Consider the following 56,126-nt stretch of genomic DNA (forward strand, 5'->3'; position numbering starts at 1 on the left):
AAACGACTACTACTGAAAGAATACTATTCTATACAGGTAGAACTCATAAAATAGGCGAAACTCATGAAGGTTCCGCTACAATGGATTGGATGGAGCAAGAACAGGAAAGAGGAATCACAATAACTTCTGCAGCAACCACAGCTCAATGGAATGGTCATAGGATAAATATCATAGACACACCAGGACACGTGGATTTTACCGTTGAGGTAGAAAGATCTCTTCGTGTTCTCGATGGCGCAGTAGCAGTTTTTTGTGCAAAAGGCGGTGTGGAACCACAATCAGAAACAGTATGGCGCCAAGCAGACAAATACAATGTTCCACGTATGGCTTTTGTAAATAAAATGGATACTACAGGTGCCGATTTCTTTAGAGCAGTAGATATGATGAAGGAAAGATTAAAGGCTAATGCCGTACCTGTACAGCTACCAATAGGTTCAGAAAGTGATTTTGTAGGTATGATTGACCTAGTTAATATGAAAGCTAGAATATACAAAGACGAACTAGGAAAAGAATATGAAATAGTAGATGTTCCAGCAGAGATGGTGGATTTAGCAAAGGAATATAGAGAAGCGCTAATAGAAGCTGTAGCTGACGAGAATGAAGAGCTAATGATGAAATACCTTGAAGGTGAAGAAATTAGCATTGATGAAATAAAGAGTGCGATAAGAAGTGCTACAATTGCATGTAAAGTAACTCCAGTTTTATGCGGTTCAGCATATAGAAATAGAGGTGTTCAACCACTTCTTGATGCAGTAGTTGAATATATGCCTGCACCTACAGACGTACCAAACATAACAGGAGTTAAACCAGGTTCAGAAGAAGTTGAAGAAAGAGTATCTTCAGACGAGGAACCTTTTGCAGCATTAGCATTTAAAATTATGGCAGATCCATATGTGGGTAAACTTGCTTTTTTTAGAGTTTACTCAGGAGTATTGGAATCAGGCTCATATGTATTGAACTCAACAAAGGGCAAAAAAGAAAGAATAGGCCGTATATTACAGATGCATGCGAATAAAAGGGAAGAATTAGATAGAGTTTATGCTGGAGATATTGCAGCTGCAGTAGGACTAAAGGATACAGGAACAGGAGATACTCTTTGTGCTGAGGATAGTCCTATAATATTAGAATCTATGGAATTCCCAGAGCCAGTTATTAGAGTAGCTATAGAGCCTAAATCTAAAGCAAGCCAAGATAAAATGGGAATAGCTTTAGCTAAATTGTCAGAAGAGGACCCAACATTTAAAGCTTATACAGATCAAGAAACAGGTCAAACAATAATAGCAGGAATGGGTGAATTGCACCTAGAAATTATTGTTGACAGACTTCTTAGAGAATTTAAAGTAGAAGCTAATGTAGGTAATCCACAGGTTGCATATAAAGAAACTATAACTAAACAAGTTGAAGTTGAATCAAAATATGCTAGACAATCTGGTGGACGTGGACAGTACGGACACGTTAAGATTAGAATGGAACCAAGACAACCAGGCGAAGGCTATGAATTTGTGAATAAAATCACTGGTGGAGTTATACCGAAAGAGTATATTCCAGCTGTTGACAATGGTATACAGGAAGCTATGCAAAATGGTGTTCTTGCAGGATATGAAGTTCTTGACTTTAGAGTAACTCTATATGATGGATCATACCATGAGGTTGACTCATCAGAAATGGCATTTAAAATAGCAGGTTCAATGGCATTTAAAGATGGTATGAAAAAAGCAAATCCTGTAATTCTTGAGCCATATATGAAGGTCGAAGTTGTTATGCCAGAAGAGTATATGGGAGACGTAATAGGTGATCTTAACTCAAGAAGAGGTAGAATAGAAGGTATGGAATCAAGAAATGGATTACAAGTTGTAAGAGGATTTGTGCCTCTAGCAGAAATGTTTGGATATGCGACTGATCTTCGTTCTAAAACTCAAGGTCGTGGAACATATACAATGCAATTTGACCATTATGAGGCAGTACCAAACAGCTTAGCTGAAAAAATTATTAATAAATAATGTTTAGTATTTTATTATTTTAATATATAAATTTGTTTTAGTAGGGAGGAATAAAAAAATGGCAAAAGCAAAATATGAAAGAAATAAGCCACACGTTAATATTGGAACAATAGGACACGTTGACCATGGTAAAACAACATTAACAGCAGCAATCACAGCAGTATTAAACAAAAGATATGGCACAGGCGAATTCATTGACTATGCAAACATAGACAAAGCACCAGAAGAAAGAGAAAGAGGAATTACAATATCAACATCACACGTAGAGTATGAAACACCAAATAGACACTACGCACACGTTGACTGTCCAGGCCATGCTGACTACGTTAAGAACATGATAACAGGAGCAGCACAAATGGACGGAGCAATACTAGTATGTTCAGCAGCAGATGGCCCAATGCCACAAACAAGAGAGCATATACTACTATCAAGACAAGTTGGAGTACCAACAATAGTAGTATTCCTAAACAAAGCTGACATGGTAGATGACGAAGAACTAATCGAACTAGTAGAAATGGAAGTAAGAGAATTACTTTCAGAATATGAATTTGATGGAGACAATGCACCAATAATAGTAGGATCAGCATTAAAAGCATTAGAAGACCCAGACGGAAAATGGGGAGACAAAATATTGGAATTAATGGAAGCGGTAGACGCAACAATCCCAACTCCAGTAAGAGCAACAGATAAGCCATTCCTAATGCCAGTAGAAGACGTATTTACAATCACAGGAAGAGGAACAGTAGCAACAGGAAGAGTAGAAAGAGGAATATTAAAAGTACAAGACCAAGTACAAATAGTAGGCTTAACAGACGAACCAAGAACAGTAGTATGTACAGGAGTAGAAATGTTCAGAAAGATGTTAGACGAAGCACAAGCAGGAGATAACATAGGAGCATTACTAAGAGGAGTACAAAGAAGTGAAATAGAAAGAGGTCAAGTACTAGCAAAGCCAGGAAGTATAATACCACATACAAAATTCAAAGCAGAGGTATACGTACTAACAAAAGAAGAGGGTGGAAGACATACACCATTCTTTGATGGCTATAGACCACAATTCTACTTCAGAACAACAGACGTAACAGGATCAATCAAGCTACCAGAAGGCGTAGAGATGGTAATGCCAGGAGATAACGCAACATTTACAATAGAACTAATAACACCAATCGCAATGGAAGAAGGATTAAAATTCTCAATTCGTGAAGGTGGAAGAACAGTAGGAGCTGGAGTCGTAGCTGAGATAGCAAAATAGTTAAAACGACATAAAGATATATATTACATTAAAAGAGGGGGCATCCCCTTCTTTTAATGTCTAATATGTTAATAAATTGGAAAGAATAAAAATCATAAAAATATTTTTAAAAAATATCAAAAAAATTAAAATTAATACTTGAGTTTTGGCCCAATATGATATAAAATATTGTGGTATGTAGTTGACATGCGATGAAGCAAGAGGTTGCTTATTTACAATAAAATAAGGTAATTTTTGCGGAGAATGTCCGGCTTAGACTCGGGCGACAAGGGATAGCTGTGCACAAAAAACCACAAAACACCCGGTTGAGTGTATCGGCACTCATTGTTGCATGTAAATTAAAACATGCGATAGTAAGGAGGGAATTTTAATGTCAAACAAACAAAAAATAAGAATCAGATTAAAGGCTTATGATCATGAGATCCTTGATTCATCAGCACAAAAGATTGTAGAAACTGCTAAAAGAACTGGAGCAAATGTTTCAGGTCCTATACCACTACCAACAGAGAAGCAGATAATTACAATATTAAGAGCTGTTCATAAATATAAGGATTCTAGAGAGCAGTTTGAACAAAGAACTCATAAGAGACTAATCGATATCTTAAACCCTACACCAAAAACAGTAGATTCATTAATGAAACTTAATCTACCAGCAGGTGTAGATATTGAAATTAAATTATAAGAATACAAGTAGAGAATTAAAATAAAATACACTCTGCTTAGTATGATTACACATGAGTGTAATCCGCTGTAAGACTTCAGGAGGTGTAAAAATGAAAAGTATATTAGGTAAAAAAGTAGGCATGACACAAGTGTTTACTGAAGAAGGAATAGTAATTCCTGTTACAGTAATCGAAGTTGGCCCAATGAAAGTTGTTCAAAAGAAGAATGTAGAAAAAGATGGATACAATGCTATTCAAGTAGGATATGGCGATATTAAAGAGAAAAAAGTTAACAAGCCATTAAAGGGTCACTTTGGAAAAGCAAATGTAGAAGTTAAAAGATTTTTAAGAGAAATCAGAGTTGATAATATAGATGGATATGAAATAGGTCAGGAAATCAAAGCTGACATATTTGCAGTGGGCGAGAGAGTAGATGCTATTGGAACATCCAAGGGTAAGGGATATCAAGGAGCTATTAAGAGACACAACCAATCTAGAGGACCTATGACTCATGGTTCTAAATACCACAGAGGAATAGGATCAATGGGTGGTTCAGCTACTCCAGCAAGAATATTAAAGGGCAAGAAAATGCCAGGACACATGGGAAATGAAAGAGTAACAGTACAAAACTTAGAAGTTGTAAGAGTAGATGCAGAAAAGAACTTCATATTAGTTAAAGGTGCAGTTCCAGGACCAAAAGGCGGACTAATTACAATAAAAGAAACTGTAAAGGCTTCAAAGTAAGTTCTTTAGGAAAGGAGGAAGTTAGATGCCAAAGGTAGCTTTATATAACGTATCAGGCCAACAAATTGGTGATATAGAGTTAAGTGATGCAGTGTTTGGAGTTGAAGTAAACCAACATGTTTTATACGAAGCTGTAAAGAATCAGCTTGCAAATAAAAGACAAGGGACACAATCAGCTAAAACAAGAGCAGAAGTAAGAGGTGGAGGAAAGAAACCTTGGAGACAAAAAGGAACTGGTAGAGCTCGTCAAGGAAGTATAAGATCACCTCAATGGATAGGTGGTGGAGTAGTATTTGCTCCAAAGCCAAGAGACTATAGCTATAGTATTCCTAAAAAGGTTAAGAGATTAGCTATGAAGAGCGCATTAAGCTCAAAAGTTGAAAGTAAAGAAATAATAGTATTAGATGAATTAAATCTAACTCAACCTAAGACAAAAGATATGGTAAATATCTTAAAGAATATTAATTCTAATAAAAAGGCACTAATAGTTATGGCTGAAAAGAATGAAAATGTAGTGAAATCTGCAAGCAATATACAAGGTGTTCAAACTACTTTGACAAACACTCTTAATGTATATGACATACTAAAATATGATTCATTTATTATAACTAAGGATGCCGTTAAAAAAGTGGAGGAGGTGTATGCATAATGCGTAATCCACACGACATTATAAGAAAGCCTATAGTAACAGAGAGAAGTATGGATGATATGGCAGAAGGTAAATATACTTTTGTTGTAGATAAAAGAGCAAATAAAACAGAAGTTAAAAATGCTGTTGAGAAGGTATTCGGAGTAAAGGTTGAAAAAGTAAACACTATGTTTATGGAAGGTAAAGTAAAAAGACAAGGAATCCATGAGGGTAGAAGACCGAGCTGGAAAAAAGCCATAGTTACCCTTACTAAAGATAGTAAAGGTATAGAGTTCTTTGAAGGCATGTAATTCTTAATTGCAAGTAAGAGGAGGGAACAAAATGAGTATCAAGAAATTCAAAGCGACTTCGCCTGCAATTAGACAAATGACTGTTTCGACATTTGAAGACATCACTAAAAAAGATCCTGAGAAGTCATTAATTGTAAGCTTGAATAGACAAGCAGGAAGAAACGTCCATGGTAAGATTACAGTTAGACATAGAGGCGGCGGAGCTAAAAGAAAATATAGAATAATTGATTTCAAGAGAAATAAAGATGGAGTACCAGGAAAAGTTGCTGCAATCGAGTATGATCCAAATAGAACAGCTAACATAGCATTAATAAACTATGTTGACGGTGAAAAAAGATATATACTTGCTCCACTTGGTTTAAAAGTTGGAGATGTTATAGAATCAGGTGTAGAAGCAGACATAAAAGTAGGTAATGCATTGCCATTAAAAAACATACCAGTTGGTACAGTAATCCATAATGTTGAGCTAAAGGCTGGAAAAGGCGGTCAATTAGTAAGATCTGCTGGTAATTCAGCACAGCTTATGGGTAAAGAAGGCAACTATGCTACAGTTAGACTTCCATCCGGAGAGTTTAGACTTATTAGAATAGAATGCAGAGCTACTATAGGCCAAGTAGGCAATGTAGAGCATGAAAATATAACAGTAGGTAAAGCTGGTAGAAAGAGACACATGGGCTTTAGACCAACAGTTAGAGGTAGTGTTATGAACCCTAATGATCACCCACATGGCGGTGGAGAAGGAAGAACTGGAATAGGTAGACCATCACCAGTAACACCATGGGGTAAACCAGCATTAGGATATAAGACTCGTCAGAAGAATAAAAAGTCAAATCAATACATCGTTAGAGCGAGAAAGAAATAATCTTATAAAAGTAATTAGTCGGCTTAGGCTTATGCTTATAAAAGAACAAACAATATCGCATTGGGAGGAGGAACTTAAATGGGTAGATCCCTTAAAAAAGGACCATTTTGCGACGATCATTTACTAAAAAAGGTCGAAGAATTAAATGATAAGAATGATAAGAAAGTTATTAAGACATGGTCACGTCGTTCAACTATATTTCCACAAATGGTAGGACACACTATAGCTGTACATGATGGAAGAAAACACATTCCAGTATACGTAACAGAAGATATGGTAGGTCATAAGCTAGGTGAATTTGCTCCTACTAGAACATTTAAAGGGCATGCAGGTTCAGAAAAAACAACATCAGTTAGAAAGTAAGTAAGAAGGAGGGAACTTCGAGTGGAAGCTAGAGCTATCGCCAAACATATTCGTATTGCACCAAGAAAGGTGAATTTAGTAGCTGCTGAAATAAGAGGCAGAAACGTTGATGAAGCACTTGCCATCTTAAAATTCACACCTAAAAGAGGCGCTAAAGAATTAGAGAAAGTTCTTAGTTCAGCTATTGCAAATGCTGAAAACAATTTTGATATGGATAGAGAAAAGTTATATGTATATGAGGCTTATGGAAATCAAGGTCCTACATTAAAAAGATGGAGACCTAGGTCACAAGGTAGAGCATATCCAATTCTAAAGAGAACAAGCCACATCGGAATCGTGCTAAGAGAGAGAGAATAGAAAAGGAGGGATAAACAGATGGGCCAAAAAGTTAATCCACATGGATTGAGAGTAGGTATAATTAAAGATTGGGATTCGAAATGGTATGCTGACAGTAAACAATTTTCTGAGTATTTAGTAGAAGATAATAAAATACGTGAATTCGTGAAGAAAGAGTTGTTTACTTCTGGAATATCAAGAATTGAAATAGAGAGAGCAGCTAATAGAGTTAAAGTTACTGTGAACACTGCTAAACCAGGTATGGTTATAGGTAAAGGCGGTCAAGGCGTTGAAGAGCTAAGAAAGAATTTAGAAAAGCTTACAAAGAAAAACGTAACAGTAAATGTTGAAGAAATAAAGATTCCTGAACTAGATGCTCAATTAGTAGCTGAAAATATTGCAAGCCAACTTGAACGAAGAGTATCATTTAGAAGAGCAATGAAGCAAGCTATTCAAAGAACTATGAGATCAGGAGCAAAAGGAATTAAAACATCTGTATCAGGAAGAGTTGGTGGTGCAGATATGGCAAGAACTGAAGGTTACAGCGAAGGAACAATACCTCTTCAAACTTTAAGAGCCGATATAAGCTATGGTTTTACTGAAGCAAATACAACATACGGTAAAATAGGCGTTAAAGTTTGGATATACAAGGGTGAAGTTCTTCCTACTGCAAAGGTAGAACAAAAAAAAGAGGTTACTGAGAAATAAAGTAGTGTAGGAAGGAGGAAGTTAATATGTTAATGCCTAAAAGAGTAAAACGCCGTAGAGTGCAAAGAGGAAGAATGACAGGTAAAGCTACTCGAGGCAACAAGATTTCTTACGGTGAATTTGGATTACAAGCATTAGAACCAGCTTGGATTACATCCAATCAGATAGAAGCAGCAAGAAGAGCTATGACAAGATATGTTAAGAGGGGCGGAAAGGTCTGGATAAAAGTATTCCCAGATAAGCCAATAACACAAAAACCTGCTGAAACTCGTATGGGTTCTGGTAAAGGTTCACCAGAATATTGGGTAGCAGTAGTAAAACCAGGAAGAGTATTATTCGAAATGGCTGGAATTCCTGAAGAAACTGCAAGAGAGGCCATGAGACTAGCAGCACATAAATTACCTATTAAAACTAAATTTGTCACTCGACAAGATGTAATTGAAGAGGGTGGTGAAGCTAATGAAAGCTAATGAAATTCGTCAAATGACTGCTCAAGAACTTGATAACAAACTTAACGATTTAAAGGCTGAACTGTTTAACCTAAGATTTCAATTAGCTACAGGACAGCTTGATAACCCAATGAGAATCAAATCTGTTAGAAAAGATATTGCGCGTGTAAAGACAATAATAAGGGAAAGAGAAATAAAACAGATTAACGCATAGTTGCAAGGGAAAGGAGGGCCAACCTAATGCAAAGAGGTAACAGGAAGGTTAGAACAGGTCGAGTTGTAAGCGACAAGATGGACAAAACAATTGTAGTTGCTATAGAAACATTTGTTGCACATCCTTTATACGGGAAAATGGTTAAAAAAACTACAAAATTTAAAGCTCATGATGAAAACAATGAATGCCGTATTGGCGATAAAGTTAAGATAATGGAAACTAGACCATTAAGCAGAGAAAAAAGATGGAGACTAGTTGAGATAATAGAAAAAGCAAAATAATCCTTGGTATTGACGAAAGGAGGGTAATAAATGTTACAACAAGAATCACGTATGAAAGTTGGAGATAATTCTGGAGCTAAGGAATTATTAGTTATTAAAGTTTTAGGCGGAACACGTAGAAAATACGCTAATATAGGAGATATAGTAGTCGCTACTGTCAAAAGTGCAACACCAGGCGGTGTTGTTAAAAAAGGTGAAGTAGTTAAAGCTGTTATAGTAAGATCTAAAAAAGGTGTTAGAAGAAAAGACGGAAGCTACATCAAATTCGATGAAAATGCAGCTGTTATAATAAAAGAAGATAAATCACCAATCGGTACTCGTATTTTCGGACCAGTTACAAGAGAGCTAAGAGACGGTAACTTTATGAAGATAATATCATTAGCACCTGAAGTGTTATAAGAGGAGGTGTAGACAATGCATGTTAAAAAAGGTGACACAGTAGTAATAATATCAGGTAAAGATAAAGGCAAAAAAGGAAAAATTCTTGCTGCTATGCCAAAGGAAGACAGAGTAATTGTAGAAGGCATAAACATGCTTACAAAGCATAAAAAACCAAGCGGACAAATGCAGCAAGGTGGAATAATACATCAAGAAGGACCAATTCACGTGTCAAACGTAATGTTATACTGCAATAAAGATAAGACAGGCGTTAGAGTCGGACAAAAAGTTTTAGATAACGGCGATAAAGTAAGAGTCTGCAAAAAATGTGGTGAAGTTTTATAGTTAAGCTACAGTTGAAAGGAGGTTTACAAAATGGCAACACGCCTTAGAGATAAATATACAAACGAAGTTATTCCAGCATTAATGGAAAAATTTAAATATAATAACATAATGGAAGTACCTAAGCTTGAAAAAATAGTTTTAAACATGGGCTTAGGAGAAGCTAGAGATAACCCAAAATTGTTAGAATCAGCTGTAGAAGAGCTAGGTATTATATCAGGACAAAAACCAATAATAACTAGAGCAAAAAAATCTGTAGCAAACTTTAAAGTTCGTGAAGGTATGCCAGTTGGTTCAAAAGTTACATTAAGAGGAGAAAAAATGTATGAATTCCTCGATAAGCTAATGAACATTGCACTACCAAGAGTTAGAGACTTTAGAGGGGTATCAGCTACATCATTTGACGGCAGAGGAAATTATGCTCTAGGAATCAAGGAACAGCTAATATTTCCTGAAATAGAATATGATAAAGTTGATTCTATTAAGGGATTAGATATAATCGTGGTTACAACAGCAAAAACAGATGAGGAAGCGAAAGAATTCTTAGCACTTATGGGAATGCCCTTTAGAAAGTAATGGAGGAGGCGAAAAAGAGTGGCTAAAAAGTCAATGATAATTAAACAAAGCAGAAAGCAGAAATTCAGCTCTAGGGAATATAATAGATGCAAGATTTGCGGAAGACCACATGCTTATTTAAGAAAATTCGGAGTTTGCCGTATTTGCTTCAGAGAACTAGCTTACAAGGGACAGATTCCTGGAGTAAAAAAAGCGAGCTGGTAATAGATTGTTAAAATGGAAGGAGGTAGACTCGAATGGTGATGACTGATCCAATTGCAGATATGCTTACAAGAATAAGAAACGGAAACAATGCAAAACATGAGACTGTGGATATCCCAGCTTCAAATATGAAAAAATCATTAGCTAACATCCTTTTAGAGGAAGGGTTTATAAAAGGATTTGATGTAATAGAAGATGCAAAACAAGGTATTCTAAGAGTACAACTTAAGTATGGAAAAGATAATGAAAAAATAATTTCTGGATTAAAAAGAATATCTAAGCCTGGCTTAAGAGTTTATGTAAAAAGTGATGAGATACCAAGAGTTTTAGGAGGACTAGGAATAGCAGTTCTTTCAACATCTAAAGGTATCGTAACAGATAAGGTAGCAAGAAAAGAAGGCGTTGGCGGAGAGGTAATCTGCTACATTTGGTAATAGATAAAAGACTGATTTAAAGGAACAGGAGGTTAGAGTCATGTCAAGAATAGGTTTGAAGCCGATAACTATACCAAGTGGCGTGGAAGTAAGCATTAATAAAAATAACTATGTAGTAGTTAAAGGCGCAAAAGGAAAATTAGAACAACAACTTGATAAAGAAATACAAATTAACATAGAAGATAATGTAATCCATTTGTCTCGTCCAACTGAGCAAAAGAGACATAAAGCTTTACATGGGTTAACGAGAACATTACTAGCTAACATGATTGAAGGGGTTACCAATGGTTATAGTAAGAGCCTTGAAATCATAGGAACAGGTTATCGTGCTCAAAAACAAGGTAAGAAGCTAGTGCTTTCCTTAGGTTTTTCTCATCCAGTTGAGATGGAAGACCCAGAAGGAATAGAAGTTGAAGTACCAGCTCCTACAAAGATAATTGTTAAGGGCATAGATAAACAACAAGTTGGAAACTATGCTGCAGTGATTAGAGACTTTAGAAGACCAGAACCTTATAAAGGTAAAGGTGTAAGATATGAAGGCGAAATTGTAAGACGTAAGGAAGGCAAGACAGGTAAGTAGGAAAGGAGTGAAAACAGGTGCTTAAAAAAGAAAATAGCAATGTAAAAAGACAAAAAAGGCATTTAAGAATAAGAAAGACTGTAAATGGAACTCCTGAGAGACCAAGATTAAATGTGTATAGAAGTTTGAATCATATATATGCGCAAATAATCGATGACAAAGCAGGAAGAACTTTAGTGTCTGCTTCTACACTCGATAAAGACTTAAAAGAAAAACTAGAGGCAACTAGCAATAAAGAAGCAGCTAAGGCTGTTGGTAAACTAGTAGCTGAAAAAGCCCTAGCAAAAGGCATCGAAGAAGTTATATTCGATAGAGGCGGATGTATTTATCACGGGAGAGTTAAAGAACTTGCAGAAGGTGCAAGAGAAGTCGGATTAAAGTTCTAGAGAAGGAGGGAAAATAATGCAACATGGTCGTATAGATGCTGGTGAATTAGATCTAAAAGAAAGAGTAGTTAGTATAAATCGTGTCACTAAGGTTGTTAAAGGTGGTAGAAACTTTAGATTTAGCGCTCTAGTAGTAGTAGGAGACGAAAATGGACACGTAGGCGTAGGTATGGCTAAGGCCCTTGAGGTTCCAGAGGCTATAAGAAAAGCAATACAGGACGCTAAAAAGAATTTAATTATGGTACCAACTGTAGGTACAACAATTCCTCATGAAACAGTAGGAGAATTTGGAGCAGGAAGAGTATTACTAAAACCAGCTTCAGAAGGTACAGGAGTTATCGCTGGAGGTCCTGTGCGTGCAGTTATTGAACTTGCAGGCATTAGAGACCTAAGAGGTAAGTCCCTAGGCTCAAATAATCCTAGAAACATGGTAAATGCAACTATGGAAGCTCTAAAACAACTTAAGAGAGCAGAAGAAGTTGCAAGACTAAGAGGAAAAACTGTAGAAGAGTTATTAGGTTAGGGGGGAAATACCTTGGCTAAAATTCAAATAAAACTAGTAAAGAGCACTATAGGAAGACTAGAAGCTCACAAAAGAACTATTGAAGCCTTAGGACTTAGAAAAATAGGTCAAATAGTTGAGAAAGAAGATACTCCTCAAATTAGAGGTATGATAGAAAAAGTTAATTATATGGTTGAAGTTATTGAGTAGAACTTTTTGATAAGAGGAGGTGCAACCATGAAACTACATGAATTAAGACCAAATCAAGGTGGCGGAAGTAAAAAGACTAAAAGATTAGGTAGAGGTACTGGATCAGGACAAGGTAAAACTTCTGGTAAAGGACAAAAAGGTCAAAAATCCCGTTCAGGCGGTGGAGTAAGACCTGGTTTTGAAGGTGGACAGATGCCACTTTATAGAAGACTACCTAAAAGAGGATTTACAAATATATTTGCTAAGAGCTATGCAATAGTTAACCTTGATGATTTAAATATATTTGAAGATAATGTAGAAGTAACACCCGAACTTCTAATTCAAGCTGGTATAATAAAGAAAATTGAAGACGGAGTTAAGATACTTGGAGACGGGGAATTAAATAAAAAATTAACTGTTAAAGCCCAAAAATTCAGCAAATCAGCAGCTGAAAAAATAGAGGCTAATGGGGGAAAGGTAGAGGTGATCTAAAATGCTATCCACTCTTAGGAACGCATGGAAAATTCCAGATTTAAGAAAAAAAATCTTATTCACATTTGCCATGCTTATAGTGTTTAGATTAGGCTCTAGTATTCCAGTTCCTGGAATAGACAGAAAAGTAATTGATTCTATGTTTGCTGCTAGCTCTGGGGGAATGCTAGATTTTCTAAACTTAATGGCAGGGGGAGCTTTCAAAGATTTTACAATTTTTGCGCTTAACATTTACCCTTATGTAACTGCTTCAATTATAATACAGTTATTAACAATTGCTATTCCAAGCTTAGAAGCTCTAGCAAAAGAAGGCGAAGAAGGAAGAAAGAAAATAGCTGAATATACTCGATATGGTACAGTAATACTTGCTTTAGTTCAAGCAATAGGTATCAGCGTAGGGTTTTTCAACAGAGCACTTATCAGTAGAGAATTCCTGCCAGTAGCAGTAATTGTCTTAGTATTAACTGCTGGAACAGCATTTTTAATGTGGCTAGGAGAACTTATTACAGAAAAAGGTATCGGAAATGGTATTTCACTTATAATATTTGTAGGTATCGTTTCAAGAGCACCTAGTGCTCTGATAAATATGTTTAAACTAGTTATGGCAGGGCAAATAAGTATAATAAAAGTAATTGGCTTTTTAATAGTAGCATTGATTATCATAGTTGGAGTTATAGCTATACAAGATGGTACAAGAAAGATACCTGTACAGTATGCTAAAAGAGTTGTAGGAAGAAAGATGTATGGAGGACAAAGTACACATATACCTATAAAAGTGTTGATGGCAGGAGTTGTACCTGTAATTTTCTCTACATCATTACTACAATTTCCTCAAATACTAACTATGTTTTTAAATCCTAATGGTAAGGCTGCTGCCTTTGTTTCTAAATACTTTACAGTGAGCGGCGATGTAGGAGTTTGGGTATATTCAATACTAAATGTTTTATTGATAATATTCTTCACATACTTCTACACAGCAGTACAATTTAACCCTGTTGAGTATGCAAACAATCTGAAGCAATATGGTGGTTTCGTACCAGGAATAAGACCTGGAAAGCCTACTTCAGATTATTTAAGCAGAGTTATATCAAGAGTTACATTTTCAGGTGCAGTGGCTTTAGCAGTCATAGCAACATTACCAGTTATCATAGAAGCTTTTGTGAAGCTTAATGTTCACTTCGGTGGAACTGGATTACTAATTGTTGTAGGTGTTGCTTTAGAGACCATGAAGCAAATTGAAGCTCAAATGATGATGAGACACTACAAAGGATTCTTGAAATAGTAAATAAGTAAATACACCCTTTGGAGATGATGTTATTGAGACTTATTCTATTAGGACCACCTGGTGCAGGTAAAGGAACTCAGGCGGTTAATATAGTTAAGAAATACAGCATACCACATATATCAACTGGAGATATGTTCAGAAAAAACATCAAAGAAGGTACAGACTTAGGCATTAAGGCAAAAGAGTATATGGATAAGGGATTACTAGTACCTGATGATTTAGTGGTAGCTATTGTAAAAGATAGATTAACAGAGAAAGACTGCCAAAAAGGCTTTCTATTAGATGGCTTTCCTAGAACAGTGAATCAAGCTGATGCTTTAGATGCAGAGCTTACAAGTTTAGATTATGAATTAGACTATGTAATAAATATAGATGTCAGTAAAGAAGAACTTGTTGATAGGGCAGTGGGCAGAAGAGTATGTAAAGATTGCGGTGCAACATACCATGTAAAATTTAATCCATCAAAGGTGGAAAAAATCTGCGATGTTTGCGGTGGAGAGCTCATTCAAAGAAAAGATGATACTGTAGAAACAGTAACAAAAAGAATTGAAGTATATCTAGAGCAAACTCAGCCTCTAATAGATTACTATGGAAAAAAAGAAATACTGATAAACATAGATGGAAAACAAGATATTGACAAAGTATTTCAAGACATAGTAATAGCATTAGGGAGAGAATAATAATGATTATTTTAAAAAGTGATAGAGAAATAGAATTAATGTCAAAAGCAGGAAGGCTTGTTGCTGAGACACATGCCTTTCTCCAAGACATAATAAAGCCTGGAGTGACAACTAAGGAATTAGATGAAGCTGCAGAAGACTTTATTAGAAGTCATGGTGCATTACCTGCTTTTAAAGGTTATAACGGTTTTCCAGGAAGTATATGCGCTTCTATTAATGAAGTAGTAGTTCATGGGATTCCTGGATTAAACAAGTTAAAAGATGGCGATATTATAAGTATAGATATCGGAACTATAATTGACGGATATTATGGAGATGGAGCTAATACGTATCCTGTTGGTACGGTTTCAGATGAGGATTTAGAGCTAATAAAAGTGACAAAACAGTCTTTTTATGAAGGTCTAAAATATGCAAAAGTAGGCAACAGATTATCCGATATCTCCCATGCAATACAGAAGTATGCAGAAAGTAATGGTTTTTCAATAGTTAGAGACTTTGTAGGACATGGAATAGGTCAAAGAATGCATGAGGAGCCCCAAATACCAAACTTTGGACTACCAGGAAAAGGTCCTCGACTTAAAGAGGGCATGGTGCTAGCCATAGAACCTATGGTGAATTCAGGCACTTACCATGTAAAGATACTAAGTGATAACTGGACAGTAGTTACGGTAGATGGCCATAAGTCTGCACATTATGAGCACACAATAGCTATAACAAATGATGAGCCATTAATCTTAACTAAGTTATAATCCATCGAAGAGGTGAAAATTACATGGAAACCACTAGTGATATACATTTAGGTCAGGTGGTTAGATCTAAGGCAGGAAGAGATAAAGGAAAAGTCTTTGTTGTATTAGATATTGTTGACAATGAATATGTGTTAATAGTTGATGGAGATTATAGAAGAATAGATACTCCTAAAAAGAAAAAGATAAAGCATTTAATAGTTTATAAAACTATTTTAGAAGACCTTAATGAAAAATTAAAGAGTCAACAGAAGATAAATAACGCATATATTAGAAAAGCTTTAGATCCATTTAATAAAGAGATATAATACCTATTGAACAGGAGGTTCGATTACCTAATGTCTAAAAAGGATGTTATTGAGGTAGAAGGGACCGTAGCAGAAGCTCTACCAAACGCCATGTTTAAGGTAAGACTAGAAAATGGCCATGAAATACTAGCTCACATTTCTGGGAAACTCAGAATGAACTTCATAAGGATTTTACCAGGAGATAAGGTAACAATAGAATTATCACCTTATGATTTAACAAGAGGTAGGATTACATGGCGTAATAAGTAGCAAGGAGGGTTTACGGTGAAAGTAAGACCATCAGTTAAAAAGATTTGTGAAAAATGTCAAATCATCAGAAGAAAAGGCAAAGTTATGGTGATCTGCGAAAATCCAAGACATAAGCAAAAACAAGGCTAATATAGGAAATAATTTTTTGTAGTTATATTGTCTGTTTTTTAGTATAATGTTTTAGTTGATACAAGTTATCATTGCGGCTGCTTAAAATAAATTTTAGTTTCAGATTTCAAGAGCAAGTAGTATAGTCAGGAAAGACTTTACTAGAGTGCACAGTTTTAGGAGGTGTAAACTTTAATGGCTAGAATTGCCGGTGTTGACTTACCAAGAGATAAAAGAGTAGAAATAGGACTAACATATATTTTTGGAATCGGAAGAGCTAGATCAAATGAAATACTAGCTAAAGCCGGTGTTAATCCTGATACTAGAGTAAAAGACTTGACAGAATCAGAAGTTAATGAGATAAGAACTGTTATAGACACATATATGGTAGAAGGTGACCTTAGAAGAGAAGTATCTCTTAATATTAAAAGATTAAGAGAAATTGGTTGCTACAGAGGATTGAGACATAGAAGAGGTCTACCAGTAAGAGGACAAAATACTAAGAATAACGCTAGAACTAGAAAAGGTCCTAAGAAACTTGCAGCGAAAAAAGGTAAAAAGTAATAGTAAAGGAGGGACTTTGATTGGTAGCTAAAAAAGGTGTAAAAACACGTGTTAAAAGAAGAGAACGTAAAAATATTGAAAGAGGTCAAGCACATATCAGATCAACTTTCAATAATACAATAGTTACATTAGCTGATGCTAATGGAAATGTACTATCTTGGGCTAGTGCTGGCCAATTAGGCTTCAAGGGTTCAAGAAAATCAACTCCATTTGCTGCTCAAATGGCTGCCGAAGAAGCAGCTAAAAAAGCTATGGAGCATGGATTAAAAACTGTAGAAGTGTTCGTTAAAGGACCAGGAGCTGGTAGAGAAGCAGCAATCAGATCATTACAAGCAACTGGACTTGAAGTTAGCATGATTAAGGATACAACTCCAGTGCCACATAACGGTTGTAGACCACCAAAACGTAGAAGAGTCTAGTGAATTGATATAGGAGGTGCACAAGAATGGCAAGATACACTGGTCCTGTTTGTAGACTTTGCCGTAGAGAAGGACAAAAGCTCTACTTAAAAGGAGATAAATGTTTTACTGACAAATGTCCGGTAACTAGAAGAAATTATGCTCCTGGGCAACATGGTCAAGGCAGGAAAAAAATATCTAACTATGGTATGCAATTAAGAGAGAAACAAAAAGTTCGTAGATATTATGGTATTTCTGAAAGCCAAATGAGAAAATACTTTGGCGCAGCAGATAAAAAAGTAGGAATCACAGGTGAAAACCTATTAAGATTATTAGAGCTAAGATTAGATAACGTAGTATTTAGATTAGGATTAGCAGCATCAAGAGCTGAAGCAAGACAACTTGTTACTCACGGTCATTTTAGAGTAAATGGTAAGAAGGTTGACATCCCTTCATACTTAACTTCAGTTGGAGATACTATAGAAGTTAAAGAAGGAAGCAAATCATCACCAAGATTTAAGGAACTTCAAGAGGGATTCCAAGGGAATGTAGTGCCATGGCTGCAAATGGATATTGAAAATATGTTAGGCAAAATCGTTTCAGAGCCATCTAGAGAAGATATTGATCTACCAATACAAGAGCACTTAATAGTAGAGCTATATTCTAAATAATAATTATTAGAATCAGTTACCCTCAAGATAGCCTAATAAAGATTATGAGGAGGGTCAAGTGTAAATGATAGAAATAGAAAAACCTAAAATAGAGATTGTTGACATAAACGAAGACAACACTTATGGTAAATTTGTTGTTGAACCTTTAGAAAGAGGATATGGAACTACCTTAGGTAATTCATTGAGAAGAATTTTATTATCATCATTACCAGGTGCTGCGGTTTCTTCTATAAAAATTCAGGGAGTATTACATGAATTCTCTACGATACCTGGGGTATTAGAAGATGTTTCGGAGATCATATTAAACATTAAGAATGTTGCTGCTATAATGTACTCAGATGAGCCAGTAATGCTTAAAATAGAAGCTGAAGGGCCTAGAGAAATTACGGCAGGAGATATTTTAACAGGCAGTGAAGTTGAAATACTTAATAAGGATCTTCATATAGCTACCCTTGAAGATGATGCAAAGCTATATATGGAACTTGAAATGACAAGAGGAAGAGGTTATGTCCCAGCAGAGAGAAATAAAAAGGACAATCAACCAATAGGAGTCATCCCCATAGACTCTATTTACACTCCTGTTAAAAAAGTCAATTTCAAAGTTGAAAACACAAGGGTAGGGCAGATTACTGATTATGATAAATTAACTCTTGAGGTATGGACAGATGGCACCATAAAGCCTGATGAAGCTACTTCGCTAGGTGCTAAGATTCTCAACGAGCATTTGAATCTTTTCATTACATTAACAGAGCATGTTAATGATGTTGAAATAATGGTTGAAAAAGAAGAAGACAAGAAAGAAAAAGTTCTAGAGATGACTATCGAAGAACTAGACCTTTCTGTAAGATCTTATAACTGCTTAAAGAGAGCAGGCATCAATACAGTTGAGGAATTAACACAGAAGAGCGAAGAAGATATGATGAAGGTAAGAAACCTTGGAAAGAAATCCCTTGAAGAAGTTCAACAAAAACTTGAAGAATTAGGATTAAGTTTAAAGAATAGTGATGAGTAATACCAGCTTAAAGGAGGGATAAGGATGGCTAAGCTAAGAAAATTAGGACGCCCTACTGATCACAGAAAAGCAATGCTTAGAAATCTTGTTACAAGCCTACTTAGAAATGGCAAAATAGAAACAACTGAAACAAGAGCCAAAGAAACTAAGAGAATGGCAGAAAAAATGATTACTCTAGCAAAAAGAGGAGATTTACATGCTAGACGTCAAGTCTTAGCATATGTGTATGATGAAACAGTAGTCAAAAACTTATTTGATGAAATAGCGCCAAAATATGCAGATAGAAATGGTGGTTATACAAGAATGCTAAAACTTGGACCACGTAGAGGAGACGCTGCGGAAACAGTAATATTAGAGTTAGTATAGTGATACAGGGATTAAGTTAGAGTATTATAGACTTAGTCCCTTTTTGCTTATTGATTATTTATTCCTCACCTTAGATATGATATAATATAGAATTGTTGAAAGCTTAGAGTTTCATTGAATATAATAAAAACATGTGTTAAACTAAAGTGGTATATAATGTGTCTTATAGAGAGGGATAAGAATGAATGATTCAATGATAAAGATAGAGAATGTTACTTATGAATATACTACAGCAGAAGACAAAGAATTTGCAGCCTTAAAAGACGTAAGTCTTGAAATAAAAAGAGGGGAATTTTTGGTTGTACTTGGCCATAATGGCTCTGGAAAATCTACACTTGCAAAATTAATGAATGCACTTTTACTGCCTACAAAGGGAAAAGTATACGTAAATGGCATGGATACTTCTGATGCGAATAAAGTATGGGATATTAGGCAAACAGCAGGAATGGTATTTCAAAATCCAGATAATCAATTAGTAGCCACTATAGTAGAGGAAGACGTAGCATTTGGACCAGAGAATCAAGGAATAGAGCCTAAAGAAATAAGAAGAAGAGTAGATAGAGCATTGGACATAGTAGAGATGGGTCATTATAAAAAACATGCACCTCATTTATTATCGGGCGGCCAAAAACAGAGAATAGCAATAGCAGGAATACTTGCCATGAATCCAGATTGCATAATATTAGATGAGCCTACTGCAATGCTAGACCCCTCAGGAAGAAAAGAAGTAATAAGTACAATAGAAAAGCTAAATAAAGAAGAGAAAAAAACTATAGTTCATATAACACACTATATGGACGAAGCAGTAAATGCAGATAGAATAGTAGTCATGGAAGAGGGGCAAATAGTATTGGAAGGTACACCAAAGCAGGTTTTTAGTCAGGTTGAAAGCCTAAAAAAACTAGGTCTTGACGTACCACAGGTTACAGAATTAGTATATGAGCTCAGAAAAGAAGGAATTAGCCTTCCAGCTGACATATTAACAGTTGAGGAATTGGTGGGATCGCTATGTCAATAAAAATAGATAACTTAACATTTATATACAATGAAAATACGCCTTTTGAATCTAAGGCTTTAGATGATATAAATTTAGAGATCAATGAAGGTGAATTTGTAGGGCTAATAGGTCATACAGGTTCAGGAAAATCTACACTAATACAGCATTTAAACGGTTTGCTCAAGCCTACATCAGGAAGGATTATGATTGGAGATGTAGACATAACCTCAAAAGGCATCAGCTTAAAGGCAATACGGCAGAAGGTAGGTCTTGTTTTTCAGTATCCTGAGCATCAGCTATTTGAGGAAACTGTCTATAAAGATATAGCATTTGGACCACTTAATTTAGGTTTATCTCAAGAGGAAGTAGATAATAGAGTAAAGGAAGCAATGGAGCTTGTAGGTTTAGACTTTGAAGCTATTAGTGAGAGATCTCCCTTTGAGCTCAGCGGCGGGCAGAAAAGAAGAGTAGCAATAGCAGGAGTACTTGCCATGAAACCAGAAGTCCTAATATTAGATGAACCAACAGCAGGACTGGATCCTAAAGGAAGAGACGATATTTTAGGACAGATTCAAAGCCTATATCAGAAAAACAAGATGACAATTATTTTAGTATCTCATAGCATGGAGGATATAGCTCGTTTAGTAAATAAAATTATAGTAATGCATAAAAGCAAGATAGCCATGGTAGGAACACCAAGAGAAGTATTTAAAAGGGCTAATGAGCTTGAAAGCCTTGGATTAGGTGCTCCTCAGATAACGTATTTTATGAAGGCCTTTAAGAGCAAAGGACATGATGTAAGAGAGGATGTCCTTACTGTACAAGAGGCAAAGGAAGAAATATTAGAGTATTTAAGGAGAAGTGGCAATGCTTAAAAATATAACTATAGGTCAATATTTTCCTGGAGAAACAGTTATTCATAGATTAGATCCTAGGATAAAGCTACTAGGAACTTTCGCTTTTATAATAGCCTTATTTTTTATTAATAGTTTTTATCCTTATATTCTTGTAGTAGCATTTATTCTGACGACAATAAAGCTGTCTAAGGTGCCTCTAAACTATGTACTTAAAGGATTAAAACCACTGTTTTTAATAATTTCAATTACATTTTTAATAAACCTGTTTATGACAAAGGGTGAAATACTTTTTGAAATCGGGCCACTAGATGTGACTAAAGAAGGGCTATTGCAAGCTACCTTTATGGCTCTGAGACTAATATTTCTAGTTATGGGAACTTCATTGCTAACTCTTACTACTTCACCAATTTCATTGACTGACGGAATAGAGAGACTATTAAAGCCTCTAAGCAAAATAGGTGTACCAGCTCATGAACTTGCTATGATGATGACTATAGCCCTTAGATTTATTCCTACTTTATTAGAGGAAACAGACAAGATAATGAAAGCTCAAATGGCAAGAGGAGCAGATTTTGAAAGCGGTAACATAATGAATAGAGCAAAGAGCTTAGTTCCACTACTAGTCCCACTTTTCGTGAGCGCATTTAGGCGTGCAGATGAGCTTGCTATGGCTATGGAGGCAAGATGCTATAGAGGTGGAGAAAATAGAACTAGAATGAAAGAACTAAAGCTAGAGAAGGTGGATTTTGTAGCATTAAGTATAACGACAGTATTTATAGCAATAATAATCACATACAGGTATATATAGAAGGGATCATTATGAGAAATATTAAGCTCATAATAGAATACGATGGAACAAATTATTTTGGCTGGCAGAAGCAGCCACATCAAAAAACAATACAAGAAGCTATAGAGTATTCAATAAAAAAAATCACCAAAGAAGATGTCGGTATTTTTGGCTCTGGCAGAACTGATAGAGGAGTCCATGCAAGAGGACAGGTGGCAAACTTCTTTACTGAGGCTAAGATACCTGGTGAAAAATTCAAGGATGCTATTAACAGCGTGCTGCCTAGTGATATTGTAATAAGCCATTCAGAAGAGGTGGACTGTTCATTTCATTCAAGATATAGTGCTCAGGGAAAGGAATACAGGTATGTAATCTATAATAGAAGGATACCAAGCCCACTGTTGAGAAATTATGCATACCATGTGCCTCAGAAGCTTCACTTTGATTTAATGCAAAAAGCCTCAGCTGACTTTATTGGAACTCATGATTTTACTGCTTTCATGGCTTCAGGAAGCTCAGTAAAAGATACTACTAGGACAATATATAGCATACACTTAAACAAAAATCACGAAATAATCGAATTAAAGATAAATGGAAATGGATTTTTATATAATATGGTTAGGATTATAGCAGGCACATTAGTAGACATAGGAATAGGTAAGATTGATAGCAGCTATATTTCAGAAATATTATTATCAAAGGATAGAAAAAATGCAGGACATACTGCGCCTCCACACGGATTATATCTGGAGAAGGTATTTTACTAGAAATAATTTTCCGATTTATTGAAAATGACTTGACACACGTGGAAGGTTGTATTAAAATATAAAGGTATGTTGGCGTAAAAAATCCACTAGCCCCGGATTTTTATATAAATACATTCAACTCATCGGTTTTAAGGAGGGAAATAATGAAAAGTTTTATCGCAAAGCCTAATGAAATTGAAAGAAAATGGTATATTATTGATGCTGAAGGAAAAACACTAGGAAGACTTAGTACAGAAATTGCAAGTATATTAAGAGGAAAACATAAACCAATTTTTACACCTCATGTTGATACAGGAGATTATGTAATCGTAATCAATGCAGAAAAAATTGTAATGACAGGAAAGAAACTAGAGCAAAAGGCATATAGATACCATACTGGGTATCCAGGTGGACTTAAAGAAGTTCCATACAGCACACTAATGGAAAAAAATCCAGAAAAAATAATTAGTTTGGCAGTTAAAGGCATGCTACCTAAAAATTCTTTAGGAAGAGCTATGTTCAAGAAATTAAAAGTTTACAAAGGTTCAGAACATAAACATGAAGCTCAAAAACCTGAAGTTTATGAAATATAGTTCAGGAAGGGAGGAGACTGTAAATGGCTAAGGTTCAATACTACGGTACAGGTAGAAGGAAAAAATCAATAGCAAGAGTAAGATTAGTTCCAGGTTCAGGGAACATAACTATAAATAAAAGAGATATAGAAGAGTACTTTAACTATGATACATTAAAAGTATTAGTTAAAGAACCTCTTACTATAACAGATACATTAGATAAATATGATGCATTAATTATAGTTAATGGCGGTGGATTTACTGGCCAAGCAGGAGCAGTAAGACACGGAATATCAAGAGCCCTAATTAAAGCAGACGAAGAGCTAAGACCAATACTTAAGAAAGCTGGCTTCTTAACAAGAGACCCAAGAATGAAAGAAAGAAAGAAATATGGTCTTAAGAAAGCTAGAAGAGCATCACAGTTCTCAAAGAGATAATTTTTATAAAAATGAGTATAAAACAGTCACAGAAATGTGGCTGTTTTTATTTTGTCTAAAAGCACTATATATAGTAAACATAGCGACATATAACACTACATATAGAGGTTATAGATATAACAGGTAAATATGATTGGACTTGTAGTAATTAAAGAAGTGTTGTTAAATGTTGGTCATGATTTGTTTATATGGGTAAATTTCTACCCGTTATTACACAGTGGGTTTTTGGTGTGTGTAGAAAGATGTGTAGAATGAACTTCTATATAGAAAATTTAAACGTAAAATGGACAATGAATAAGGAACATCTACTTTAAGAAAAAGTGGGTGTGCCTTTTGTATTGTATTGGACTGAAATATATACATAGATATCAACGTGATAATTATTATAGGTATAAATTAAAAAGTTAAAAAATAACTTTGAGATTTAAATAAACGGTTAGTGAAGAGCTAACAGAAAGAGGGATAACAATGATAATTAGAATTACTGAACCAAATGGAAGAAAAGGAATCGTAGTAGTGAAAGATGACGGAAGAGTTTATAAGGTATTAGCTGATGTAATAAGAGTAGAGTACTATAGAGAAAAAGCAGAAAAAGTATTATTTGCAGTAGATATACAAGATTTAACAAGAAGAAAAGGTTGTAGCATAAGTGATAATACTTATAATGTTGGAGATGACAGAAGACTACAAGCAAAAGTAACATATGACTTCATAGTTGGTGATGTAGAACTAACTGATAAAGTTGAAGTTAAAACAGATTTAACAGAAGAACATGATGGTGAATTAGCTCGTTATATAAAAGCTATAGGAATTAAAAGGACAATTGAAGATATGATAGAAGATTATTTTGAGCATTATAGCTACAGTCTAAAAGAAATCAGATGTAATAAATGCAATAGTAATCTTGGTTATGTCGAAGGTGATTACTCTATAATTTGTGATAGTTGTGGATTATTAAACAGAAGATAAAAACAAATGGTCACTTGGTTAGTTTAACAGCTAATCAAGTGACCTACAAGATAAGGAGGTACAAGCTTATGGGTGAACTAATACTTCCTGATATTAAAATAATATACGATATTAGAGAAGAACTAAGACAAGACCCAATATATTGGGCATTATCACTTAGCATTACTCATGTAATAGTAGAGAATTATTCAATGGATGCAAAGATGATAAAGCAGCTTGAAAGTGATAATTCATTTAGTGATGAAGTTAGTTTAATGTTCATAGTAGAAAAAGATGGAGAAAGAATAAGTTTAGTTGCATTTGCTGTAGAAGATAATACTGGCTTATATATAAGAGTTCAGCATTTACAAGATGATTATTACTTTAAAGTAGAGAAAAACAGTCACTTTCAATCATTAGACATTGTAACTGAAGAATCATTTAAACATGATGTAAGATTACTGAAATTAATAAAGAATCCGAGCAATGAGACATTAGAGAAGTTTGGAATAGGAAAGCAAGTTGATTATAGGCTATTTGACGGAAAAAGGAAGTTGAGATTAGACCAATCAACAGTGAAACTATTTAAGAGTTTATTTGATTAATAGCAGGGGGCGATAATATGATACAAATTCTAATGTTAGATACTGAATTAAGTAATGAAGACGCTGCTAAATGGATGATTGACATATTAGATAAATACCCACATATCAACATAGGATTTAGAGCTACTACATTTCAGGTTGAAGAAGTTAAGAAGATTATAAAAGAAAGAATGGTTATCTCAAAAGCAATAAATGACCTAGTTAAAAATACAGAATTACTTGAGGATAAATTAAACAGTGCTTCTGATAATCAACTAGATAAGCTTGAAGAATTAGAAAAAAGCATTAAAGAGTTATATGCAGGTATACAGATTGTAAAGTTGAATAAATCGCAAGTTGTTTAATACATTACATTTACTAGTGGAAAAGTTAGTCTATTGGCTAAAGGTGAATGTGGTGTAAATTACCAGATACTCAATAATAACTAGTGGTGTACTTCAAAGTACATCACTAAATTAAAAATTAGGAGGACACTAACATGACAAACTCAATAATTACTTTAATGGTACTATTCTTCATAATGATATTCGTTGGATACTTGGCAATAATGTTTTACAGTTTAACTGCTAAACTAAGACGTAGCTGCTACTCAATAGAGGATGACTCTTATAATTACAGAAGACACATGAAAATGTACTATAATTATTAAACATTGATTTAAAAGAAGTAAGAACCATTTATCAACTGAAAAATGACACTAATAGAATTAGTTAGTAAGAATTTAGTTAACTAACTAAATTTGAAACTAATTGAGTGGTAAAAATGGAGATGTAAATGTAGAAAACAAGGTATTTAGAAATAAAATGATAAGAAATTAAAATAAATTTAAGATGGAGGTAATGGTATGAAGACAAATGAGAATCTTACACTAGAAAGCATTAAAGAAACGTTAGATGAAATCTTTGCAGGACAGGAAATACTGCTTATGAGTCTTGGATTAAATAAAGGCGGTAAGATTAAAGGAAATAAACTTGAAAAAAAAGTAGGGGAACTTACAGCAGAAGGTAATTCTATAGCTAGAATAAAAGTAAAGCTTGGTTGCTCAAGTAGTATAGTATCAGGTTACAGAAGACAAATTAAAAACAAGATAAGAAAGCTTATGGCTAAAGGTTATAGTGAACAGCATATAGCTGAAGAACTTGAATACTCTGAATTAGTAGTATCACATTTTAAGAAACTGGTAGAAAAAGATATAGCTAAAGAATTAGCTAAAGAGGAAGAAATAGACTTCTAAACTAAATAGTATTACATGAATACCACTCAATACGTTTATTGTGTGGTATTTTTTTATTGAAAAATAATTTTTAAAATATAGGCTATAGACGTTTCTATTAACTTCAATATGTAAAAAATGTATTCATTCTTATATACGTTCTTATTTAAAGCGGCTATACGTGTTGAGTTTGCTGGAGTTGGAGGGGTTGCAAAAAATAGTTGTCCGCGTTATGGTAAAAAATAAGGAGGTGTTTGAGTAAATGGCGGAAGAGGTTAAAAAAGTTACTAAACAAAGTAATAAGCCAACTAAAGCAGCGGATAAGGAAATTAATATAATTGAGTTGAGTGATAAACTTGATTCAATATATGAACTATTCACTGGTTTAACTGAAAGACTTGATAGTGTACTCAGTGAAGTTGAATTAACCAATCATGTAAATAGAATTTTAATTGAATTGGTTGGTGGTGTTGATCCAGGACGGAAGAACTTAAGCGATATCGAATTAGTTAAACTTCGTAATGAAGGTGTTAAGGTCAAGGATTTAGCTAGAATGCAGGGTATTAGTCAATGTGCAATGAGTAGAAAATTAAAAGAACTTAGAGAGGAAGGTGTATTACATGACCAAGGAAGAGAGAACGATTGAATGTGCAATAAGTTATATGGTAAACAATCAATCAAAGCAGTTTAGTAAAGAATTAGTTTTATGTGCTGAAATTTTAAAACAGATTAAAGAGAAAGGGACGGTATATGATTATACAAAGTTTAGTATGACGGATCAAGAGCTTGTAAGTGATATAGCGTATAATATTTATAAGCTTGAGCAAGATGTAGACAATAATAAATGGGTAGAACCAGAAGATTTATTCTGTTCAGACGAAGAAATTGGAGAGTTATATACTGGTGATGAAGAAGATGAGCCAGAGTTAGATTTTGAGGACATTGGAGACTTCATGCCTGTTACTACTGATGAATTATATAACTTGTATTCAGTGCTTAGTGGTATTGGAGTACCTAATATTATTTTTGATGGTATAGGGTATTGTTTTAATAACGGATATTATAAAATTAAAGACGTTGGTATTGAAAAAATGGTTTTAGCTGTAACTCAAGTAGAGAAAAGTGAGCTAGACCCAATGTGTATAAAGCTATTGGAAAATCAAATGTAGCGGATGTTTATTTGCAGACATAATTCAATCTTACATAATATATTACAAAACAATAAGTAGGTAGATAGTACAGTTAGTGTATTATCTACCTACTTTTATTTTGCTTAAAATTACGTGCTTATGTACGTGGATATGAATTATAAATATAAATTAAATAAATAAAAGCAATAAAGAATTAAGGAGGTTAAACAGTAACAAGTTGTATAACGGATCCTGGAAAAGATCCTATCATTGAATTAAAAATAAAAAACATAATTTAGGAGGAAATAACAATGAAAGAAAACATGGAAAAACTGATGGATAACTTAACAATGGCTGCTGAACTGGAGGCTATTAGTAACTACGAAACTGATGAAGAAATTGGTGTAAAGGGTAGATACTTTACTAATATTAAATTAGTAAAGAAAGTAACAAATGTAGATGAACAAAATCGTACTGTAGTAACTCATATGGCTTTAGAAGGTAATGATGACATAATTGTAATAAGTCATATTCCAAATACAAATCTACTTGGAATATACACTGTATCAGCTAGTGGTAAAAAGCAAGTACTAACACCTAGTATTAGAAATAATAGAACTTCAATTAACAGAGATAATACAAGTGTTTGTGTGAATGAGTTAATATGGCAGTTCGATAGAATTGCAAATGGACTAGATGTAGTAATAGGTCAATACAATCACTACTTACCTGTAAGTTTTATTGAAAGACTTAATATTAACGAGTTGTTCGGTGTGGATTCTGGTGATGTAGTTGATAGAAACCAGAACATGTTACATTGGAACATATGTAATAAAATTAGGATTAAGACTGGACTACTTTGTAAGATATCATCTTACAGTAATATAATGGATGTAGCAAAAGAAAGAGATGTAACAGTGGAAGATGTACTTAAATATAAACATATTAAAAGAAATGGATATATCGAAGTACTTGAATAATTAAGATAGTCTCCTAAAAATTAAATATAAACACTAAAAGGCACTAATTTCCATAGGTTAGTGCCTTTTAGTTTGTCTATTTACAGTTATAGTTTATTAGTAAATACATCGTTTCAATCGTTATATATAAATAGATATATCTGAATGAAATAGTTATAGGAGGTACTGGATATGAGAGGGAAAAAACGATTAGGCACAGAGATGGCAATGAATAGATTAGGATTCGACACCTACAAAGAGGTCAATGATGCATGTAATTACTACTGTGAGAAAAGGGGACTTGACATAAGATTCTATGAGAAAAATGTAGAGCATTATATAAATTGTAGAACTGGTTTAAGTGTAGAAAAATTAGTGGTATTAGCGGATGTATTAAAGGTTAGAGACTTAAGAGATTTAGATGAGATTTTTACACCTCCTGTACCAGCAAACGTAGGTAAATATTGGATTGGTAACAGGGGAAATAAAGCACAAGACATGGATTGTTCCACTATTGACATTGGAAAGTTGAAAGACCTGTAGGGATGTTCAAAATGTGAAAGGAGGTGGATTAGATGCATGGATCAAAGGCTAATACCAATTCTAGAAAGCGTAAAGCTAAATATGAAAAGCTTAAAGGTATGTTATGTATGTCACAAGTAGCAGCTGATGTATACGATAAACTTACAAAGAATGGCAGGCAGAAAAGATTGTTATCATTAATTAGAATGTGTTCTTCTAAAGCTTTATCAGAAGAAGAAACAGCTAAAACAATAGTGAAATATTTTAATAGCTTTATAACAGAGAAAGAACTTGGATATGAGACTTTTTTAGCTCTTGTAGAAACATATCCAGACATTTATGAAGCCTGGATGTACGGTGAGATTGGGGATGAATTAAATGCTCAGATGATAAAAGACAGAGCCTTTGAGATGGCTATGCAATCAGATGATGTTAGTAAGATAGTACAATACACTAAAACATATGTAGACCAAGAGGATGAGGAACAATCTAATTCAATGAGTGCTGATATATCTTTCAATATAGAAGTTAGGACAGGTGATAATAATGAGTAAACGGAATAAATCATCTGGACTACAGATAAATATGAACAATTTAATAATAGATACATTTACAAATGTAGTTAGTCTTGTAATGAATAGGAAAGTTGATAGGTTAGCACTTAAAGGTGGAAGAAGTAGTACAAAATCACAGATTGCAGCTTATATAATACTTATGTTCTGTATGATATTTAATGTAAGTGCTATAGCTATAATTAAAATTGACAGTAGAGTAAGAGAAAGACTTGTACCTACATTTATATCAGCTATGAATTATATGGGAATTAGGCATAGGTGGAAATATAGAAAATCACCTGATGAATTCGTATTACTTGATAAGTTTGGTAGAGAAACAGATGTATCAATTAGAATGATGGGGTGTAAAGACCCTGAATTAGTTAGATCAGCAAGATCAAGAAGTGGTCAACCATTTGGAATAGTATGGTTTGAAGAGGCTGCTAACTTCGCTTCATATAAAGTAGTTAAAGATATGGAAGACACTTTATATCGTGGTGGAGCTATTATTATTTATACTTATAACCCTCCAAGAAGTACAAGTGCTTGGGTTAACGAATTGTTTAACAAGCCATGTGGTAAAGTTTTGGGATATGATAGTAATGAACATCATTCAGAATTTATTAGTGAATATGAAGAACCAGAGCTTGATTCAGATGGTAATAAAACAGGTAATATGAGAACTGTACAAGTAGTTGAAAGACTTGTAGTACATCATTCAACATACAAGGATGTTATAGATTCTGGACATGCTAGTTGGTTACAGCCTTCTTTTATAGCCTCAATACTAAAATCAGAAAAGGAAAACTATGATTTCTACAGGTGGAACTACTTAGGTGAGGTAATTGGTACAGATGCTAATATCTTTAGTAATGTATATGACATTAATATTGATGAAGTTAAAGAACAGTTAGACATAGATAGAGTTTATAGGGGACTTGACTGGGGTTATGGCGGACCAGACCCTACATCATACACTGAATGGTTCATTGATAGAAAGAATAATGACTTATATTTATTAGCAGGGTTTCATAGACCAAACATGTCACCTGAAGAAGTAGCAGAGAAGATAAAAGAGCTCAATAAATTTAACTTTCAAGTTATAGCTGATTGCGGTGTTCCATTACTTAATACAGGTTTAATGAATAATGGAGTAAATGTAAGACCTGTTAAGAAACAGCGAATAGATATAGGAATAAGAGTGTTGCAGAGTTTTAATCATATTTATATAGACAAGAGAAAATTTCCAGAGCAATTTAATGAATTTAAGAATGCAGAATGGAAGGTGGATGAGAAAACTGATTCTATTACATCAACACCTGTAGATAAGAATAATCACTCAATAGATAGTTGTAGATATAGTTTAGAAGAATATATCAAGAATTTAACGTAGGGAGGTGCAAGGTATGGAATTAAACGACAATTTTATATATAGGAGTGACTCTAAAGGTCAATATGATACTAACCTTAATATACTTAAGCCTGGTAATGTATTTCCAAGCAATGAGGTCAGGGGGAGAAATAGAGTATACAGATATTGTAAGAAATTGTACAGTGGAGAGTATGCTAAAAATAAAAAGATTATAGCATTAGTAAATAATAAAGAGACTGAAATACCTTATAGAGTACTTTCTATGAATCAATTCAAACTGATAGTAAATAAAATGTTTAGTTTGATGTTCCAGAATGAAATAAGTATTAAGACTGGTGATGTTGAAAGAGATAAAACAGTAGTAAGTTTAGCTGAAAGAACTAACTGGTTTAATTCAATTGGTAGAGCAATTAAAATGGTAGAAACTTGTGGTGATGCATTTTTAAAGACATATATAAATGGTGTTAGTCCAGTATCTCCATTGAATTGTTTTAAGGTAGTACACCCAAGTGATATTAATACTACATTAGCATTTGTGTTATACGAGTATTTAACTAATGAAGAAGAAACAAAGTACACGCACATGAGAGTTGAAATACATACTAAAGGATTTATATACGAGAAGGTATTTCATTATTCTGGTGATGGTAAAAGTGGTGTACTTGGAGAGTCTGTAGATTACGAATACAGAGGAAGGTTAATCAGTAAAGACTGGACAATAACAGAAACTGATATAGAAGATGCTTGTTGTATACAGCATTTAGGTGTTGATATAGAGGCAGATGGTGTTTATGGGTCTTCTCCCTTACTTGATATACAAAACATAGTGTTTATGTTGGAGGCAAGGGTATCAAGTGAGTATCACGTTATAGCAAACCATGAGAACCCATTATTAATAATGGGACAAGAAATGTTTATGCCTGATGAAAAGACTGGTGGCTATAAACTAAGAGAAGTAAACGGTAAATTTATAGTTAAAAACGCTGGTGATAATAGCTCACCTGAATATGTAACATGGGATGGTAAGCTAGATAATTCAAGTGAACTTAGAGAAGATTTAATGGACTATTTGTATGAATTATCTGAAATGTGTAAGCCATTTATGACTGGTGAATACACAGGTAATATAAGTGAGGAAACACTTAACAATACAATCAAGTCAGCTATTGATAAAGCGAATAGACACGTAACAGAAATGTGGAGTGCAATTAGAGAAAGTTTATATGTATTATGTAGACTAAACGATATAGATGTAAGTATTCAAGAGATAAATATAGAGTTCAACATTGGTAGAACTGATGATGACAAAGTAGTTTCTGAAATAGCTGAAACTTATATAAAGAATAACATATTTAGTATTGGAACTATTCTTGAAAAATATCATGGATACACATCAGCACAGGCTAAAGCAGAGATTGAGAAAATTATAGCTGAAAAACGACTATTAAATGGTTTAGAAAAGGAGGAAGAAAGTTATGAAACTGATTGATGTACTTAAGAAGTTGTTAGGAGACAGTCTAGATGAAGAGATTGAAACATCAGAGAAAGAAGAGGATGCTACAAAAGATGCAGGTGATGTAGATAAGGATATTGAAGGTGGTAAAGAAGACGAATCTGATGATAAACCAGATGATAATAAAGAAACAGCTGGGGAATCAGATGAGACAAATGGTGAAGATACAAGCGGAGGTGAAGATATGGCAGATAAAACAAGGTTAATCTTTGAAGATGGTTGGTATAATACTGAAACTGGTGCTATTGATAAAACTAAAATACATGATGAGTCAGTAGTAAATGCAGTTACAATGCTAAGTAATATCATTGAAACAAATAACAATAATCAATTAATTTCTAATGCTATCAATGATGCTATTAGAACTAACAATGTAAAAGTAAAACCTGAAACATTTAGAAAATGCTTAGATACTACTAATGTTAAAGTGGAAGATGGTAAGGTAGTTGGTTTAACAGAGGCTATTGAAGCTCTTAGGGCAAGTGAACCTACATTCTTTACAAAAACTAGAGAAAGCAGCCCATTAAATGAGGGGTTCAGTAAATCAGATAATATTAAACCTAAAGCTACATCAGAATTATCTAATGTAGATTTAGCATTAAAGGCTATTGAATCAATAGAAGAATAAGAAAGGTGGTAATAAATTATGATAGGTGCATTAAATACTTTAACTACAGCACAATTACAAGAGGGTTCTAATCCTGCTCTATTAGCACTTGGAGCAAGGACAGCAGTACAAAACGAACTATTTAATATGTTCGACATGACTCAGGATGGATTTGCTACTATTAGTGAGATAGCTCCTGGACAATCTGGTGGACAAATTATTAAAGTTGTTTACAGGGATGAAAATACTGGAGCAGCTTTTAGAAAGATTGGAGAAGAATACACTCCAAAGAATGTAACTCAAAAGTCAGAACTTTATGAACAAAAACTTTTGGGTGGGGCATTTAATTATGACTACGCTATGGATCGTTTTTCTGTGGCTAACGCTACTACTAGAGCATATTGGTTAGCGGATCAGATTAATGATAAAGTTGAGTCTATTATAAATGGTTTTGCTAACAGTATTATAAAGGGTAAAGTAGCAGATAACCCATTAAGTGTTAATGGATTAGATTACTACTTATCAGCTGGTCAGTCATTAGCTAATATGAGTGATAACAATGTGCTTGAAATTGCGACTTCTACTTTGCATACTTACGAGGGTGCTTCTAAGTTCGAGGAAAAGATTAGAGTTAACATTAATAAAATGAAGGGAGCTGCTCCTAACGTAATAATTACTACTGAGGATGGTAAAACAGCACTACAGACAGTTAACAGAACTCTTAATAAGGGAATCATGTTAATTAAGTATGGTAGCCTTGAATATTATCAGTTCCTTGGTTTAAATATTATAGCACTTCCAGACAGTTACTTTGATGAAGATGAACTTGCTAAGGGTATTCCATTCTACATGACTAGAGTTGGTAGAAAAGGTGTATCAGTTGTAATTCCAGATGATGGGCAAATTATTGCAATTAAGCCTCCTAAGTTTGCGACTGGTAAACTTGTAGAAGTTGGCTCTTGTGAAATGATTTATGTTCCTGTAATTCAATCTATATACTGTGTGTCTAGATGTTATATAGATATAGTTGCTGATCCTGAAGTACCTGGGGTTTAATCATAATAAAGGAGATGGTGTAAAAGCCATCTCCTTTAAGATATAAGGAGGTGTAAAGGTGGGAACATATTTTGATATTGAATATGCAGATACATTAGTTAAAAGTCTATTTAAAACAAATTCAGATGAAAGAAAATTGTGGGATGCTCTTGTAGATGAAGATAAACAGATACTAATAAATGAACATTCAGACATCATAAACAATTGTATGTTTATTGGATATAAAGTAAACATTAATTCATCTTTACAGTTTCCGAGATATATCAATTGTAGGGTAGTTGAGTGCCCTGAAGATATAAAGAAAGCAATAGTATCAAATGCTTTAATCAAAGAGAATAGATCAAGTAAGCAGGAGACTAAATATCAAGAACTTAATGTTGAAGAAATGTCTACAGAAGGTTCTAAAATCAAGTTTGATTTAAGTAAAAAGTCAAATATGTATATAAACGGTGTAGACAAAGAAATTTATAACAAATACCTTAGAAAATGGTGTTATTAAAGGAGGTAACATATATGGAATGGATAAATGTAATACAAACAGTTGGAGTTACGACAGCGGCATTAATTGCTTGTGCTTGGTTTATATATAATAAAGATAAACAAATATCAGATGGTGCTAAAGAAAGAGAAGACAAGGCTTACGCAAGGGAAGACAAGCTCATGGAAGTAAATTCAGCGAATGCTAAGGCACTTGATAAAGTAGCAGATACAATTAATGATAGTAATGCTATCAATAAAGAATTATCAGAAACAAATAGAATGTTAGTAAGCAAGATAGATAACCAGTTAAATAAGATTGATTCTATTGATGGTAATGTGAACAAGATACTTGACAAGCTTAATACTTAAGTTAATTACAGGGACTTTTCCACCCTGTTATTATATCCTCCTAATTATATATAGTTGGTACACTTCGAAAGAGGTGTACTGGCATAGGATAATTAATAGAGTTTAATTGTTCTATGTCAGTACATTTCAATTTAATAATTACAGTGAAAACTACGCACTGTTTTTATATAAGATAGTTCTTTTTCATGCATCACACCTATTCTAAAGTTAGTACACTTCGTAAAGAGGTGTACTGACATAGTGGAATCAATAGTTTAATTGGTTCTACTATGTCAGTACATATCTAAACGAAAGGAGTGAGTGATTTGTTTAATTTTGATGACATTGTAGTTTATGAGAAATCTAAAGGTAAAGATAGAACTGGTGATTCGTTAGGATATGAGCCGCCTGAAAATAGAAAAATGAGAATTGCTTATGATGGATATGAAGAAGTCACTAAAGATGGTAATACAGCACGAATATGGAAAAGGGTATATCACTCACCTTTTGAAGTATTTGAAGATGATAAAACAGATGGTTTTGTATTAAAAGACATAACAGTTTGTAAAGTACCTTTAATAGGTAAAGTTTATTGGCGAATCGAGGTGAGATAGTTGAGAGCCAGTGATATAAAGCGTGGGACAGACACTATATTTGATGTAATACAGAAAAACTTCAATATAGAAGACACTGGTTACAAGTCTATGATAGCTGAACTGGAGAGTTTAGCGGCTATATTAAAAACTAACCAAGATAAAAACAATACTATCAGAGTTAGAGAAGTAGAAGAACTATTAAGGAATAAGGGACAAGCTCAATTAATAGAAGACAAGCAAATGTTTAATAGAATTGTTGACATAAGTAAAAATATCAATCTTGAACAAGGAAAATTGAAACAAGTAATTAGAATGGCTGATGACCTTATATTCGACATAAAGAATACAAGAGATTGGTTGAATAAGTATCAATCTATTATGAAAAGAGGCTATTATACTTCTCAAGATAAACTTGAATTATTGGGTAAAGCAATACTTGGTAGAGCTATAGAACTATGTCCAATAGATACAGGTTTATTGAGAACTTCTGGCTCATTATTAATTGGTAATGGCTTTATAGTAATAGTATTTACTGCTCCATATGCTTCATATGTTCATGAGAATATGGCAGTTTATCACCCTGTAGGTCAAGCTAAATTCTTGGAGTTAGCATTAAGTGAGTTCATACCAAACAAGACTACGTGGGTAGAGACTCATGGTAAAAATATAGTGTACGCTCGTATAGATTTAGCTATGAATGTTAAATACAAACACTACGATTAAGGGGGGTGATAACATGTTGAGGTTGTATGATGATATAGAAAAGAAGTTACGTAAAGATAATACTTATGAAACTATAATGATTAATGGTCTTGAAGTAGATAAGCCTGGTATCGTTGGTATATTCTTCTATCCAGGTAGAGAAGATGAAGAAACAATGGATGCAGAGGTTGGAGAGTTTATCAAGTGTCACGTACAAGTAAATAATAGACCTGGAGAGGCTGGTATACAGGAGTCTTCTGATTACTTAAGGAAGTTTATCAAGGAGATTGAAAGAGAGATCAGTGAAACAGAGGGGTTGGAGTATGTGTACTGTAAACATTTGGGTGCTAAAGTAAAACCCATACAAAAAAACGTTCATGGCGTAGCTGGAGCTAGTTGTGATATAGAAATTCAATATATTTTAACTGAAAGGACAAGGTGATAATATGAAGAAAATCATTTTTAAGGGTGATAATGGTAGAGCCTATATTGGTACATCAGAGACTCTTACAGCTGAGGATAAGTTAGTTGGTTTGATATCAGTTGGAGAAACTGGTGCAGAAACAGAGGACATTGATGTAACTGATTTAGGTTCTGATACAAGAGAAACAGAGAATGGTTATAAAGAGCTTGGTACTTGCGAGATTGAAGTTTTCCTTGATAAGGAACAATTCACAAGACTTAAAGGTTATAACAATGAGGACACAGATATTTATCTGGGTACTTTCATCATTGATAAGAAAACAGGTGAGGCTATTTATTCAGCTGGTTTCAAAGGCAAAATTGGTAGTGTTAAAGCTGGGGCTATGGGAATTGGTGAATCTGCTAGATACACAGTGTCAGTTAAGTTAAACAAAGAAGTTGAATTAACTGAACCTGAAGATGAACCTGTAGAAGGTTAAGATACTTAAAGGACTTGGAATGTTTAAATGTTCCAAGTCCTAAAAATTAATTAGAACACTATAAGGAGGATGTTACTATGAGTAGAAAATTAACTAAGTTTTTTGGTTCATATACATTAGATCAATATACAGCTAAGACTGGAAAGGGTTTATTAGATATCATTGATGTTGGTGATCTCAATATTAGTAGTATTATAGACCTTGCTGAATTAGGTAATAAAGGCATGAAGAGGGAAGATGTTTGCGATAAGATTGATACTTATTTAGCAGCAAGTGATGATAATAGTTACGTATCAGTTTATTTTGACTTACTTAAAGAGTTTGATATGGATACAAAGCTATTAAGAGCTTCTGGTATTAAAGTACAGGATTTAATTGATGATTACAATAACAAATTGAAAGAAGAAAGGGATGCAATCAATAAAAAGATTGAGTCCACTGTTAATTCAGTAACTGAACAAGAAGAAAAACAAGTTGAAAATATAAATGATGCATTATAAGAAAATTATAAAGCATTGAAACAGTCAAGGGACATTAATGCTACCATCATTAATGTCCCTTTTTTAAAGGTGGTGAAAATATGATTGTAAAGCAATTTTTTATAAAAGACTTAAAAAATTATGAAACTGACACAGGAGATAGTGTAATTAAACTGTTCAATGAATTTGATATACGTAACCTATTAATCCTTATTAGTTTAGGAAATGGGTGTTGTAGTATAGAAGATGCAAGCATTATATTAGATAATTACTTAATTGAAAGTGAAGAAAACAGTGTAATTTCAGCACTACAAGATATCAGAAAGTGTTTATTAGGTGAGACAGCAAGTGAAACAGATGATACTCAAGAAGGAATAGATATAACAAAATATAGAAATATAACTGCTTTATATAATGAAATATGTTCTCAACTTATGAGTTCTGGTATCAATTGGAGTGAATTCTGGGACATGACTACTACTGATATATACTTAGCTTATGATGGGATTAGAACTAAAAATAATAATGAATTAAACAAGGAATTAGCTATGTATCATAATTTAGCACATATGGTTGGAGCGGCTGTATGGGGTAAACTTGGTAACGAAATACCTAGAGTATCTGAAGAACAAGAGAATAGAATTATTGAAACAGAGGAATATGGTGAAATAGACTTAGAAACTTATAATGCTATAGCTAATTTAGAGGCATTAAAAAGAAGTGTTGGATAGAAAGGCGGTGTAACTAATGGATAAAAGCCAAAATGAATTAAATAAGCAAATAGATAGTTTAGATACACTTATAGATAAAGTAAATATATTAAGTAGGAACATGGATGTACTAAATAAAACTAAGTTAAATCTTGGTAATGTAGATAGTACGTATTCTAACATGTTTAATAGTGTGCTTCATAGTTTTAATCAGCTTAGAAGTTCACTTATGGAGTCTATAGAAATAGATATAGAAGGACTAGAAGAAAATACAGAAGAACTTGAGAAATTCACTGAACAAGTTAGAGAACTTGATAATCAAATGCAATCGCTTTATAAAACATTTGAAAGTGTAAAAAATCATAAGACAGAGAGTTTGACTAACAGGAAAAAAGAAGTTGAGGAATATAGGAAAACACTTAAAGAGAAAGATGATTTAGCAAAAGAGTATATGGATAAAGCATCTAAAAGTAATATTAACGTATATGACATATCAAAAAGAATGGATGCAGTTAGAAATACATTACAAAAGGCTTTTACATCTGGTGATACTGAAAAACAGAACCAACTAATGAATGAATATGGAAATATAATAGATAAGCTTAAAAATAAATATGAGGGATCAACTAAAGCAAGGGATATAGCTACTAAAAACAATATAGCAATGCTAGAGGCTCAAAGTAAAGCTGAACAAAGATTGGCTAGAGAAACAGAAATAGCAGAAAGTAAGCGTGCAGATGCTACAAAACAAGCGAGTGATAAAATTAGACAAGCACATCAGCAAATAAGAGATACGCTACAAAGTGCTTTTACATTTGTAAATCAGGCTGTAAATAAAATAGTTAGTATTATTAGAACAGCAGTAAATCTAGTTATAAAATCTGTTACAGCAATTAGTAGAGTATTAACTGGATTGAAGAATATAGTAACAAGGATTATAAGCTTGTTTGGGAACTTAGGAAATAGAGTTCGGGATTTATTTAGTGGTGCCGTATCTGGTAGTAATAACACTAATAATTCTTTTAATATACTAAAAGGAACAGCTACTGAACTTAGAAGTAAAATACTATTATTAAAAGGTGCGTTTAACAGTATATTTAATAACTCATTGAATAAACAAGCTATGACATTATATCAATCAGTTTATAGTTTGAAAAATATAGTAGGTGCTGATTTAACACAAGACACTATAGACTGGGCGAATAATATGGAAAGAGCCTTTGGTATTAGTGCTAAAGAATTGATAAGTGACCTTAATGAATTGTCTGGAGTATTATATGGACTTGGAATGAGAGCAGAGCATGTTGCTGTTGGTTCTCAGAATATATTAATGATATCACGTTATCTAGCATTCATGGGAGCAGCTGGTGGAGATGTAAACCTTGTAATGAATAAACTTAACAGTGGTATGAAAGGTATGACACAGGCTATTGATGACTTAGGTTTATCAGTTCGTGAGGCTGAAATGAATAGTTATCTGAAGAGTTTAAAAGCACAGGGTGGAGAGTTTGCTAACATTGGTACAAGCTTTGCTAACTTGAATGAAGAGGCTCGTGTATATATAAGATACGCTTCATTGATTAGTCAATTTACAAGTAAATATAATATGGAAGACTTGGCTAAAACATTTGATACTGTAACTGGTAGATTATCAATACTAAATCAGAGAATAAGAAACTTAGGAACTACAATAGGACAAGTGTTTATTAAATTAGCTTCTGCTATAGCACCTTATGTAACTTATATAGTTTCAGTTATTGAGCAGGGAGTATATAGAATAGCAAGTCTTATTGGAAGTTTAACTGGTATTGACATGAGTATAGAAATGTCACAAGGAATGAATGATAGTACGAATGCTGCGGATCAGTTAACTGGGTCATTAGGAAATGTAGAGGATGAACTTAAAAAGTAAGCGATCAATAATCGATGTATTGGATCAATTGCTAATAAGGTATATGATTTAAGGGAGATGATCATATGGTCATCTCCCTTAGATTGATTTAGTCTGCTTTACATGTTTTTTGAATTAATGAATCCCATGGCATCATAAGATTCAGTACTTTCGGGTTAGTCTTTAAATTAGAACCAGGTATTCTGGATAAAATGAACTCTAAATATTTGTAGGGATTTAAGCCATTTGCCTTTGCGGTTTCCACTAATGTATATACGCATGCACTTGCTTTGGCTCCTTCAGGGCTTCCGCAAAACTCCCAGTTCTTTCTCCCTACGGTAAATGGTTTGATACTGTTTTCTGCAATGTTGTTGGATATTACACAGTTCCCATCTTCTAGGTATGTTTGAAGCTTTTCCTTATGATTTATCGCATATTGAAGAGCTGTTCCAATTTTAGATTTTGGCAGTACTTGTGTGAGTACTGTTTCTGCCCACGACCAAAAGGCATCAAGAATTGGTTTTTCCTTTTCTAGACGCTTAATTTTTCTCTCTTCAGGCGAGAGGTCTTTAAGTTTTCTTTCCCAGTCAAATAGTTGATTACAGTATGCTATTCCTGTGGCAGGTAGAGCTCCTTCCTGACTTTTCGTATCTTTTGGCATAGCATCATTAAAGTATCTCCTGACATGGGCCCAGCACAAGCAGTGGTGGATATCTTTTACTTTTCCATAACCTGAGAAAGCATCCGTATGTAAAAATCCACTGAACCCTTTAAGAAATTTGCTTGCGTTTTCTCCAGCTCTTCCTGTAGCATATTTAAATATCCTAATGCCACGATTTGCATGGGTGGATGTAGAGTAAACCCACATGTATGATTTAGTAGTGTTTTTCTTTCCAGGTTCATTTAGTACTTGAACTGGAGTTTCGTCAGCATGCAAATACTTCTCCTTTAAGAGTTCTTCCTGAAGTCTTTCCACTACAGGCATTAGCCATTCTTCTGATGTCTTTAGTATCCAATTGGATAGTGTTGCACGGCTAATTGGAAAGCCCATCTGCTTCCAATCTTTTTCTTGGCGATATAGGGGAACTGCTTGTACAAATTTTTGATACATAGTCCAAGCAACGCTTGATGCAGTGGCATATGAATGTTGTAATACTGGCTCTGGAGTATATGGATTAAAAATAGAAGGCAGACCTTCTTTTTTGCATTTTCTGCACTCATAGGTCTCTTGATATATATTTACAATGCTGATTTCGGCTGGAATATATTTAATTTCAGAACGTAAGAATTTCTTACCTACAACTGATAGATTATCTCCACATTTAGGACAGTTCCTTTGAGTTTCTTCTAATTTGTATACTTGGTCTTGCTGAGGAATATTTTTAAATGCTGCCTTCCTTTGTAACCTGAACGTGTTCTTCTTACAGGTTCTTCGAATGGAACTGGTTCTAGCTCTGTAAAATCTGCAGCTACCTCTGCTTCATTAAAAAGACCAAGAGCCACTTCCTCAATTACAAGTTGTCCATTAATTGCAGATGTTTTTTCGGTCTTTCTGCCATATAGTTTCTTTAATAGAAATTCTACATTTTCATTAGCACGCTGAAGCTCTTTTCTTAGAGATTCTATTATTTCATTTTGTGATTCAATTGTCTTTTGAAGTGTTTGTATTAATATGTTTTCAGTCACTTTAAATTAGCCTTCTCTCTAAGTTTTTATCTATCTTAATTATACCATTTTTTGTTTGAAAAAGCTACTAAAAAAAGGCTTAAAATACGCTTTTTGGTGCGTTTTTTAGCCTTTAAATTACTCTCTTTTTCTCTAATTTTGGTATGGTATTTTTCTGATGGATAGATAGACCTTCCATTAACCAACGATATTGCTGAGGAGTTATCTCTAATACTTCCTGAGGGTCTTTTGGCCAGTTAAAAGAACCGCCTTCAAGTCTTTTGTATAGTAGTAAAAACCCATCTCCCTCCCATAACAATCCCTTCAATCTGTCACGTCTTCTCCCACAGAATAAAAACAGACTCTTTTCAAATGGATCAAGATGAAAATTTTGAGCTACAATGGTTGCAAGACCATCGATTGATTTCCGCATATCCGTATGTCCGCATGCAACGTAAATATGGACAAAGCCGTTAAATTCTGCTAACATAAGCTATCTAATATCTGGAGAACCTGCTCCAATGTTTTAGGATTAGCAGCATTCTTAATTTCGATGGAAAATGAACTAGTTTTTATTACTGCACAGGTACCAGCCTCATCAGTATCTGTATTGTTCATTTCAGAAACTTTAACAGCTGCAAAAGAAGGTTGAACTACCTGCGGTTCTCTTGGTATCAATGCCAGGGACTCATTGCGAATCACCCTTAGCCAGTAATAGAATTGACTTGGTTTAATTCCATTTTCGCTACACCATTCTCGTACTGGCATACCACTATTTCTACATCTAGAGATAATTTCACGCCATTCCTGAACCTTAACCTGATGGCTTATAGATCTCATATCCATATGGATCCCTCCTTGAGACTTTTATAGTGTTTGTAACACTTGTAAACACTTTAAAAGTGTTCACAAGTTTACTTTATTATCTCATTTGGGGATTAGTTATAAAATCCATCAATTATTATACGCTTACCTTAAAAAAGTAGAGGAACAGTCTAAGAAAACAAACAATAGTTTATTTGGTTCTGATAGTAGACTTAATGTTTATAATACAAAGACTGATTCTGGTGCAAGTGGAGATGATTTTGATTACAGTAAGTTAATGACTTCTGCATTAGATGGTTTAAATGAGTTAGCTAAAGAGGCTAATGCTACTTATTTAGATAAACTTAAAAATAAATTTAATACAAGATTATCTGAAATAAAGCAATCAATAGACAAGTTTATTAAAGATATAACTGGTAGACCTGACTTTGATATTGGCTTTGATACTGATAAGTTTAAATCGTCACTTAAAGAAATGACGGAGTATACTGGAAAGTTTATAAAGAATACTGCTTCATTAATTGCTGAATTCACTTTAAAGATAGCAGATGATATAAACATAGGGAACATAGTAGTAAAAATCACAGAACTATTTGCTCAGTTAGCTAAGACTATAAATACAATAATTGAAGTATCTACACCTGGGTTAAGGAAGTTTTATGATATTGCACTTAAGCCAATCATAGAGGGGTTAGGAATAATACTTGCTGATAGGATTCAGTTCTTAAATGATAAGTTAAACGAACTTGGAAACTGGTTTACAAGTAATCAAGAAACAGTTACAAATTGGTTTGTAAACTTAGCTAATAAATTTAATGAACTTAAAGGAATGTTAGCGTCAGCAATAACTGGAAAAGGGTTCGAATTGGTGGATGAAAATACCACTGGTATATTAAATCAGGTACTGAATATTATAAGAAGTCTATCAGAGGTAGGAAAGAAATTACTAACAGATGTAATAAAGCCATTACTACAGAGCTTTGGTGAATTTGCGAAGAACGAATTAATACCATGGCTTGCTGAAAAAATGAAAGAACTAAGTGATTGGGTAAATGCAAACAGTGATAAAATTGTAGAGTTTATTAAGTACGTAGCTAATGAAATTTGGAAACTAGTCAAACTGATAACTGAAAAATTAGTACCTGTTATTGGATGGATTATTGAACACCCAAAAGCAATAAAAGCGGCACTTGTTGGGTTAATGGGATTAAAGATTATATCTTGGATTGGAAACTTAGCACTCGGAGTATGGAAAGCTGTTGAGGCATTTCAAGGACTTAAAGGGGCAATTGGTGCAATCAGTGGAGCTAAAGGTGCTGGTGGACTATTAAGTGGAGCTAAGACCGCTATAGGTGGTGCAGGTAAGGCATTAGCTGGAGCAGCACCAATGTTAGCAGGGGTTGCTGGTCTTGGTATGGGTGTAGTTGATGCAGTTAAATCTGTAAATAGAACTGAAGAAATACTTGGAGATAATAAATTTACTTCTAAAATAACTGCTGGACTTAGTGGGTTCATTGGTGGTCAAGGTAGAGGTGTAACTGATGAGAATAGAACTACAGGACAAAAAGTCGGTGGTGTTTTAGGAAATACAGCTAAATGGGCTGGAATGGGAGCAGCTGTTGGTTCAATAATACCTGGTGTTGGAACTGCTGTTGGAGCAGCTGTAGGAGGTGCTGGAGGTTTAATTGGAGGACTTATTGGTGGAGATAACATAGCCAATATGATTAAAAGCACTCAAACATTTATTAAAGACCAAATTAAGAAGATACCAGAGACAGTTAAAACAGTTACAAGTACAGTTGGAAATACATTCCAAAATATAGCTACTAAAGCACAAGATGGATTTACTAACATAACTACTAATGCACTTGAGAATTTTAAAAGCGTAGGAACTATTGTATTAGATGTATTCAATGGAATTGGAACTAAGGCATTTGAAGTATTTAGTAATCTATCAAGTAAGTTCTTTGAAACTGTATCGAAAATAATAACTGGAGCATTAAAGTCATTTAATACGGTAACAAGTAGGATATCTGAAACATTATCAAATGTAGTAAAGAACATAATGAATACATTCTCAAGTATTGGAACTACAGCATTGAACGCTTTCAATAATATAGCTACAAGTGTATTAAATACATTCAGTAATATATCTTCTAAAGTATTTGAGACATTTAGTAATATAGCAAATAATGTAGTGAATATGTTCAGTAACATAGCTGATAATGTAGCTAAAACATTAAGAACTATAATTGATAAAATAGTCAATGTGTTCAGTGATATAAGAAATACTGCATTTAACTTTATAAAAGATACAGCAAGTAATTTTGTAGAGTCTGGTAAAACTAAGGTGAAGAGTGCAGCGAGTAAGTTTGGTATAACAAATGTTCCATTCTTAGCAAGCGGTGGTACAGTTAGAAGTGGTCAGTTGTTTGTTGCTAATGAGAATGGTAAATCTGAATTAATCGGTGACTTTGGTTTAGGTGGTACTTCTGTAGCTAACGGAGATCAGATTATGGAGGCCATGAAGACTGGTATATTTGAGGCTGTATATAATGCTATGGCTGAAATATATGGACAAGGCTTTGGCAATAAAGATGCTATCAGAGATATAATACTAAACCTTAATGGATTGAACATGGTAGATAAACACTCTATCAAGAAGATTGTAAGAGATGTGCTTATGCCAGAGATAAAGGCTAACAATAACGGCAAGGTTTACGGCTATTAAATAATCAATAATTATAATAAAGACTATTAGGTGTAGAATCCTGATAGTCTTTATTTATAGAAAGGAGGACATAACATGTCAATATATACAAGACCTAAAAGTGGGGATTTTATGATTGATGGTGTGGTTATGCCAGACCCTCATATTTGGGATATTTATGACGTTGTACAAGTAAAAGATCCTGAAAGATTACCTGGGAATGGTAAATTAATAGCTCCTTACTTTTGTTCAATTAAAGAGATTTATTGGAAATATAAATGGATGAGTCAAGCAGATTTCAAATTATTATATAACACTTATATTAGAGGAACTATCAATAATAGAGATACTGAACATCTTTTAAAAACTAGGGATAATATATCAGAAGAAGACGTAATAACTGATGGTTATAAAACAATTGAGGTAGTTGTATCTACTGATGGTCAATTTAAGCCTAAGCCATATATGATTAAAAATGGTGTAATTTATTATAAAGACATAGAAATAGTCTTTGTTGGTGTGGGTGGTGAAGAATAATGAGTGTAGTACATTCGGTTAAGGTTGTAGTAAACATAAACTTTTCAGATGGAAGAACAAAAGAACTTATATTAGATCAGACATCAAGTCAAAGTGTAGCTGGTGAGGTACTTACAAGATGTGAAATAAGCAGAAAGCTTAGTAAAGAAGACAATATGCCAGTTGGTAACGTATGTGCGAATAACATTATAATTAAAATACTATCAGAAGGGGAACTAATACCTGATAATACTCAATCAATTTATTATGGATACATGGATAATACAGCAGTTCTAACAGTAACTATAACTGATGCATTAGGAAATATTGATTTTGGAGTTTATTTTGTTGACAGTTGGATTGGAACTGTTAGCAGTTCATCAGCTACTGAGGTATCAATAGATGCTTATGATATATTTTCTATAGTTGGTAAGGGGAAAACACTTGGTAATATGATGCCTTTAAATACTTTAACTAAAGACTATGTAATTATGCTTATAGATGAACTTAATGAGGGTAGAGATGACAAGTATAAGATAAAGTATAGAACATCAGATTTAAACTTTGGGAAATATAGTAATATGCAATGTTGTGGTGGTATTGGTTCATCTACTTTATATGATGCCCTCAATACTATAAGTCAATGTACCTTAACAAATATTTTTATTGATAGAGATAATTATATTAAAACAATTGATTGTTTAGATAGTAGCACTGTATCAGTTGGAGAATTAAGCGATTGTACTAATACATTTAAAGCAGAAACACAATCTGGAACATTAGTTAATTATGATGACGTAAATGTTAAATATATAATGGCTAATTTATCAGAAATAGAAACACTCTTTGAACTTCAATCCACATACACTGATGGTGAGTATTTCAATATAGATACTGGTTGTAACTTGGAAAGAGTTGTAGATGTACAAGTTAGTGAGGAAGATGGAACTACTGAATTAGATGGTACGCTTAATTATCTCAAATATACAAGAGATAAATTAGATATGCAAATAGATGATGTTGAAGTGGACAGGGATATTATTATTAAAATCAATGGAATTAAGGTAAATGAAATAACTAAAGAGACTGGTATAGCTAAGACTTCTAACAATGAATTAAGTGTAAGCAATCCGATAATCAAACAAAACATGATAGGGGAATATAGAACAGATTTACTTACATTAATTAAAATGAAAAACAAGAGTTTATTAGTCAAAGGTTTTATTGACCCAAGGCTGAAGGTTGGAGATGTAGTTCATGTTGATGTAGAAAGAACTATTGGTATATCAGGATACTATAGGATTATAGAAGAAAACTGGGAGTTTGAGAGTACCTCTAACGGAACATTCATACTTTCTGAGATAACTACAGGGGGTGAGTAGAATGGCAGAGTATAGTGTAAAAGCACTTAATAAAATTAGTACAGATACAATAGTACAGCAGAGCAATGTTATTGAGCAAGGAGCTAATGGATTAAAATTAGGTTCTAAAGGATATGCTGTATTTTTATATACGTATGACAAGGTTAAAAAATTCTTACAAACTAATACTCTTAAAATCTACTACAATATTAGTAGTTTGTCTGGGGTAGATCAATATAAAACTATATGTAAGATTAAATTAACTATACAGTATTATGATGAAACAAAGGATGCAAATGGAGAAACAATAGGACTTGTAGAGGGGACTACTTCTACTTACACAGTTTACCCAGTTTATAGTAACCAAGCAAATGGATATATAGGTGATAGCATTGTAGCTATTAGAAACCAGCCTATCAAAAGTCTTAAGTTAGAAATATATAATAACACTGCCAATCAAATAGATATAAGAAATGTACAATTATATCCAGAGAATACTGTTAAAAGAGCAATTGAAGATATGGGTGTAACGATTACATTAGAGAATGTTGAGATGTACGATGATGGAATGACTTGTAACTTTACAGGTGGTGGAAGGCTTGATTTATGGTTTATAGGAGAACAGGAAGATAACCCAAGAGCAATAGATGTTAATCATACAAGACTTGTGACAATAGTGAAAATACCAGGTACTAAGCCAATTTAGGAGGGGGTGATAATTCATGAGTATAAATATGACTAACGATGAATTATTCCTTCTTGGTATGGCTATTACAGGTGGAAAACAGATATTTGATGGTGAAAGCAATTCTAATAAACGAATGACTAATACTGTATTAGATGAGCAAGTGGAGGTTGAAACTTCTACTACCAATCCAATGTATGATGACACTGGAGAACTAATAAACAAGCCAATTAAGGTTAATTTTACAGATGACCAATTAAATAATTTAATATCTGGAATGATTACAGGATTAGCATATAAGAACAATGAATTCAATATGAAGATGACTATGGATAGGATATATTCAGACAAAGATGCTACTATAGGACTTGGTATTGGAGATTATATATTTGGGGAAGATGAACAAGTTACTTATATAATGCTACCTGTATTTGTTCACCATGTAAACATAAACTGGCATGGGTTTACTTGTAGAATTAAATACGATTATAACAGGTGTAGAGTAACTGAACTAATACCAGCTGACTTTGGAACTGTTGGTATGTATATAGAAGACAATCCAGATATATTATATAGCTTACAAACAAATGGTGAGGTTTATTGTCAAGGAAGACTGAATACTACGGAGTTTACAGAGGACAAGATATTGTTCTATATGAGAGTAAGGATGATAGACTACTCACTTAAGAACAATCCAATAGATTTTAATTTTGTAAACCCTAAAGTATATGATGACTTTGATTATACTACTTTATTAACGCATGGAGACCAAGGGTTTAATGAGGAATTCTTTGTAACTCCACTTAATAACATAGGCGGTATGATTTTATTAGAAGGTGAAGAGGAAGAACCACCAGCATCATCAATAACAGAGGGTGAAAAGTTTCAAACTAAAGCTTCACCCACTGGTATATTTTTAAATAGAGTTAAGACAGCACCTGGTGAAATTGGTGTTATGCCAATAATGACAAATAGCAGAGCAGAGGAAAACTTTCCATATAAGAGTTTTCATGTAAGAATACGTGTGGATACATTAGGTTTAATGTCGTTTATAGGTGTTCATCGTATGGATGGGTGGGCAATAACAAGTAGCATTGAGCCAGTAGAGGGTACAAGCTCATGGTTAATAAATATACATGGTAGACGTGGAATGTCAGCTATAGATAGTGCGACACCTTGTTATATTCAATATGCAATATCAGAATTAGCAGGTGAATATGAAATTAGATTTATAAATGAATATAGTCAGCTTAGTAATGATGACTTAACAAGGAATGATATAATACATGGAAATGGTGTTGTATTCTATTCTGTTGGTGAATATGAACCAGATAATGACTTTGATTGTGGGTCAATAACAGGTAGTGGGGCTGTATATTCTCCATCTGGTGGAGGGATTGGGTTTATAGAGTTTAATGGTGCTCCTCCAATACCAGTATGGATACCAGAAGAAGGTGAGTTATACTTCCACATACCAATAATATTACCTGAAGATGAGGCAAGTGAGGCAGAGCTTGTATTAAAAACTAACAAGTATGTACTTATAAAGACAGGCTTTAAATACAGTATATATCTATCAAGACTTGCAAATAACGTTGTGTTTAGTTTTATGAGGTCAGCTGGTGTAGTTTTAAGACTTCTAAATAATTATAATTATGAAGTCATTGAAAGAGAAGGAGACAAGGTAGTATCAATAGGTAATAAAGCTAATATCACGAGTGGTTATATTGATGAACTTAGAACAGTGGAAACTGATTATTTAGAAGATGAATTAAAAGTAAGTTTATCTAGTGGATACAATAATATGTTAAAAAACATTGAAACAAAACTAAGTAATTTAGAGATAAAACTTAGAGTTATGTCTGGTTACACTTATAGTTTTGAGGGTGAAGAAGTAATAGAAGATGTATACATTACTCAAGGAGCTAAACTGAAATTATTTACAGATTATAGTAAAACATTAGTAGAAATAAATACAGATAAGCCTATGAAAAGTACATCAAGAATGAGTTCTGGGTTTGAAAGTATAATTAGAACAATAGAAACTGGACAAACATTAATTGGAACTAAGTTAAATGTTTTAAGTGGCTATAATTATAAAACAAGTACAATAGAAACTAAATGTTTATCTGCTGGGATAAGAGCTAAAGTTTCAAGTGGGTACACATTTAATAAGGAAGGTATTGACTTTGAAGAATTCTTATATAACATTACTGGTTCAGAAGTTAACTTAAATGTAAATTATGATAGTAACCTTAGGTCAATAGTGACAGATGATGAGTTAGATGGAAACACTTCAAAAATGAGTACAGGCTATAAATATGATACACGTAACATAGTAACTGAAACAATTGTAGCCATGTCAAAAGCAAGTATTTTAAATGGTTATAATTATATTTTAGAGGAGGTAATTTAGATATGAGAGACATTAAAATGAAAGGCGTTTATAAGTATAGACTTGAGAATGCAGATGGTTCGGTCGCATCTGAAGGAGTAATCGAAAACTGCTTAAGTAATGCTAACATAGGATTACTTATGAGTACTTGGGGAGATATGTCACTTGGTGAGTTGGATTCAGTATTATTTGGTAAGAAACAGTACACAGGATTTGATAAACAAACTAATATAACTGGTACTGGTAGTCATACAAGAGATGTGAAGAAAACTAATTGTAATACATTACTACTATTAAATATGCCTTTAGAGGATTCAGATGTAGTACCAAGTACACCAATGTTAAACATATATGACCATGTAAATGGTAAATTTGATGATACAAAGGTACTTGGAATTGGAACTACAAATAAAGCTGTTGATAACTCTAATACTCAAATAGGTATACTTATGAATGATAAGACTGGTACATTTGAGAATAAGCCTGAAGAGTTTATTAGTGATATGAACTCAAGATGTATATGTACTTGGTTCTTTGACGAGGACAAGGCAGTTGGAAATATAAATAAGATGGCACTTGTAAATGGAATAGATATAGCTAATGCTGGTGGAGCATGGACTTGTATATCAAGAAGTAACACACAGACTAACCATCTACCACCTAATGTACCAAACGTAACAGGTGAAAATGAAATACTTGTAGCCAATGAATACACAGGTGTTTTATACTATAAGATTAACTTTGTAACTAAAAAGATTACAAACATAACAGCTGTTCCAATTGGTATAGATACAATATTATCAAATAATTATCTTAATATAATTAATTACGATAACATTGTAGTTGGTATAAAGGATTATAGAAATGCGGATATTTGGGAAATAGATAATATTACTGGTGAGGCAATACTAATTAAAACAGTATCTTTAGCATATAACAATAATTATAATGGTAGTATTATTGGACTGTATCAAGATAATGACTTTATATACGCTACAGTATCAACTACAAATAGTACTGACCATTCAAGTTATTACTCACGTTTGACTAAAATAGCAAAATCAAACTATGCGGTTATTAACAGTAATACAATAGATTCTGTTGGTAATCTACCAAAGGTAATTACAGATGATGCAGGTTATAAATGTAGGCTAATTATAAATCAAGTATCAAACGGTAAGTACGCTGTAAGTAATGGTATGACAGGACTAACATATATTTGTACAGACCTATTGGATATAGCTGGAACTACTGTGGGAACAATGTATGTTGGAACAAATAACGATACGGGCACAAGTGGGATGGCATTAAATAGTTATTTCTTCGTAGTAGATGGTGTTGAATATTGTTTAAGCAGGATGTTAAGAAATAAATATACTAGAAACTATCAATCTAGAAACAGCTACAAGATTTATGATGATAACACAAATGATTCTGCCTTTACTAACTTGGAAGTATCAAGAGACGTGCTTTGGCTCTCAAGAGTACAAGACCATCAGCATTGGTTAAGCTTCGGAGATGATGGTAATGATCCAATACCAAAAGCAGATAATCAGAAGTTATATGTAAGTTACTATATAAAAGCAGATGGTAGCGATATATAAAGAACATATAAAATTAAAGTGTCTATAAGTTGGTATTGAAAAAAATTAATAAAAAATTAGGTAGTAAGTACCTATATTAAGAGGGTATACAGTGGGTGATTTTTAGCTGTATACCCTTTCTATTTTTCAGTGGTACAGTGGGTGCATTTTCAACTTCCAGAAAAAAGTTAATATAGGTGTGAGTAAATGGAGGAAAGGTAAAATTTAGGTAATAGCAATTGAAAAAAGAGTAAGCAGTTGATATACTTTATATAAGAAAAATACTTATATGGAGTGTATAATACATATGGATAATAAGAATATAATGAAATTAAATATGGTACAGAATGTAAATGCCGTATACTTGGAAGATAGCGGAAGGATAATCGAGTTTATCGGTGATGAAATAAAATATTCTACAAAAGAAGATGAGGTTAGGTCTATAAATATATATTATAGAGATGCTGATATTAAACAAGACATTGAAAAACTACTAAACATTAAAAATGATGATATAAGAAATAAGTATGGCTTTGTTGAGGTATTTTTACATGGAGAAATTTATCATAACACTAATGTATATAAAATATACAGTATAACAATTAGTGAAGATGATATGGATGATAATTTTAATGACGTAGATATTTTAATTTTCAGGCTTCATGATGATGGTGCTTACACAGATTAATCGTATGAAATGAATAGAACATAAATAACAAACACCCACTGATTTGGTAAACAAGTCAGTGGGTTTTATTATACTAGGATATAAACGTTGAATGTATATAGAAGTAAATATAAAAATTTAGGAGGTAATTGAAATGATATCAATTAAATTAAACGGTAAGGAACTAAAGCACGTTAAAGAAGTAGTAATGGAACCAGGTGAGATAACAATAAAGCAGCATAGAACTAATAAAGAAACAGGTAGAGTAATAGCGGGTGGACAAGAAGTAACAAAAATACATTACGAGTTCAAAGGTGAAGATAATATTGAACTTAATATGGAAATAAAAAGCGGAGATATAAATAATCAAACTGAACATAATCTTAATTTCAACAATGGAATAATTACTGTGAATACTGATAGTTTGAGACAGTTAGCAGCTGATATAGCAAAAGAACTTGAAATGAATAATTATTAGAAATAACAAATAAGGTTCATATGTAATAACTCTCTTAATGTAATACATAATGAGAGAGTTATTACATTATATAATTAGGAGGAAACTGATATGAATGATATGACTGAAATGATTGGTATGAGATATGAAGAATTATATAAATTAGTATCAGAAGACAGAACTATATGGGAGTGCTTAAATAATACATTACTATCTGATTATTTGTTAACAGAGTTTATTATGTCATTAAGAGTTGATAACGTACTAAATATTATAAGATATGAAGAGGCGTATGAAACAAAATATGCAGATGCTACTACTGGTAAAATTACAGAACTAACAGATATAGAACTAATGTTAAGTGATTTTAAAGAACCTGATAGTTCATTTAGAGAAATGATAGTAAACTTAATTAAAATTAAAATAGACTATAAAAAAATTGATAAAATAAATAACACACCTATTAAAGAATTACGTATGCAATACAATTGGTAATTAAGGAGGGAACTAATATGAATGGAAACTTGTTTATATGTGGAGATAATCAAGCACCAGAGGCTGTTATACCATTAAAATATGATATAGAAAAAGAATTAAATGATTTAGTTGTATCATTTAACTGTAATGAACTCAAAGAGGACTTTAATATTAATATTGATGAAAAAACAATGGCTAATATGACAGGCCATAATTTTAAAGTAGATAACATACTTTATTTAGCTTCATTCGAAACTAATGAAGGTACAAAATATTTAGATTTGAAGACAGGTAAATTAAGAGATATATCGGATGTTGAGTTAGTAATTAGTGATTTAAGACCATACGGATGTACTGGTGAAGATTTATATAATTTAGCTAAAGCGTCAGACATATTAAGATATGCAGCAATGTTAATATAAAACAATATAGGAGGATAATACAATGGAAGAAAAAGTTAAGGTGTTTCTAAAAGAGCTAGAGGAATTAACTAATAAACATGGAATGTATATTTCAAGTTGTGGTTGTTGTCAGAGTATTAGAGTGGGTGAAGTTGGTACTGATAATGAATTAGCAGATTACTTATCATACGATGAAAAAGAAAATAAATATACTTGTAATATTTATGATAAGCTTAATAATTGGAAGATGGTTACATTAAGCAGTAAATAAGTTATATGTTAATAGAGGTTTACGAATCCTACTAAAATCGGTCTAATAGAGGTTTACGAATCCTACTAAAATCGGTCTAATAGAGGTTTACGAATCCTACCAAAATCGGCTTAATAGCTTAGAATAAAGCCTCCTAGTGAATATAAATAAAAATTTATTCATAGGAGGTTTTGTTATGAAACTAAAGCAGTTATTCTTGAAAAATAATGAATGCTATATAAGAAATGAAAAGATGACACCTAAAGGAATAATGGTACACAGTACAGGTGCTAACAATCCAAGTCTTAAAAGATATGTAGGACCTGATGATGGAGAGCTTGGAGTAAACAAATATAATAACCATTGGAACCAATATAGACCAAGTGGTAGACAGGTTTGTGTTCATGCTTTCATAGGGAAATTAGATAATGGTAACATTGCTACATATCAAACATTGCCTTGGGATATAGTAGGTTGGCACAGTGGAAGTGGAAGTAAAGGATCAGCTAATAGATTAGGTTACATTGGTTTTGAGATATGTGAAGACGGACTAAATGATAAAACATACTTTGACAAGGTTTATTTAGAGGCTGTAGAACTATGTGTATACCTTTGTAAGATGTATAAGCTAACAGAGAAAGATATCATATGTCATAGTGAGGGGCATAAACAAGGAATTGCTTCTAATCACGCTGATGTGATGCATTGGTTCCCAAGACATGGTAAGTCAATGGACACATTTAGAGCAGATGTTAAAAAACTATTAGAAGTTAAGCCAACAGAAACTGAAAAACCAAAATACTATAGAGTACAAGTTGGTGCTTTTAGTAATAAAGCAAATGCAGAGAAATTAGCAGCAGAACTAAAGGCTAAAGGATATAGTACTTATATAGTGTACTCTTAAAAGTATATCCTGATAGTATATGTGATTGGTATAACTCAATAGTATAATGAGATAATCGTACGAATAGTACAGTCTAAAGGGTTGATTTCAGTGGGTTTCTGGTTTGCAATTATAGAGAGAGAGGTGTTTATATGGTGAAATATGTAAGTGAAACAATTAGAGGGAAAAATGTACCATTTGAAAGAATAAGAAGAATCACAGGTTATTTAGTTGGAGGCATGAATAGATGGAATTCAGCTAAATCAGCAGAAGAAAAAGATAGAGTTAAACATACTTAATACATTCAATACCCACTGACATACTGTTGGTGGGTATTTTTACATCTATATAAACGTTAAATATACATTATACTAAAACACACATAATCATATAATTTCACAAAAATGACTGCTAATAGATCTAATATAGTATTATGATTAGAGCCTCAGAGAAATAGAGTTAATTAGATAAAATATAAAAATAAATGGTTAGATCCTATTGGTATATTGTTTTAAGAAGAAGGACACCGAGAATTGAATTAGTCTAACAGATCCTATAAATTGAATACGTAGATCCATGAAAAGATCTCCTTTAGATAACTTCCTGTAAAGAAAAACACAGGAGGTTATTTTTATGTTAACAAACAAGTATGGAAACAAAGCAGAAGTAGTGAATGGAATGGTCTGTGGGAATTGTGGCTCAGAAGATGTTTACACTGTAACCCCATATACAATGGACGTTATACAGACAGCAGTTTTCTTAGGATGTTCAGAATACAAGGTAAAAGATATGTGTAGGAAAAGGGAAATACCACATCTAAGATACGGAAACAAACCCCAAGGAAAGATATATTTCACTCAGAAGGCATTGATTGAGTGGTTAGAAAAGCAGGAACGAAGGAACTGGAGGTAATGAACATCTAAGCATTATAGAACCTTGAAAACTAAATAAAATAGTAGAATATGGAAATAAAATATGTTGGGATGTGGTG

General features: G+C 33.3%; 79 protein-coding genes and 1 pseudogene (1 of these 80 running past the window's edge). 77 read left to right on the forward strand and 3 right to left on the reverse strand.

The features are described 5' to 3' along the window. The 63 genes from fusA to QO263_RS05725 form a co-directional block, all read left to right on the forward strand. On the forward strand, positions 1–2,000 hold the 3' portion of the coding sequence (gene fusA, locus QO263_RS05415; RefSeq protein ID WP_285627328.1) for an elongation factor G. It extends 67 nt beyond the left edge of the window; only the last 2,000 of its 2,067 coding nucleotides appear in the window; its start codon lies beyond the left edge, outside the window; it ends in the stop codon at positions 1,998–2,000. A gap of 58 nt (positions 2,001–2,058) precedes the next feature. Beyond that, positions 2,059–3,252, forward strand: coding sequence for an elongation factor Tu (tuf, locus tag QO263_RS05420; RefSeq protein ID WP_285627297.1), 1,194 nt, complete (start codon positions 2,059–2,061; stop codon positions 3,250–3,252). Between the two features lie 370 nt (positions 3,253–3,622). Then, positions 3,623–3,934: a 30S ribosomal protein S10 gene (gene rpsJ / locus QO263_RS05425; RefSeq protein WP_285627331.1), complete on the forward strand. Its 312-nt coding sequence runs from the start codon at positions 3,623–3,625 to the stop codon at positions 3,932–3,934. Between the two features lie 91 nt (positions 3,935–4,025). Continuing rightward, the gene (rplC, locus tag QO263_RS05430; protein WP_285627334.1) at positions 4,026–4,658 is read left to right on the forward strand and encodes a 50S ribosomal protein L3; all 633 of its coding nucleotides are present in this window, start codon (positions 4,026–4,028) and stop codon (positions 4,656–4,658) included. A gap of 25 nt (positions 4,659–4,683) precedes the next feature. Then, positions 4,684–5,307, forward strand: coding sequence for a 50S ribosomal protein L4 (gene rplD, locus QO263_RS05435; RefSeq protein ID WP_285627337.1), 624 nt, complete (start codon positions 4,684–4,686; stop codon positions 5,305–5,307). Then, positions 5,307–5,597: a 50S ribosomal protein L23 gene (gene rplW, locus QO263_RS05440; protein ID WP_502928698.1), complete on the forward strand. Its 291-nt coding sequence runs from the start codon at positions 5,307–5,309 to the stop codon at positions 5,595–5,597. Before rplD ends, rplW begins: the two co-directional genes overlap by 1 nt. 31 nt (positions 5,598–5,628) lie before the next feature. After that, on the forward strand, positions 5,629–6,459 hold the full coding sequence (rplB, locus tag QO263_RS05445; RefSeq protein WP_285627340.1) for a 50S ribosomal protein L2: 831 nt from the start codon (positions 5,629–5,631) through the stop codon (positions 6,457–6,459). Positions 6,460–6,537: 78 nt separating this feature from the next. Continuing rightward, positions 6,538–6,822, forward strand: coding sequence for a 30S ribosomal protein S19 (gene rpsS, locus QO263_RS05450; protein WP_285627343.1), 285 nt, complete (start codon positions 6,538–6,540; stop codon positions 6,820–6,822). A gap of 21 nt (positions 6,823–6,843) precedes the next feature. Next, complete coding sequence (gene rplV, locus QO263_RS05455) at positions 6,844–7,179, forward strand: 50S ribosomal protein L22 (RefSeq protein WP_285627345.1); 336 nt, start codon at positions 6,844–6,846, stop codon at positions 7,177–7,179. A gap of 18 nt (positions 7,180–7,197) precedes the next feature. Next, positions 7,198–7,866 carry a 30S ribosomal protein S3 gene (gene rpsC / locus QO263_RS05460; RefSeq protein WP_285627348.1) on the forward strand — a complete coding sequence of 223 codons (669 nt, stop codon included), beginning with the start codon at positions 7,198–7,200 and terminating at the stop codon, positions 7,864–7,866. A 26-nt stretch (positions 7,867–7,892) separates the two neighbouring features. After that, on the forward strand, positions 7,893–8,336 hold the full coding sequence (rplP, locus tag QO263_RS05465) for a 50S ribosomal protein L16 (RefSeq protein ID WP_285627352.1): 444 nt from the start codon (positions 7,893–7,895) through the stop codon (positions 8,334–8,336). Further along, positions 8,326–8,529, forward strand: coding sequence for a 50S ribosomal protein L29 (gene rpmC / locus QO263_RS05470; protein WP_074350974.1), 204 nt, complete (start codon positions 8,326–8,328; stop codon positions 8,527–8,529). The genes rplP and rpmC overlap by 11 nt, the downstream gene beginning before the upstream one ends. A gap of 26 nt (positions 8,530–8,555) precedes the next feature. After that, positions 8,556–8,810 (forward strand): 30S ribosomal protein S17, encoded by a 255-nt coding sequence (rpsQ, locus tag QO263_RS05475; RefSeq protein WP_285627355.1) that lies wholly within the window; start codon positions 8,556–8,558, stop codon positions 8,808–8,810. Between the two features lie 30 nt (positions 8,811–8,840). Further along, positions 8,841–9,209 carry a 50S ribosomal protein L14 gene (rplN, locus tag QO263_RS05480; protein ID WP_285627358.1) on the forward strand — a complete coding sequence of 123 codons (369 nt, stop codon included), beginning with the start codon at positions 8,841–8,843 and terminating at the stop codon, positions 9,207–9,209. A gap of 15 nt (positions 9,210–9,224) precedes the next feature. After that, complete coding sequence (gene rplX, locus QO263_RS05485; protein ID WP_285627361.1) at positions 9,225–9,533, forward strand: 50S ribosomal protein L24; 309 nt, start codon at positions 9,225–9,227, stop codon at positions 9,531–9,533. A gap of 30 nt (positions 9,534–9,563) precedes the next feature. Beyond that, the gene (gene rplE, locus QO263_RS05490) at positions 9,564–10,106 is read left to right on the forward strand and encodes a 50S ribosomal protein L5 (protein WP_285627364.1); all 543 of its coding nucleotides are present in this window, start codon (positions 9,564–9,566) and stop codon (positions 10,104–10,106) included. An 18-nt stretch (positions 10,107–10,124) separates the two neighbouring features. After that, complete coding sequence (locus QO263_RS05495; protein WP_285627367.1) at positions 10,125–10,310, forward strand: type Z 30S ribosomal protein S14; 186 nt, start codon at positions 10,125–10,127, stop codon at positions 10,308–10,310. Positions 10,311–10,342: 32 nt separating this feature from the next. Further along, positions 10,343–10,741: a 30S ribosomal protein S8 gene (gene rpsH, locus QO263_RS05500; RefSeq protein ID WP_285627370.1), complete on the forward strand. Its 399-nt coding sequence runs from the start codon at positions 10,343–10,345 to the stop codon at positions 10,739–10,741. A gap of 40 nt (positions 10,742–10,781) precedes the next feature. Further along, positions 10,782–11,321, forward strand: a complete 540-nt coding sequence (rplF, locus tag QO263_RS05505) for a 50S ribosomal protein L6 (protein ID WP_285627373.1) — start codon at positions 10,782–10,784, stop codon at positions 11,319–11,321. 17 nt (positions 11,322–11,338) lie between these two features. Further along, on the forward strand, positions 11,339–11,707 hold the full coding sequence (gene rplR, locus QO263_RS05510; protein WP_285627375.1) for a 50S ribosomal protein L18: 369 nt from the start codon (positions 11,339–11,341) through the stop codon (positions 11,705–11,707). Positions 11,708–11,723: 16 nt separating this feature from the next. Next, complete coding sequence (gene rpsE / locus QO263_RS05515) at positions 11,724–12,230, forward strand: 30S ribosomal protein S5 (protein ID WP_285627380.1); 507 nt, start codon at positions 11,724–11,726, stop codon at positions 12,228–12,230. A 12-nt stretch (positions 12,231–12,242) separates the two neighbouring features. Continuing rightward, positions 12,243–12,419: a 50S ribosomal protein L30 gene (gene rpmD, locus QO263_RS05520; protein WP_285627382.1), complete on the forward strand. Its 177-nt coding sequence runs from the start codon at positions 12,243–12,245 to the stop codon at positions 12,417–12,419. A 27-nt stretch (positions 12,420–12,446) separates the two neighbouring features. Continuing rightward, complete coding sequence (rplO, locus tag QO263_RS05525; protein WP_285627385.1) at positions 12,447–12,890, forward strand: 50S ribosomal protein L15; 444 nt, start codon at positions 12,447–12,449, stop codon at positions 12,888–12,890. 1 nt (position 12,891) lies between these two features. Next, on the forward strand, positions 12,892–14,172 hold the full coding sequence (gene secY, locus QO263_RS05530; protein ID WP_285627387.1) for a preprotein translocase subunit SecY: 1,281 nt from the start codon (positions 12,892–12,894) through the stop codon (positions 14,170–14,172). Between the two features lie 35 nt (positions 14,173–14,207). After that, on the forward strand, positions 14,208–14,855 hold the full coding sequence (locus QO263_RS05535; protein ID WP_285627390.1) for an adenylate kinase: 648 nt from the start codon (positions 14,208–14,210) through the stop codon (positions 14,853–14,855). A gap of 2 nt (positions 14,856–14,857) precedes the next feature. Continuing rightward, positions 14,858–15,604, forward strand: a complete 747-nt coding sequence (gene map / locus QO263_RS05540; protein WP_285627392.1) for a type I methionyl aminopeptidase — start codon at positions 14,858–14,860, stop codon at positions 15,602–15,604. Between the two features lie 23 nt (positions 15,605–15,627). Then, entirely contained in the window at positions 15,628–15,909 is a 282-nt protein-coding gene (locus QO263_RS05545) for a KOW domain-containing RNA-binding protein (protein WP_285627395.1), read from the forward strand. Between the two features lie 30 nt (positions 15,910–15,939). Continuing rightward, positions 15,940–16,158, forward strand: a complete 219-nt coding sequence (gene infA, locus QO263_RS05550) for a translation initiation factor IF-1 (RefSeq protein ID WP_285627398.1) — start codon at positions 15,940–15,942, stop codon at positions 16,156–16,158. Between the two features lie 15 nt (positions 16,159–16,173). Beyond that, on the forward strand, positions 16,174–16,287 hold the full coding sequence (gene rpmJ / locus QO263_RS05555) for a 50S ribosomal protein L36 (protein ID WP_041701799.1): 114 nt from the start codon (positions 16,174–16,176) through the stop codon (positions 16,285–16,287). Between the two features lie 174 nt (positions 16,288–16,461). Continuing rightward, positions 16,462–16,830 carry a 30S ribosomal protein S13 gene (gene rpsM / locus QO263_RS05560; RefSeq protein ID WP_285627400.1) on the forward strand — a complete coding sequence of 123 codons (369 nt, stop codon included), beginning with the start codon at positions 16,462–16,464 and terminating at the stop codon, positions 16,828–16,830. 20 nt (positions 16,831–16,850) lie between these two features. Beyond that, complete coding sequence (gene rpsK, locus QO263_RS05565; RefSeq protein ID WP_285627403.1) at positions 16,851–17,249, forward strand: 30S ribosomal protein S11; 399 nt, start codon at positions 16,851–16,853, stop codon at positions 17,247–17,249. Between the two features lie 26 nt (positions 17,250–17,275). Continuing rightward, a complete protein-coding gene (gene rpsD, locus QO263_RS05570; protein WP_285627405.1) occupies positions 17,276–17,899 on the forward strand; it encodes a 30S ribosomal protein S4 in 624 nt (207 codons plus the stop codon). Between the two features lie 64 nt (positions 17,900–17,963). Beyond that, positions 17,964–18,911, forward strand: coding sequence for a DNA-directed RNA polymerase subunit alpha (locus tag QO263_RS05575; protein WP_285627408.1), 948 nt, complete (start codon positions 17,964–17,966; stop codon positions 18,909–18,911). A 24-nt stretch (positions 18,912–18,935) separates the two neighbouring features. Then, positions 18,936–19,277 carry a 50S ribosomal protein L17 gene (gene rplQ, locus QO263_RS05580; RefSeq protein ID WP_285627411.1) on the forward strand — a complete coding sequence of 114 codons (342 nt, stop codon included), beginning with the start codon at positions 18,936–18,938 and terminating at the stop codon, positions 19,275–19,277. 181 nt (positions 19,278–19,458) lie between these two features. After that, positions 19,459–20,295 carry an energy-coupling factor transporter ATPase gene (locus QO263_RS05585; RefSeq protein WP_285627414.1) on the forward strand — a complete coding sequence of 279 codons (837 nt, stop codon included), beginning with the start codon at positions 19,459–19,461 and terminating at the stop codon, positions 20,293–20,295. Next, a complete protein-coding gene (locus QO263_RS05590; RefSeq protein WP_285627417.1) occupies positions 20,286–21,149 on the forward strand; it encodes an energy-coupling factor transporter ATPase in 864 nt (287 codons plus the stop codon). Before QO263_RS05585 ends, QO263_RS05590 begins: the two co-directional genes overlap by 10 nt. Then, positions 21,142–21,939: an energy-coupling factor transporter transmembrane component T family protein gene (locus tag QO263_RS05595; protein WP_285627419.1), complete on the forward strand. Its 798-nt coding sequence runs from the start codon at positions 21,142–21,144 to the stop codon at positions 21,937–21,939. Before QO263_RS05590 ends, QO263_RS05595 begins: the two co-directional genes overlap by 8 nt. Before the next feature lie 11 nt (positions 21,940–21,950). Further along, positions 21,951–22,685, forward strand: coding sequence for a tRNA pseudouridine(38-40) synthase TruA (gene truA / locus QO263_RS05600; protein ID WP_285627422.1), 735 nt, complete (start codon positions 21,951–21,953; stop codon positions 22,683–22,685). A gap of 143 nt (positions 22,686–22,828) precedes the next feature. Continuing rightward, positions 22,829–23,257, forward strand: coding sequence for a 50S ribosomal protein L13 (gene rplM, locus QO263_RS05605; protein WP_502928699.1), 429 nt, complete (start codon positions 22,829–22,831; stop codon positions 23,255–23,257). Positions 23,258–23,280: 23 nt separating this feature from the next. Continuing rightward, a complete protein-coding gene (gene rpsI, locus QO263_RS05610) occupies positions 23,281–23,673 on the forward strand; it encodes a 30S ribosomal protein S9 (protein ID WP_285627425.1) in 393 nt (130 codons plus the stop codon). Positions 23,674–24,141: 468 nt separating this feature from the next. Beyond that, positions 24,142–24,642 (forward strand): hypothetical protein, encoded by a 501-nt coding sequence (locus tag QO263_RS05615; RefSeq protein ID WP_285627428.1) that lies wholly within the window; start codon positions 24,142–24,144, stop codon positions 24,640–24,642. 68 nt (positions 24,643–24,710) lie between these two features. Continuing rightward, a complete protein-coding gene (locus QO263_RS05620; RefSeq protein WP_285627431.1) occupies positions 24,711–25,226 on the forward strand; it encodes a hypothetical protein in 516 nt (171 codons plus the stop codon). Positions 25,227–25,243: 17 nt separating this feature from the next. Continuing rightward, positions 25,244–25,570 carry a hypothetical protein gene (locus QO263_RS05625; protein ID WP_285627434.1) on the forward strand — a complete coding sequence of 109 codons (327 nt, stop codon included), beginning with the start codon at positions 25,244–25,246 and terminating at the stop codon, positions 25,568–25,570. 134 nt (positions 25,571–25,704) lie between these two features. Next, entirely contained in the window at positions 25,705–25,875 is a 171-nt protein-coding gene (locus QO263_RS05630) for a hypothetical protein (protein ID WP_285627437.1), read from the forward strand. 195 nt (positions 25,876–26,070) lie between these two features. Further along, positions 26,071–26,460: a hypothetical protein gene (locus tag QO263_RS05635; protein WP_285627440.1), complete on the forward strand. Its 390-nt coding sequence runs from the start codon at positions 26,071–26,073 to the stop codon at positions 26,458–26,460. Between the two features lie 241 nt (positions 26,461–26,701). Continuing rightward, entirely contained in the window at positions 26,702–27,085 is a 384-nt protein-coding gene (locus QO263_RS05640; RefSeq protein WP_285627443.1) for a hypothetical protein, read from the forward strand. Next, entirely contained in the window at positions 27,060–27,608 is a 549-nt protein-coding gene (locus QO263_RS05645; protein ID WP_285627446.1) for a hypothetical protein, read from the forward strand. The genes QO263_RS05640 and QO263_RS05645 overlap by 26 nt, the downstream gene beginning before the upstream one ends. Positions 27,609–27,880: 272 nt before the next feature. Next, complete coding sequence (locus tag QO263_RS05650; RefSeq protein ID WP_285627448.1) at positions 27,881–28,549, forward strand: hypothetical protein; 669 nt, start codon at positions 27,881–27,883, stop codon at positions 28,547–28,549. A 171-nt stretch (positions 28,550–28,720) separates the two neighbouring features. Continuing rightward, positions 28,721–29,071, forward strand: a complete 351-nt coding sequence (locus QO263_RS05655; protein WP_285627451.1) for a hypothetical protein — start codon at positions 28,721–28,723, stop codon at positions 29,069–29,071. 32 nt (positions 29,072–29,103) lie between these two features. Continuing rightward, the gene (locus QO263_RS05660; RefSeq protein ID WP_285627454.1) at positions 29,104–29,604 is read left to right on the forward strand and encodes a hypothetical protein; all 501 of its coding nucleotides are present in this window, start codon (positions 29,104–29,106) and stop codon (positions 29,602–29,604) included. Next, positions 29,597–30,997, forward strand: coding sequence for a PBSX family phage terminase large subunit (locus tag QO263_RS05665; protein ID WP_285627457.1), 1,401 nt, complete (start codon positions 29,597–29,599; stop codon positions 30,995–30,997). The genes QO263_RS05660 and QO263_RS05665 overlap by 8 nt, the downstream gene beginning before the upstream one ends. A 13-nt stretch (positions 30,998–31,010) precedes the next feature. After that, complete coding sequence (locus QO263_RS05670) at positions 31,011–32,465, forward strand: phage portal protein (protein WP_285627462.1); 1,455 nt, start codon at positions 31,011–31,013, stop codon at positions 32,463–32,465. Then, a complete protein-coding gene (locus QO263_RS05675) occupies positions 32,452–33,117 on the forward strand; it encodes a phage scaffolding protein (RefSeq protein WP_285627465.1) in 666 nt (221 codons plus the stop codon). The genes QO263_RS05670 and QO263_RS05675 overlap by 14 nt, the downstream gene beginning before the upstream one ends. A gap of 18 nt (positions 33,118–33,135) precedes the next feature. Beyond that, positions 33,136–34,152, forward strand: coding sequence for a hypothetical protein (locus QO263_RS05680; protein WP_285627468.1), 1,017 nt, complete (start codon positions 33,136–33,138; stop codon positions 34,150–34,152). Positions 34,153–34,210: 58 nt separating this feature from the next. Then, entirely contained in the window at positions 34,211–34,651 is a 441-nt protein-coding gene (locus tag QO263_RS05685; RefSeq protein ID WP_285627470.1) for a hypothetical protein, read from the forward strand. 14 nt (positions 34,652–34,665) lie between these two features. After that, entirely contained in the window at positions 34,666–35,001 is a 336-nt protein-coding gene (locus QO263_RS05690) for a hypothetical protein (RefSeq protein ID WP_285627473.1), read from the forward strand. A gap of 305 nt (positions 35,002–35,306) precedes the next feature. Next, complete coding sequence (locus QO263_RS05695; RefSeq protein ID WP_285627475.1) at positions 35,307–35,594, forward strand: hypothetical protein; 288 nt, start codon at positions 35,307–35,309, stop codon at positions 35,592–35,594. Further along, positions 35,595–36,299 carry a hypothetical protein gene (locus tag QO263_RS05700; RefSeq protein WP_285627477.1) on the forward strand — a complete coding sequence of 235 codons (705 nt, stop codon included), beginning with the start codon at positions 35,595–35,597 and terminating at the stop codon, positions 36,297–36,299. A 13-nt stretch (positions 36,300–36,312) separates the two neighbouring features. Further along, positions 36,313–36,720, forward strand: a complete 408-nt coding sequence (locus QO263_RS05705) for a hypothetical protein (RefSeq protein ID WP_285627480.1) — start codon at positions 36,313–36,315, stop codon at positions 36,718–36,720. A 4-nt stretch (positions 36,721–36,724) separates the two neighbouring features. Continuing rightward, a complete protein-coding gene (locus QO263_RS05710; protein ID WP_285627483.1) occupies positions 36,725–37,180 on the forward strand; it encodes a hypothetical protein in 456 nt (151 codons plus the stop codon). Positions 37,181–37,257: 77 nt separating this feature from the next. After that, positions 37,258–37,680 carry a hypothetical protein gene (locus QO263_RS05715; protein WP_285627486.1) on the forward strand — a complete coding sequence of 141 codons (423 nt, stop codon included), beginning with the start codon at positions 37,258–37,260 and terminating at the stop codon, positions 37,678–37,680. Positions 37,681–37,760: 80 nt separating this feature from the next. Further along, positions 37,761–38,390, forward strand: coding sequence for a hypothetical protein (locus QO263_RS05720; RefSeq protein WP_285627488.1), 630 nt, complete (start codon positions 37,761–37,763; stop codon positions 38,388–38,390). A gap of 16 nt (positions 38,391–38,406) precedes the next feature. Next, positions 38,407–40,281: a coiled-coil domain-containing protein gene (locus tag QO263_RS05725; RefSeq protein WP_285627490.1), complete on the forward strand. Its 1,875-nt coding sequence runs from the start codon at positions 38,407–38,409 to the stop codon at positions 40,279–40,281. Positions 40,282–40,369: 88 nt separating this feature from the next. Here the strand turns inward: QO263_RS05725 and tnpC are convergent. From tnpC to tnpA, 3 genes and pseudogenes are all read right to left on the reverse strand, one after another. Further along, positions 40,370–41,907 (reverse strand): annotated as a pseudogene (gene tnpC / locus QO263_RS05730) (IS66 family transposase). 151 nt (positions 41,908–42,058) lie between these two features. Then, positions 42,059–42,415: an IS66 family insertion sequence element accessory protein TnpB gene (tnpB, locus tag QO263_RS05740; protein ID WP_285623714.1), complete on the reverse strand. Its 357-nt coding sequence runs from the start codon at positions 42,413–42,415 to the stop codon at positions 42,059–42,061. Beyond that, the gene (tnpA, locus tag QO263_RS05745; protein ID WP_285623717.1) at positions 42,409–42,771 is read right to left on the reverse strand and encodes an IS66 family insertion sequence element accessory protein TnpA; all 363 of its coding nucleotides are present in this window, start codon (positions 42,769–42,771) and stop codon (positions 42,409–42,411) included. Before tnpA ends, tnpB begins: the two co-directional genes overlap by 7 nt. Before the next feature lie 85 nt (positions 42,772–42,856). On the opposite strand from tnpA, the gene QO263_RS05750 reads away from it, so the two are divergent. From QO263_RS05750 to QO263_RS05815, 14 genes are all read left to right on the forward strand, one after another. Further along, entirely contained in the window at positions 42,857–45,481 is a 2,625-nt protein-coding gene (locus tag QO263_RS05750) for a phage tail protein (protein WP_285627495.1), read from the forward strand. Positions 45,482–45,556: 75 nt separating this feature from the next. After that, positions 45,557–45,997, forward strand: a complete 441-nt coding sequence (locus tag QO263_RS05755; RefSeq protein WP_285627498.1) for a hypothetical protein — start codon at positions 45,557–45,559, stop codon at positions 45,995–45,997. Then, on the forward strand, positions 45,997–47,358 hold the full coding sequence (locus QO263_RS05760; protein ID WP_285627500.1) for a hypothetical protein: 1,362 nt from the start codon (positions 45,997–45,999) through the stop codon (positions 47,356–47,358). Before QO263_RS05755 ends, QO263_RS05760 begins: the two co-directional genes overlap by 1 nt. Before the next feature lies 1 nt (position 47,359). Then, positions 47,360–48,043, forward strand: a complete 684-nt coding sequence (locus tag QO263_RS05765) for a hypothetical protein (RefSeq protein WP_285627502.1) — start codon at positions 47,360–47,362, stop codon at positions 48,041–48,043. Positions 48,044–48,059: 16 nt separating this feature from the next. Continuing rightward, a complete protein-coding gene (locus QO263_RS05770) occupies positions 48,060–50,438 on the forward strand; it encodes a hypothetical protein (protein WP_285627505.1) in 2,379 nt (792 codons plus the stop codon). 2 nt (positions 50,439–50,440) lie between these two features. Beyond that, entirely contained in the window at positions 50,441–52,021 is a 1,581-nt protein-coding gene (locus QO263_RS05775; RefSeq protein WP_285627508.1) for a hypothetical protein, read from the forward strand. 286 nt (positions 52,022–52,307) lie between these two features. After that, positions 52,308–52,688: a hypothetical protein gene (locus tag QO263_RS05780; protein ID WP_285627511.1), complete on the forward strand. Its 381-nt coding sequence runs from the start codon at positions 52,308–52,310 to the stop codon at positions 52,686–52,688. A gap of 133 nt (positions 52,689–52,821) precedes the next feature. Then, positions 52,822–53,145 carry a hypothetical protein gene (locus tag QO263_RS05785; RefSeq protein WP_285627514.1) on the forward strand — a complete coding sequence of 108 codons (324 nt, stop codon included), beginning with the start codon at positions 52,822–52,824 and terminating at the stop codon, positions 53,143–53,145. Positions 53,146–53,235: 90 nt separating this feature from the next. Continuing rightward, a complete protein-coding gene (locus QO263_RS05790; protein WP_285627516.1) occupies positions 53,236–53,619 on the forward strand; it encodes a hypothetical protein in 384 nt (127 codons plus the stop codon). Positions 53,620–53,636: 17 nt separating this feature from the next. Next, a complete protein-coding gene (locus QO263_RS05795) occupies positions 53,637–54,023 on the forward strand; it encodes a hypothetical protein (RefSeq protein ID WP_285627519.1) in 387 nt (128 codons plus the stop codon). 22 nt (positions 54,024–54,045) lie between these two features. Then, complete coding sequence (locus QO263_RS05800; RefSeq protein ID WP_285627522.1) at positions 54,046–54,273, forward strand: hypothetical protein; 228 nt, start codon at positions 54,046–54,048, stop codon at positions 54,271–54,273. Positions 54,274–54,448: 175 nt separating this feature from the next. Then, positions 54,449–55,156 (forward strand): N-acetylmuramoyl-L-alanine amidase, encoded by a 708-nt coding sequence (locus tag QO263_RS05805; protein WP_285627524.1) that lies wholly within the window; start codon positions 54,449–54,451, stop codon positions 55,154–55,156. Positions 55,157–55,287: 131 nt separating this feature from the next. Then, positions 55,288–55,434 (forward strand): anaerobic ribonucleoside-triphosphate reductase, encoded by a 147-nt coding sequence (gene nrdD, locus QO263_RS05810; RefSeq protein ID WP_285627526.1) that lies wholly within the window; start codon positions 55,288–55,290, stop codon positions 55,432–55,434. 334 nt (positions 55,435–55,768) lie between these two features. After that, positions 55,769–56,047 (forward strand): helix-turn-helix domain-containing protein, encoded by a 279-nt coding sequence (locus QO263_RS05815; protein WP_285627528.1) that lies wholly within the window; start codon positions 55,769–55,771, stop codon positions 56,045–56,047. Positions 56,048–56,126: the final 79 nt, after the last annotated feature.

Source organism: Proteiniborus sp. MB09-C3, assembly GCF_030263895.1.
GTDB lineage: Bacteria > Bacillota > Clostridia > Tissierellales > Proteiniboraceae > Proteiniborus.

Excerpts from the sequence above, each read along its gene's own strand:
- tuf (WP_285627297.1), top strand. The coding sequence starts at position 2,059 with ATGGCAAAAGCAAAATATGAAAGAAATAAGCCACACGTTAATATTGGA.
- rpsJ (WP_285627331.1), top strand. The coding sequence starts at position 3,623 with ATGTCAAACAAACAAAAAATAAGAATCAGATTAAAGGCTTATGATCAT.
- rplC (WP_285627334.1), top strand. The coding sequence starts at position 4,026 with ATGAAAAGTATATTAGGTAAAAAAGTAGGCATGACACAAGTGTTTACT.
- rplD (WP_285627337.1), top strand. The coding sequence starts at position 4,684 with ATGCCAAAGGTAGCTTTATATAACGTATCAGGCCAACAAATTGGTGAT.
- rplW (WP_502928698.1), top strand. The coding sequence starts at position 5,307 with ATGCGTAATCCACACGACATTATAAGAAAGCCTATAGTAACAGAGAGA.
- rplB (WP_285627340.1), top strand. The coding sequence starts at position 5,629 with ATGAGTATCAAGAAATTCAAAGCGACTTCGCCTGCAATTAGACAAATG.
- rpsS (WP_285627343.1), top strand. The coding sequence starts at position 6,538 with ATGGGTAGATCCCTTAAAAAAGGACCATTTTGCGACGATCATTTACTA.
- rpsC (WP_285627348.1), top strand. The coding sequence starts at position 7,198 with ATGGGCCAAAAAGTTAATCCACATGGATTGAGAGTAGGTATAATTAAA.
- rplP (WP_285627352.1), top strand. The coding sequence starts at position 7,893 with ATGTTAATGCCTAAAAGAGTAAAACGCCGTAGAGTGCAAAGAGGAAGA.
- rpmC (WP_074350974.1), top strand. The coding sequence starts at position 8,326 with ATGAAAGCTAATGAAATTCGTCAAATGACTGCTCAAGAACTTGATAAC.
- rpsQ (WP_285627355.1), top strand. The coding sequence starts at position 8,556 with ATGCAAAGAGGTAACAGGAAGGTTAGAACAGGTCGAGTTGTAAGCGAC.
- rplN (WP_285627358.1), top strand. The coding sequence starts at position 8,841 with ATGTTACAACAAGAATCACGTATGAAAGTTGGAGATAATTCTGGAGCT.
- rplX (WP_285627361.1), top strand. The coding sequence starts at position 9,225 with ATGCATGTTAAAAAAGGTGACACAGTAGTAATAATATCAGGTAAAGAT.
- rplE (WP_285627364.1), top strand. The coding sequence starts at position 9,564 with ATGGCAACACGCCTTAGAGATAAATATACAAACGAAGTTATTCCAGCA.
- rpsH (WP_285627370.1), top strand. The coding sequence starts at position 10,343 with ATGGTGATGACTGATCCAATTGCAGATATGCTTACAAGAATAAGAAAC.
- rplF (WP_285627373.1), top strand. The coding sequence starts at position 10,782 with ATGTCAAGAATAGGTTTGAAGCCGATAACTATACCAAGTGGCGTGGAA.
- rpsE (WP_285627380.1), top strand. The coding sequence starts at position 11,724 with ATGCAACATGGTCGTATAGATGCTGGTGAATTAGATCTAAAAGAAAGA.
- rplO (WP_285627385.1), top strand. The coding sequence starts at position 12,447 with ATGAAACTACATGAATTAAGACCAAATCAAGGTGGCGGAAGTAAAAAG.
- secY (WP_285627387.1), top strand. The coding sequence starts at position 12,892 with ATGCTATCCACTCTTAGGAACGCATGGAAAATTCCAGATTTAAGAAAA.
- map (WP_285627392.1), top strand. The coding sequence starts at position 14,858 with ATGATTATTTTAAAAAGTGATAGAGAAATAGAATTAATGTCAAAAGCA.
- QO263_RS05545 (WP_285627395.1), top strand. The coding sequence starts at position 15,628 with ATGGAAACCACTAGTGATATACATTTAGGTCAGGTGGTTAGATCTAAG.
- infA (WP_285627398.1), top strand. The coding sequence starts at position 15,940 with ATGTCTAAAAAGGATGTTATTGAGGTAGAAGGGACCGTAGCAGAAGCT.
- rpsM (WP_285627400.1), top strand. The coding sequence starts at position 16,462 with ATGGCTAGAATTGCCGGTGTTGACTTACCAAGAGATAAAAGAGTAGAA.
- rpsD (WP_285627405.1), top strand. The coding sequence starts at position 17,276 with ATGGCAAGATACACTGGTCCTGTTTGTAGACTTTGCCGTAGAGAAGGA.
- QO263_RS05575 (WP_285627408.1), top strand. The coding sequence starts at position 17,964 with ATGATAGAAATAGAAAAACCTAAAATAGAGATTGTTGACATAAACGAA.
- rplQ (WP_285627411.1), top strand. The coding sequence starts at position 18,936 with ATGGCTAAGCTAAGAAAATTAGGACGCCCTACTGATCACAGAAAAGCA.
- QO263_RS05585 (WP_285627414.1), top strand. The coding sequence starts at position 19,459 with ATGAATGATTCAATGATAAAGATAGAGAATGTTACTTATGAATATACT.
- QO263_RS05590 (WP_285627417.1), top strand. The coding sequence starts at position 20,286 with ATGTCAATAAAAATAGATAACTTAACATTTATATACAATGAAAATACG.
- QO263_RS05595 (WP_285627419.1), top strand. The coding sequence starts at position 21,142 with ATGCTTAAAAATATAACTATAGGTCAATATTTTCCTGGAGAAACAGTT.
- truA (WP_285627422.1), top strand. The coding sequence starts at position 21,951 with ATGAGAAATATTAAGCTCATAATAGAATACGATGGAACAAATTATTTT.
- rplM (WP_502928699.1), top strand. The coding sequence starts at position 22,829 with ATGAAAAGTTTTATCGCAAAGCCTAATGAAATTGAAAGAAAATGGTAT.
- rpsI (WP_285627425.1), top strand. The coding sequence starts at position 23,281 with ATGGCTAAGGTTCAATACTACGGTACAGGTAGAAGGAAAAAATCAATA.
- QO263_RS05615 (WP_285627428.1), top strand. The coding sequence starts at position 24,142 with ATGATAATTAGAATTACTGAACCAAATGGAAGAAAAGGAATCGTAGTA.
- QO263_RS05620 (WP_285627431.1), top strand. The coding sequence starts at position 24,711 with ATGGGTGAACTAATACTTCCTGATATTAAAATAATATACGATATTAGA.
- QO263_RS05625 (WP_285627434.1), top strand. The coding sequence starts at position 25,244 with ATGATACAAATTCTAATGTTAGATACTGAATTAAGTAATGAAGACGCT.
- QO263_RS05630 (WP_285627437.1), top strand. The coding sequence starts at position 25,705 with ATGACAAACTCAATAATTACTTTAATGGTACTATTCTTCATAATGATA.
- QO263_RS05635 (WP_285627440.1), top strand. The coding sequence starts at position 26,071 with ATGAAGACAAATGAGAATCTTACACTAGAAAGCATTAAAGAAACGTTA.
- QO263_RS05640 (WP_285627443.1), top strand. The coding sequence starts at position 26,702 with ATGGCGGAAGAGGTTAAAAAAGTTACTAAACAAAGTAATAAGCCAACT.
- QO263_RS05645 (WP_285627446.1), top strand. The coding sequence starts at position 27,060 with ATGACCAAGGAAGAGAGAACGATTGAATGTGCAATAAGTTATATGGTA.
- QO263_RS05650 (WP_285627448.1), top strand. The coding sequence starts at position 27,881 with ATGAAAGAAAACATGGAAAAACTGATGGATAACTTAACAATGGCTGCT.
- QO263_RS05655 (WP_285627451.1), top strand. The coding sequence starts at position 28,721 with ATGAGAGGGAAAAAACGATTAGGCACAGAGATGGCAATGAATAGATTA.
- QO263_RS05660 (WP_285627454.1), top strand. The coding sequence starts at position 29,104 with ATGCATGGATCAAAGGCTAATACCAATTCTAGAAAGCGTAAAGCTAAA.
- QO263_RS05665 (WP_285627457.1), top strand. The coding sequence starts at position 29,597 with ATGAGTAAACGGAATAAATCATCTGGACTACAGATAAATATGAACAAT.
- QO263_RS05670 (WP_285627462.1), top strand. The coding sequence starts at position 31,011 with ATGGAATTAAACGACAATTTTATATATAGGAGTGACTCTAAAGGTCAA.
- QO263_RS05675 (WP_285627465.1), top strand. The coding sequence starts at position 32,452 with ATGAAACTGATTGATGTACTTAAGAAGTTGTTAGGAGACAGTCTAGAT.
- QO263_RS05680 (WP_285627468.1), top strand. The coding sequence starts at position 33,136 with ATGATAGGTGCATTAAATACTTTAACTACAGCACAATTACAAGAGGGT.
- QO263_RS05690 (WP_285627473.1), top strand. The coding sequence starts at position 34,666 with ATGGAATGGATAAATGTAATACAAACAGTTGGAGTTACGACAGCGGCA.
- QO263_RS05705 (WP_285627480.1), top strand. The coding sequence starts at position 36,313 with ATGTTGAGGTTGTATGATGATATAGAAAAGAAGTTACGTAAAGATAAT.
- QO263_RS05710 (WP_285627483.1), top strand. The coding sequence starts at position 36,725 with ATGAAGAAAATCATTTTTAAGGGTGATAATGGTAGAGCCTATATTGGT.
- QO263_RS05715 (WP_285627486.1), top strand. The coding sequence starts at position 37,258 with ATGAGTAGAAAATTAACTAAGTTTTTTGGTTCATATACATTAGATCAA.
- QO263_RS05720 (WP_285627488.1), top strand. The coding sequence starts at position 37,761 with ATGATTGTAAAGCAATTTTTTATAAAAGACTTAAAAAATTATGAAACT.
- QO263_RS05725 (WP_285627490.1), top strand. The coding sequence starts at position 38,407 with ATGGATAAAAGCCAAAATGAATTAAATAAGCAAATAGATAGTTTAGAT.
- tnpB (WP_285623714.1), bottom strand. The coding sequence starts at position 42,415 with ATGTTAGCAGAATTTAACGGCTTTGTCCATATTTACGTTGCATGCGGA.
- tnpA (WP_285623717.1), bottom strand. The coding sequence starts at position 42,771 with ATGGATATGAGATCTATAAGCCATCAGGTTAAGGTTCAGGAATGGCGT.
- QO263_RS05755 (WP_285627498.1), top strand. The coding sequence starts at position 45,557 with ATGTCAATATATACAAGACCTAAAAGTGGGGATTTTATGATTGATGGT.
- QO263_RS05760 (WP_285627500.1), top strand. The coding sequence starts at position 45,997 with ATGAGTGTAGTACATTCGGTTAAGGTTGTAGTAAACATAAACTTTTCA.
- QO263_RS05765 (WP_285627502.1), top strand. The coding sequence starts at position 47,360 with ATGGCAGAGTATAGTGTAAAAGCACTTAATAAAATTAGTACAGATACA.
- QO263_RS05770 (WP_285627505.1), top strand. The coding sequence starts at position 48,060 with ATGAGTATAAATATGACTAACGATGAATTATTCCTTCTTGGTATGGCT.
- QO263_RS05775 (WP_285627508.1), top strand. The coding sequence starts at position 50,441 with ATGAGAGACATTAAAATGAAAGGCGTTTATAAGTATAGACTTGAGAAT.
- QO263_RS05780 (WP_285627511.1), top strand. The coding sequence starts at position 52,308 with ATGGATAATAAGAATATAATGAAATTAAATATGGTACAGAATGTAAAT.
- QO263_RS05785 (WP_285627514.1), top strand. The coding sequence starts at position 52,822 with ATGATATCAATTAAATTAAACGGTAAGGAACTAAAGCACGTTAAAGAA.
- QO263_RS05790 (WP_285627516.1), top strand. The coding sequence starts at position 53,236 with ATGAATGATATGACTGAAATGATTGGTATGAGATATGAAGAATTATAT.
- QO263_RS05795 (WP_285627519.1), top strand. The coding sequence starts at position 53,637 with ATGAATGGAAACTTGTTTATATGTGGAGATAATCAAGCACCAGAGGCT.
- QO263_RS05800 (WP_285627522.1), top strand. The coding sequence starts at position 54,046 with ATGGAAGAAAAAGTTAAGGTGTTTCTAAAAGAGCTAGAGGAATTAACT.
- QO263_RS05805 (WP_285627524.1), top strand. The coding sequence starts at position 54,449 with ATGAAACTAAAGCAGTTATTCTTGAAAAATAATGAATGCTATATAAGA.
- nrdD (WP_285627526.1), top strand. The coding sequence starts at position 55,288 with ATGGTGAAATATGTAAGTGAAACAATTAGAGGGAAAAATGTACCATTT.
- QO263_RS05815 (WP_285627528.1), top strand. The coding sequence starts at position 55,769 with ATGTTAACAAACAAGTATGGAAACAAAGCAGAAGTAGTGAATGGAATG.